General features: G+C 60.9%; 50 protein-coding genes (2 of these 50 cut by a window edge). 16 read left to right on the top strand and 34 right to left on the bottom strand.

Annotated features, from left to right (window positions below; all coding sequences use genetic code 11):
• A protein-coding gene (locus tag NPS47_RS12585; protein WP_274295255.1) for an autotransporter assembly complex protein TamA crosses the window boundary here: on the top strand, positions 1 to 1,459 show its 3' portion. The gene continues 284 nt to the left of window position 1, outside the view; 1,459 of the gene's 1,743 nt are visible here — the last part of the coding sequence; its start codon lies off the left edge, out of view; its stop codon occupies positions 1,457 to 1,459.
• 17 nt (positions 1,460 to 1,476) lie between these two features.
• Entirely contained in the window at positions 1,477 to 5,130 is a 3,654-nt protein-coding gene (locus NPS47_RS12580; RefSeq protein ID WP_274295298.1) for a translocation/assembly module TamB domain-containing protein, read from the top strand.
• Between the two features lie 6 nt (positions 5,131 to 5,136).
• Here the strand turns inward: NPS47_RS12580 and NPS47_RS12575 are convergent, their stop codons facing one another.
• The 4 genes from NPS47_RS12575 to NPS47_RS12560 form a co-directional block, all read right to left on the bottom strand.
• The gene (locus NPS47_RS12575; protein ID WP_274295297.1) at positions 5,137 to 5,670 is read right to left on the bottom strand and encodes a DUF2589 domain-containing protein; all 534 of its coding nucleotides are present in this window, start codon (positions 5,668 to 5,670) and stop codon (positions 5,137 to 5,139) included.
• Positions 5,671 to 5,788: 118 nt separating this feature from the next.
• A complete protein-coding gene (locus NPS47_RS12570) occupies positions 5,789 to 6,427 on the bottom strand; it encodes a DUF2589 domain-containing protein (protein WP_274295254.1) in 639 nt (212 codons plus the stop codon).
• A gap of 66 nt (positions 6,428 to 6,493) precedes the next feature.
• The gene (locus tag NPS47_RS12565) at positions 6,494 to 6,889 is read right to left on the bottom strand and encodes a Mor transcription activator family protein (protein WP_274295253.1); all 396 of its coding nucleotides are present in this window, start codon (positions 6,887 to 6,889) and stop codon (positions 6,494 to 6,496) included.
• Positions 6,890 to 7,107: 218 nt separating this feature from the next.
• The gene (locus NPS47_RS12560) at positions 7,108 to 7,569 is read right to left on the bottom strand and encodes a hypothetical protein (RefSeq protein ID WP_274295252.1); all 462 of its coding nucleotides are present in this window, start codon (positions 7,567 to 7,569) and stop codon (positions 7,108 to 7,110) included.
• Between the two features lie 158 nt (positions 7,570 to 7,727).
• Here NPS47_RS12560 and NPS47_RS12555 point away from each other — a divergent pair, with 158 nt between their 5' ends.
• Positions 7,728 to 7,916, top strand: a complete 189-nt coding sequence (locus tag NPS47_RS12555; protein ID WP_038612844.1) for a hypothetical protein — start codon at positions 7,728 to 7,730, stop codon at positions 7,914 to 7,916.
• A 36-nt stretch (positions 7,917 to 7,952) separates the two neighbouring features.
• Here the strand turns inward: NPS47_RS12555 and NPS47_RS12550 are convergent, their stop codons facing one another.
• Positions 7,953 to 8,339: a fe2+ zn2+ uptake regulation protein gene (locus tag NPS47_RS12550; RefSeq protein ID WP_274295251.1), complete on the bottom strand. Its 387-nt coding sequence runs from the start codon at positions 8,337 to 8,339 to the stop codon at positions 7,953 to 7,955.
• 212 nt (positions 8,340 to 8,551) lie between these two features.
• Between NPS47_RS12550 and NPS47_RS12545 the strand changes: the two genes are divergently transcribed.
• Entirely contained in the window at positions 8,552 to 10,879 is a 2,328-nt protein-coding gene (locus tag NPS47_RS12545; RefSeq protein ID WP_425313508.1) for an acylase, read from the top strand.
• Here NPS47_RS12545 and yegQ read toward each other — a convergent pair.
• On the bottom strand, positions 10,860 to 12,182 hold the full coding sequence (yegQ, locus tag NPS47_RS12540) for a tRNA 5-hydroxyuridine modification protein YegQ (RefSeq protein ID WP_425313509.1): 1,323 nt from the start codon (positions 12,180 to 12,182) through the stop codon (positions 10,860 to 10,862). The genes NPS47_RS12545 and yegQ overlap by 20 nt on opposite strands.
• A gap of 269 nt (positions 12,183 to 12,451) precedes the next feature.
• Between yegQ and NPS47_RS12535 the strand changes: the two genes are divergently transcribed.
• The 3 genes from NPS47_RS12535 to NPS47_RS12525 all read left to right on the top strand — a co-directional run bounded on the left by NPS47_RS12535 (position 12,452) and on the right by NPS47_RS12525 (position 14,749).
• Complete coding sequence (locus NPS47_RS12535; RefSeq protein ID WP_425313507.1) at positions 12,452 to 13,162, top strand: cyclic nucleotide-binding domain-containing protein; 711 nt, start codon at positions 12,452 to 12,454, stop codon at positions 13,160 to 13,162.
• A 44-nt stretch (positions 13,163 to 13,206) separates the two neighbouring features.
• Positions 13,207 to 13,611 (top strand): hypothetical protein, encoded by a 405-nt coding sequence (locus tag NPS47_RS12530; RefSeq protein WP_274295249.1) that lies wholly within the window; start codon positions 13,207 to 13,209, stop codon positions 13,609 to 13,611.
• 73 nt (positions 13,612 to 13,684) lie between these two features.
• Positions 13,685 to 14,749: an AI-2E family transporter gene (locus NPS47_RS12525; protein ID WP_274295248.1), complete on the top strand. Its 1,065-nt coding sequence runs from the start codon at positions 13,685 to 13,687 to the stop codon at positions 14,747 to 14,749.
• Here NPS47_RS12525 and NPS47_RS12520 read toward each other — a convergent pair.
• The 24 genes from NPS47_RS12520 to NPS47_RS12405 form a co-directional block, all read right to left on the bottom strand.
• Positions 14,746 to 16,830, bottom strand: coding sequence for a TonB-dependent receptor family protein (locus NPS47_RS12520; protein WP_274295247.1), 2,085 nt, complete (start codon positions 16,828 to 16,830; stop codon positions 14,746 to 14,748). The two genes, NPS47_RS12525 and NPS47_RS12520, sit on opposite strands and share 4 nt — an antisense overlap.
• Before the next feature lie 190 nt (positions 16,831 to 17,020).
• Positions 17,021 to 18,490, bottom strand: a complete 1,470-nt coding sequence (gene nuoN / locus NPS47_RS12515; RefSeq protein ID WP_274295246.1) for an NADH-quinone oxidoreductase subunit NuoN — start codon at positions 18,488 to 18,490, stop codon at positions 17,021 to 17,023.
• A gap of 7 nt (positions 18,491 to 18,497) precedes the next feature.
• Positions 18,498 to 20,030 (bottom strand): NADH-quinone oxidoreductase subunit M, encoded by a 1,533-nt coding sequence (gene nuoM / locus NPS47_RS12510; RefSeq protein WP_274295245.1) that lies wholly within the window; start codon positions 20,028 to 20,030, stop codon positions 18,498 to 18,500.
• Positions 20,031 to 20,069: 39 nt separating this feature from the next.
• Positions 20,070 to 21,923: an NADH-quinone oxidoreductase subunit L gene (nuoL, locus tag NPS47_RS12505; protein WP_274295244.1), complete on the bottom strand. Its 1,854-nt coding sequence runs from the start codon at positions 21,921 to 21,923 to the stop codon at positions 20,070 to 20,072.
• Positions 21,920 to 22,228, bottom strand: coding sequence for an NADH-quinone oxidoreductase subunit NuoK (nuoK, locus tag NPS47_RS12500; RefSeq protein WP_010220409.1), 309 nt, complete (start codon positions 22,226 to 22,228; stop codon positions 21,920 to 21,922). Before nuoK ends, nuoL begins: the two co-directional genes overlap by 4 nt.
• A gap of 4 nt (positions 22,229 to 22,232) precedes the next feature.
• Positions 22,233 to 22,733 (bottom strand): NADH-quinone oxidoreductase subunit J, encoded by a 501-nt coding sequence (nuoJ, locus tag NPS47_RS12495; RefSeq protein ID WP_107025568.1) that lies wholly within the window; start codon positions 22,731 to 22,733, stop codon positions 22,233 to 22,235.
• Positions 22,734 to 22,742: 9 nt separating this feature from the next.
• The gene (gene nuoI, locus NPS47_RS12490; protein WP_038612820.1) at positions 22,743 to 23,291 is read right to left on the bottom strand and encodes an NADH-quinone oxidoreductase subunit NuoI; all 549 of its coding nucleotides are present in this window, start codon (positions 23,289 to 23,291) and stop codon (positions 22,743 to 22,745) included.
• Between the two features lie 11 nt (positions 23,292 to 23,302).
• Complete coding sequence (gene nuoH, locus NPS47_RS12485; protein WP_107025569.1) at positions 23,303 to 24,310, bottom strand: NADH-quinone oxidoreductase subunit NuoH; 1,008 nt, start codon at positions 24,308 to 24,310, stop codon at positions 23,303 to 23,305.
• Positions 24,307 to 27,021: an NADH-quinone oxidoreductase subunit NuoG gene (nuoG, locus tag NPS47_RS12480; RefSeq protein WP_274295243.1), complete on the bottom strand. Its 2,715-nt coding sequence runs from the start codon at positions 27,019 to 27,021 to the stop codon at positions 24,307 to 24,309. Before nuoG ends, nuoH begins: the two co-directional genes overlap by 4 nt.
• Positions 27,022 to 27,152: 131 nt before the next feature.
• Complete coding sequence (gene nuoF, locus NPS47_RS12475; protein WP_274295242.1) at positions 27,153 to 28,517, bottom strand: NADH-quinone oxidoreductase subunit NuoF; 1,365 nt, start codon at positions 28,515 to 28,517, stop codon at positions 27,153 to 27,155.
• Positions 28,514 to 29,011 carry an NADH-quinone oxidoreductase subunit NuoE gene (nuoE, locus tag NPS47_RS12470; protein WP_012313767.1) on the bottom strand — a complete coding sequence of 166 codons (498 nt, stop codon included), beginning with the start codon at positions 29,009 to 29,011 and terminating at the stop codon, positions 28,514 to 28,516. Before nuoE ends, nuoF begins: the two co-directional genes overlap by 4 nt.
• Positions 29,012 to 29,013: 2 nt before the next feature.
• A complete protein-coding gene (gene nuoC, locus NPS47_RS12465) occupies positions 29,014 to 30,795 on the bottom strand; it encodes an NADH-quinone oxidoreductase subunit C/D (RefSeq protein ID WP_274295241.1) in 1,782 nt (593 codons plus the stop codon).
• Between the two features lie 78 nt (positions 30,796 to 30,873).
• On the bottom strand, positions 30,874 to 31,551 hold the full coding sequence (locus NPS47_RS12460) for an NADH-quinone oxidoreductase subunit B (RefSeq protein ID WP_010220398.1): 678 nt from the start codon (positions 31,549 to 31,551) through the stop codon (positions 30,874 to 30,876).
• Between the two features lie 10 nt (positions 31,552 to 31,561).
• Positions 31,562 to 31,975, bottom strand: coding sequence for an NADH-quinone oxidoreductase subunit A (locus tag NPS47_RS12455; RefSeq protein ID WP_274295240.1), 414 nt, complete (start codon positions 31,973 to 31,975; stop codon positions 31,562 to 31,564).
• Positions 31,976 to 32,333: 358 nt separating this feature from the next.
• Complete coding sequence (locus NPS47_RS12450) at positions 32,334 to 32,996, bottom strand: lysoplasmalogenase (RefSeq protein ID WP_274295239.1); 663 nt, start codon at positions 32,994 to 32,996, stop codon at positions 32,334 to 32,336.
• A gap of 184 nt (positions 32,997 to 33,180) precedes the next feature.
• The gene (aceA, locus tag NPS47_RS12445) at positions 33,181 to 34,506 is read right to left on the bottom strand and encodes an isocitrate lyase (protein WP_274295238.1); all 1,326 of its coding nucleotides are present in this window, start codon (positions 34,504 to 34,506) and stop codon (positions 33,181 to 33,183) included.
• Between the two features lie 487 nt (positions 34,507 to 34,993).
• Complete coding sequence (locus tag NPS47_RS12440) at positions 34,994 to 35,728, bottom strand: secretin N-terminal domain-containing protein (protein WP_274295237.1); 735 nt, start codon at positions 35,726 to 35,728, stop codon at positions 34,994 to 34,996.
• Positions 35,729 to 35,852: 124 nt separating this feature from the next.
• Positions 35,853 to 36,287, bottom strand: a complete 435-nt coding sequence (locus NPS47_RS12435; protein ID WP_274295236.1) for a GNAT family N-acetyltransferase — start codon at positions 36,285 to 36,287, stop codon at positions 35,853 to 35,855.
• Positions 36,280 to 37,446 carry a cupin domain-containing protein gene (locus NPS47_RS12430; RefSeq protein WP_274295235.1) on the bottom strand — a complete coding sequence of 389 codons (1,167 nt, stop codon included), beginning with the start codon at positions 37,444 to 37,446 and terminating at the stop codon, positions 36,280 to 36,282. The genes NPS47_RS12435 and NPS47_RS12430 overlap by 8 nt, the downstream gene beginning before the upstream one ends.
• 82 nt (positions 37,447 to 37,528) lie before the next feature.
• Positions 37,529 to 38,899, bottom strand: a complete 1,371-nt coding sequence (purB, locus tag NPS47_RS12425; RefSeq protein WP_274295234.1) for an adenylosuccinate lyase — start codon at positions 38,897 to 38,899, stop codon at positions 37,529 to 37,531.
• 179 nt (positions 38,900 to 39,078) lie between these two features.
• Entirely contained in the window at positions 39,079 to 39,699 is a 621-nt protein-coding gene (hflD, locus tag NPS47_RS12420) for a high frequency lysogenization protein HflD (protein WP_045188388.1), read from the bottom strand.
• Positions 39,699 to 40,820 (bottom strand): tRNA 2-thiouridine(34) synthase MnmA, encoded by a 1,122-nt coding sequence (mnmA, locus tag NPS47_RS12415; protein ID WP_274295233.1) that lies wholly within the window; start codon positions 40,818 to 40,820, stop codon positions 39,699 to 39,701. Before mnmA ends, hflD begins: the two co-directional genes overlap by 1 nt.
• A gap of 70 nt (positions 40,821 to 40,890) precedes the next feature.
• Positions 40,891 to 41,331 carry an NUDIX hydrolase gene (locus NPS47_RS12410; RefSeq protein ID WP_274295232.1) on the bottom strand — a complete coding sequence of 147 codons (441 nt, stop codon included), beginning with the start codon at positions 41,329 to 41,331 and terminating at the stop codon, positions 40,891 to 40,893.
• A 145-nt stretch (positions 41,332 to 41,476) separates the two neighbouring features.
• Positions 41,477 to 43,702, bottom strand: a complete 2,226-nt coding sequence (locus NPS47_RS12405) for an NADP-dependent isocitrate dehydrogenase (protein WP_274295231.1) — start codon at positions 43,700 to 43,702, stop codon at positions 41,477 to 41,479.
• A gap of 402 nt (positions 43,703 to 44,104) precedes the next feature.
• On the opposite strand from NPS47_RS12405, the gene icd reads away from it, so the two are divergent.
• Positions 44,105 to 45,361: an NADP-dependent isocitrate dehydrogenase gene (gene icd / locus NPS47_RS12400; protein ID WP_274295230.1), complete on the top strand. Its 1,257-nt coding sequence runs from the start codon at positions 44,105 to 44,107 to the stop codon at positions 45,359 to 45,361.
• A 67-nt stretch (positions 45,362 to 45,428) separates the two neighbouring features.
• On the opposite strand, the gene cspD is transcribed toward icd, so the two are convergent.
• The gene (cspD, locus tag NPS47_RS12395) at positions 45,429 to 45,683 is read right to left on the bottom strand and encodes a cold shock domain-containing protein CspD (protein ID WP_274295229.1); all 255 of its coding nucleotides are present in this window, start codon (positions 45,681 to 45,683) and stop codon (positions 45,429 to 45,431) included.
• 224 nt (positions 45,684 to 45,907) lie between these two features.
• Between cspD and clpS the strand changes: the two genes are divergently transcribed.
• Positions 45,908 to 46,270 (top strand): ATP-dependent Clp protease adapter ClpS, encoded by a 363-nt coding sequence (gene clpS / locus NPS47_RS12390; protein WP_009400967.1) that lies wholly within the window; start codon positions 45,908 to 45,910, stop codon positions 46,268 to 46,270.
• A 30-nt stretch (positions 46,271 to 46,300) separates the two neighbouring features.
• Positions 46,301 to 48,571 carry an ATP-dependent Clp protease ATP-binding subunit ClpA gene (gene clpA / locus NPS47_RS12385; RefSeq protein ID WP_038612792.1) on the top strand — a complete coding sequence of 757 codons (2,271 nt, stop codon included), beginning with the start codon at positions 46,301 to 46,303 and terminating at the stop codon, positions 48,569 to 48,571.
• 135 nt (positions 48,572 to 48,706) lie between these two features.
• Here clpA and infA read toward each other — a convergent pair whose 3' ends face one another.
• From infA to aat, 3 genes are all read right to left on the bottom strand, one after another.
• Positions 48,707 to 48,925, bottom strand: a complete 219-nt coding sequence (infA, locus tag NPS47_RS12380) for a translation initiation factor IF-1 (RefSeq protein WP_002553999.1) — start codon at positions 48,923 to 48,925, stop codon at positions 48,707 to 48,709.
• Positions 48,926 to 49,029: 104 nt separating this feature from the next.
• Positions 49,030 to 49,737: an arginyltransferase gene (locus NPS47_RS12375; protein ID WP_274295228.1), complete on the bottom strand. Its 708-nt coding sequence runs from the start codon at positions 49,735 to 49,737 to the stop codon at positions 49,030 to 49,032.
• Positions 49,738 to 49,793: 56 nt separating this feature from the next.
• Positions 49,794 to 50,474: a leucyl/phenylalanyl-tRNA--protein transferase gene (gene aat / locus NPS47_RS12370; RefSeq protein ID WP_274295227.1), complete on the bottom strand. Its 681-nt coding sequence runs from the start codon at positions 50,472 to 50,474 to the stop codon at positions 49,794 to 49,796.
• Positions 50,475 to 50,766: 292 nt separating this feature from the next.
• Between aat and ftsK the strand changes: the two genes are divergently transcribed.
• The 6 genes from ftsK to cysG all read left to right on the top strand — a co-directional run.
• Entirely contained in the window at positions 50,767 to 53,187 is a 2,421-nt protein-coding gene (gene ftsK, locus NPS47_RS12365) for a DNA translocase FtsK (protein ID WP_274295226.1), read from the top strand.
• A gap of 64 nt (positions 53,188 to 53,251) precedes the next feature.
• Positions 53,252 to 53,875 (top strand): outer membrane lipoprotein chaperone LolA, encoded by a 624-nt coding sequence (lolA, locus tag NPS47_RS12360; RefSeq protein WP_038612784.1) that lies wholly within the window; start codon positions 53,252 to 53,254, stop codon positions 53,873 to 53,875.
• A gap of 18 nt (positions 53,876 to 53,893) precedes the next feature.
• Positions 53,894 to 55,219 carry a replication-associated recombination protein A gene (locus tag NPS47_RS12355; RefSeq protein ID WP_274295225.1) on the top strand — a complete coding sequence of 442 codons (1,326 nt, stop codon included), beginning with the start codon at positions 53,894 to 53,896 and terminating at the stop codon, positions 55,217 to 55,219.
• The gene (gene crcB, locus NPS47_RS12350; protein WP_038612780.1) at positions 55,216 to 55,590 is read left to right on the top strand and encodes a fluoride efflux transporter CrcB; all 375 of its coding nucleotides are present in this window, start codon (positions 55,216 to 55,218) and stop codon (positions 55,588 to 55,590) included. Before NPS47_RS12355 ends, crcB begins: the two co-directional genes overlap by 4 nt.
• Before the next feature lie 17 nt (positions 55,591 to 55,607).
• A complete protein-coding gene (gene serS, locus NPS47_RS12345; protein ID WP_274295224.1) occupies positions 55,608 to 56,888 on the top strand; it encodes a serine--tRNA ligase in 1,281 nt (426 codons plus the stop codon).
• On the top strand, positions 56,889 to 57,170 hold the start of the coding sequence (cysG, locus tag NPS47_RS12340; RefSeq protein WP_274295223.1) for a siroheme synthase CysG. Its footprint extends 1,107 nt past the window's final position; 282 of the gene's 1,389 nt are visible here — the first part of the coding sequence; the start codon lies at positions 56,889 to 56,891; the stop codon falls past the right edge of the window.

The raw sequence follows: 57,170 nt of genomic DNA, 5'->3' as shown, positions 1-57,170 counted from the left end.
GCAACTGATCCTCACCATCGACCCTGGCGAACCTGTGCACCTGCGTGACGTAACCATCCGCATTGAGGGACCGGCCAGCGAGCTCAAGGCTTTCCGCTTGCCCGACAGCAAAGCCCTGCGCTCCGGCGAAGTGCTTAACCATGGTCATTACGATGACGCCAAACGGCTGATCCAGAACCAGGCTGCGCGCTACGGTTTTTTCAGCGGGCGTTTCCTGCGCCAGCGCCTGGCGGTAGACCCCCAGGCGGGCGTTGCCGACATCGAGCTGGTCTATGACAGTGGCCCACGCTACCGCCTGGGCAAGGTCAGTTTTGCCGGCGACACGCCGTTCGACGAGACCCTGCTGCAGCGCATGGTGCCGTTCAAGGCCGACACCCCCTACGATTCCGAGCTGATTGCCGAACTCAACAATGCCCTGCAATCGAGTGGCTACTTCGAGGGCGTGCGCGTCGATGCCGCCCCCACGGCAGCGATAGAGCAGAGCATTCCCGTCGCCGTGCAGCTGAGCACCCGCAAACCACGCACCATGGGCCTGGGCCTGGGCTTTTCGACCGACGTCGGGCCGCGTGGCAAGGCCAACTGGACCCGTCACTGGGTCAACCCGCAAGGCCATAGCTATGGCTGGGAAACCGAGTTGTCGGCCCCTCGGCAGAACGTCGGGCTGTGGTACGACATTCCCCTCGACCCACCGTTGACCGACAAATTCCGCTTTGCCGGCGGCTACCAGAACGAAGAAATTGCCGGTACCGATACCTTGAGCAAGCTGCTCACTGTTGGCCCGGAATGGCACAGCAAGCTGCCCAGTGGCTGGCAGCGCGTGTTGTCGCTCAAGTACCAGCGCGAAGAGTATCGGCTCGGGGATGACTCGGGTCTGAGCAACCTGTTGATGCCTGGCGTCAGCTATTCCTATCTGCGCAGCGACAACCGCATTGACCCGCACAACGGCTATCGTCTGCAGTTCGATGTACAGGCAGCCAAAGAAGGGCTGGTGTCCGATACCAACCTGCTGCATGCCAATGTGGTGCTCAAGGGTCTGACCACGCTGGGCCAGAAGCATCGCTTTCTTGGCCGCGTGCAGTTCGGTGGCAGCGCTACCAACGACTATCAGAGTTCGATTCCGCCATCGCTGCGTTTCTTTGCCGGTGGTGACCAGAGCGTGCGCGGTTATGACTACCAGAGCCTGTCGCCGGAAAACTCCGATGGCGATCGGATCGGTGGCCGCTATCTGGTGGCCGGCAGTGCCGAGTATCAGTACGAAGTGATGGAGAAGTGGCGGGTGGCGACCTTTGTCGACCAGGGTAATTCATTCAATAACCTGGAATTTCCCAGCCTCAAGACCGGTGTCGGTATTGGCGTGCGCTGGGTCTCTCCGGTCGGGCCGTTGCGTCTGGATCTGGCCCATGCGCTGGATGACGATGGCGGCTTTCGTCTGCACTTCTCCATGGGGCCGGAATTGTGAGTCGCGTTTTCAGAAATATCCTGCTCACGGTGCTGGCACTGCTGCTTCTGGTGGTGTTCGCATTGGGCCTTTTACTAGGGACCCAGGCGGGCAGCCGCTGGGCGCTGGGGCTGGTGCCGGGCTTGCAGCTTGAGCAGTTCCAGGGACGTTTGGGCGGTCAGTGGCAAGCTGAGCGTGTGCTGTGGGAGCAGGGCGCTGATCGGGTCGAGCTGGTTGCACCGGTGTTCGCCTGGTCACCATCATGCCTGTTGCGCATGACCTTGTGTATCGAGCGCCTGCAGGCCGAGCAGGTCAATCTCGCCTTCGCTCCTGGCGAGGACAAACCCGACAGTGGGCCGCTGCAATTACCCGCGCTGAAGTTGCCGTTGGCAATTGAGCTGGGTGAGGGGCGTATCGGCCATCTGCGCCTGGATGGCAATGAACAACTGAGCCAGTTGCAACTGGCAGCTCACTGGACCGTCGCTGGATTGCAGATCGACAGCCTGCAACTGCAACGCGATGACTTGCATTTGAGCCTGCAAGGCCAGCTGCAACCTGAGGGCGACTGGCCGCTGCAGATGAAAGGGCAGTTGCAGTTGCCCAAGGTTGATGGTCAGGACTGGCAACTGGCCTTGCAGGTTGAGGGCGAGCTGCAGAAAACCCTCAAGCTCAGCGCCGACAGCAGCGGTTACCTGAACGCCCGGCTCAATGGCGAGCTGCAGGCGCTGGCCGAACAGTTGCCGGCCAAGCTACAGATCAGTGCCCCGGCGTTCAAGCCGGGTGCCGACCTGCCTGACACCCTGCAGTTGAACAATCTTGAACTCAGCGCCAAAGGTAACCTGCAAAGTGGCTATCAATTGCTCGGTTCAGCCAGCCTGCCGGCTGAACAGCAGCCTGTAGCCTTGAGCCTGCAGGGCAAGGTCGATGCCAAGGGGGCGCAACTGAGCGCTCTGGACCTTACTGCCAGCGCGGATCAGCGTCTGAAACTCACCGCCAGTGCCGACTGGCAAAAAGGCTTGAGCGCCGAGGCGACCATCGATTGGCTGGACTTCCCCTGGCTGCGTCTGTATCCGCTGGAGCCAGCGCCGCAGGTCACGTTGCGCCGCTTCAATGGCCAGGTGCAATACCGCGATGGCAACTATCAGGGCGAGTTCAAGGGCGATCTTGACGGGCCGGCGGGTGCGTTCAGCCTCAGCAGTCCGTTCAAGGGCGACCTGCAGCAGATTGCACTGCCACAGTTGGCGCTTAATGCCGGCCAAGGCAAGCTCGCGGGAAGTGTGAGTGTGCAGTTTGCCGATGCGGTGGCCTGGGACGCCGCTCTCGAACTGTCGGCGCTGAACCCGGCCTACTGGCTCGCCGAGCTGCCCGGCACGCTGGCCGGTCCGCTGCGCAGCAAGGGCCAGATCAAAAACGGCGAACTCAGTCTGGACGCCGACCTTGACCTCAAGGGCCGCCTGCGCGGTCAGCCGGCGGTGCTCAAGGCTGTCGCCCAGGGCGCCGGGCAGACCTGGACGCTCGGCACTCTGGACATCCGTCTGGGCGACAACCATATCAACGGCAGTGGCAGCCTGCAGCAGCGTCTGGCCGGTCAGCTGGACCTCAACCTGCCACGCCTGGGGCAACTCTGGCCGCACCTGCAGGGGCAGCTCAAGGGTAAGCTGGAAGTCGCCGGTACCCTGCAGGCGCCGCAAGGCACGCTGACCTTGCAGGGACAGCAACTGGCCCAGGCCGACAATCACTTGCAGCGCTTGACGCTGGATGCACGGCTGGACAGTGCCCAACGTGCAGTGATCGACCTGCAGGCGGGTGGTATCCGTCTGGGTGATACTTCTCTGGGTGTGCTCAACGCCAAAGGTCGTGGCGATATTCGCCAACAGCAGCTGGAACTGGCGCTGGACGGACCGCAGCTCAAGCTTGACCTGGGCCTGGATGGGCAATTGGACAAGGGCAACTGGCGTGGACGCCTGGCGAGCGGCCAGATCCAGGCCGGTGGCCAGGACTGGCGCTTGCAGGCACCGGCGAAACTCCAGCGCCTGGCCTCCGGGCAGCTGGATTTCGGTGCCCATTGCTGGCGCTCCGGGCAAGCCAGCCTATGCGGTGACGACCAGCGTCTGGCCCCCGAGCCGCGTCTGCGTTATCACCTCAAGCAATTCCCGTTGCAAAGCCTGGCGCAATGGTTGCCCAAGGACTTTGCCTGGCAGGGTCTGCTCAATGCCGACATCAATCTGGATGTGCCCGCCAGCGGTCCCAAAGGCACCATCGTGATCGATGCCAGCGGCGGCACCTTGCGCTTGCGAGAGAAGGGCCAATGGCTGGACTTCCCTTACCAGACCCTGCGTCTGCAAAGCACCTTGGCACCACGCCGAGTTGATACCCGTCTGGACTTCAAAGGTGAACGTCTGGGCGAACTGTCTCTGGTCACCCGGCTTGACCCGTTAACCCGCAACAAACCGCTGAGCGGCGACTTCCGTCTGAGCGGGCTGGATCTCTCCATCGCCCGCCCGTTTGCGCCGATGGTCGAGCGCCTGGCCGGGCAGTTGAACGGTAGCGGGCAGTTGTCTGGCACGTTGCTGGCGCCGCAGGTCAATGGCAACCTGAAGCTGACCGGTGGCGAAGTCGCAGGGGCAGAACTGCCGGTCAGCCTGCAAGACCTGAACCTGCAGGCATTGATTGCCGGTGAACAGGTACAGCTCAATGGTGCCTGGAAAAGTGGTGAAGCCGGCCAGGGCAGCTTGCGTGGCCAGATCGGCTGGGGACGGGCGCTGCTGGTTGATCTGCACCTGCAGGGCCAACGCCTGCCGGTCAGCGTCGAGCCCTATGCGAACCTGGAGGTGGCGCCGGACCTCAAGATCAGCCTGGTGGATGACAAGCTGGCGGTAGCGGGCAAGGTGCGGGTGCCCAAAGGCAAGATAACCGTGCGCGAACTGCCGCCTTCGACCGTCAAGGTTTCTGATGACACAGTGATCGTCGGCCATCAGACCGAAGCGGGCAAGGCGCCGATGGCCGTCGCCATGGACATTGATGTCGAGGTCGGCCAGGACAAGCTTTCGTTCAGCGGCTTTGGCCTGACGGCCAATCTGCTGGGGCATGTGCACATCGGTGACAACCTCGACACCCGTGGGGAGCTGAGCCTGGCCGATGGTCGTTACCGTGCCTACGGTCAGCGACTGACCATCCGGCGTGCGCGCCTGCTGTTTGCCGGGCCTATCGACCAGCCTTACCTGGACATCGAAGCTGTCCGTCAGACCGATGACGTGATTGCCGGTATCCGCCTCAGCGGTAGCGCCGAACAGCCCACCACCCAGGTGTTTTCCGAGCCGGCCATGAGCCAGGAGCAGGCGCTGTCGTACCTGGTATTGGGGCGACCACTTGGCACTACAGGTGAAGACAACAACATGCTCGCCCAGGCAGCACTTGGCCTGGGGCTCGCTACCAGTGCCGGGGTTACCGGCAGCCTGGCCTCAAGCCTGGGCATCGACGACTTCCAGCTGGACACCCAAGGCAGTGGCACCACCACCAGTGTGGTAGCCAGTGGCAACCTCACCGAGCGTTTGAGCTTGCGCTATGGCGTGGGTGTATTCGAACCGGTCAATACGGTGGCGTTGCGCTACAAGTTGAGCAAGAAGGTCTATCTGGAGGCCGCCAGTGGCCTGGCAAGCTCCCTGGATATTTTCTACAAGCGTGATTTTTGATAATCGCTATCCGCGGACGGTGGCAGCTTCGATGAATTCGTTGCTGTCGTCCGTGGGCTTGGGATGGTCAGGCAGTCGTTGCGGGCTGATCAGGTTGGTGTATTCCTCGATCAGACGGTTCAGCGCCTCGGGAGGCTCGCACGCCTGGAACTGCATGCGGATCTGCACTTCATCGGGATCACGGGCGTCGCCGTTACGCTTGTTCTGGCCGCCTACCGTGACATAGAAGCGCTCGCGCTGCAGATTCTCGCTGGCCTTGGTGGTCTCGGTATTCTGGATTTTCACCGACAGATCGACCTGCATACGTTCCAGTGCCAGTCCTCTGGGTGAAACCAGGGCAATCAGCGGGACGTGCATCTTGTGCTGATCATCCATCGCCACTTCAACCATCTTGGCCTTCATCGGTGAGCCCAGGGCCTGGGCGTCATAGTCGAAAAACTGATCGAAGAGTTTGATGTACTGCTGGGCGATCAGATTGTTGGTGGCGGCAGCGGCTTCTTGCAGGCCTCGGGTAATGTCACAAAGATCGCTGGCGGTGATGGGGGCGTTTTTTGCGGAGAGATCATCCAAGCGTTCGCGCTCCTTGTGTTTCTGGCAGGAGGCCTCTCACGAGTGAGAGGCCGGGATTGTTGGCAAAACATGATCGAGCGGGTATGAATCAGGGTTGCGTTGCCTTGTCAGGCATTGGCAGGGCCGATGCAGGCAGTGCTTCAAGGTTCTGAGCGGTGGCATCAGCCATGACCACCGGCTTGGTAGCCGCCTCCGTGAGGAAATCAATCACACGCATCAAGGCTTCTGGCGGATCCTGGCGGCGGACCTTGGTGTTGAAGGCATAGCGTGCACGGGTGTCGGTTTTACGGGTCTGGCTGGACTTGTGACTGACCTGGCCTTTGACATTGAGTTTGAACGGCCCCCAACCCAGCGAGGCGCCGAAACTCGCCTCACCGCCGGTTTCAGTGGTGCTCTCGGCTTGCTGGCTGATGGTTAATTCAAAGTCGATGTTGCCTTCTTCGATGACAATATTGGGGTGGGCAACCGCTGCCAGCAGCGGGATCTGCATCTTCTTGGAGACAGTCCCCTTGTAGACCCCTTGTTCATCGGTGATGGTTTCGTCGTAGTCGAACTGAATGGCAACGGCCTTGCCATCCTGAATGCAGACGCCCATGAGAAAGTCGGCGTACGACTTGCTAGCGGTGACTTGCGCCTGAATCATCGCCTGCAAGGGGCCGGAGATCATGCGGTCCAGTGGCAAGGCATTCATGACCGAGCCGATCAAACTGTTATCGATAGTTGCCATCAGGGAATTCCTTTTACTGAATGCACATCATTGTGCGGGTTTGCCTTGAGTGCCGAGGTTAGCGGCTCAAGGGGTGAGGCGAGTTTGTGCACACGACTCCTGGCGGCGAATGTTGCCGATCTGGCGCAAGCTCAAGCCGTATTTATTGGCTAGCATGCTGCGCGAGAGGCCCTCGGCGCTTTCCTGCTGGATTTGCTGATTGCGCAGTTGGCGCAGGAAGTGGTCGACCTTGGGAATTTCCAGAGCCATACCGGCAAAGCGTTTGATCAGGGCGTCCAGGGCTGCCGCGGGGAGAACCTGCGCCAGGGTGGTGCGCTCACGATGCTTGGGGATGTACTTGGGGCGGCCACCGAAAGCACAGGTCAAGTTGTAGGCGTTTTCAATGCCCAGACACTCGATGAGCATCTGTAGCGAGTGGGGTAGCTGGTGGATGTCAATACGGTTGAGGTCGCGCAGTTCCATGGTGACTTCCTTGTAGGGATTGGCTTGACACCTTCATGTTTGAACATCCCGGCCGTGTGTAACAGGCAGCAAGCGCAGCAGGGGCGGTGAGCATCGGGTATATGGTTTGTAGGCAAGGTGGGCCATGGGAATAGGAAAACCATGGAAGATATTGCGTAACGCCTTGGTTCTGCGTTCCAGTTGCTTGAGTGAGGGGTACGAGGTCTGGCAACCCATGCTTACTGGCAGGGATGCACTAGCAGCAGGCTGATCTGCCCCAGGTAGGGGCCGGGCCAGTTCACGGCGTGCTCCGGCAGGGTGCGCCAGTCCACCCAGATGCACACGGCGCTGAGGCTGGTTTGTGCGTGTTTACCTACGGTTTTCGGGGAGAAGTCCCGGCGATACAGGACTTGGGTCTGGTTGACTGCACTTGTCTCTTTTGGCTGCGACAGGGTCAGGGCTGCTGCCTTGATGAGTTCGCTGGAATCAAGGCTGAAGTGGGGGGTAGTCGATTGTTCGTACAGATACCCGGCCTGACGCGAGCGTTGCCAGAGCTGTTGCCACTGGCTGGCCCCCGCGTGTTCGGCCAGTTGCTTACCCAGTGCAATGCGTTGATCGGGGGTAAGTGTCATGGTGGGGAGCGCCTGGGCTTCAAGGCCAACCAGCAAGGTGATGCAACTGAGTAATCGACCGATGAGCATGGCCAGTTTCCATTCGTCTGGGACTATGCCCGGGACGCTATGGTTTCAGGAGGAAGGTCACTACAGAAGGAGGAAATTGTCCGCTCGCGGCAAGGCTGCGTTGTATGATGCGCATGGGCCGTTCCTGGCCCTTACCCCGATGTTGCAAGGAACTATCAATGACTCAAGGTCAACGCCTGAAATATTCCATTCTGATCTCCCTGCTGGTACTGGGGATCATGCTCGGTCTGTCCTACCTGCAGAAGCAGGGGACGATCAGTGAACAAGTGTTCCAGTACATTGCCATTGCGGTGGCAGTCGCGGTTGTGGTGATCAACGGCATCATGCGCCGCAAGGTCAAGCTTTGACCTGATCCGCGCGGCCGGCAGTTGCCGGCCTTTCGCTCAGCGTGGGCAGGTTTGCTCCAGAATGCTGCGGGCCTCGGGGTTGAGGCTGTAGCACTTGTCGTTGCCCATGCTGATCACCCCCTCGACGCACAAACGCTTGAGGACTTCGCGCACACTGAGGAACGACAGGGGAATATCCAGCTGTTCAAGCTGGCTATGGACGCCGCGTACGCCGATGCTGCGCCCGTTCCTGTCGGCCATGTGCAAGGCGTCGATGACCTTGAGGCGGATCAGGCTGGTGCGCAACCCGAATGACCTGAGCAGTTCGCGAATATGTTCGTTGCCGGGACGCTCGGTTTCGCTGTTGTCGACTTTTACTGTCAAGGCTTGCCGAGGTTTTCGCTCGGGGCGGTTGGCGATCGCTGCCTGTTGCTGGTTATACATGTGAACGCTCCCTTTCGTGGCCAGTCCAGATACCGTCAAAATTGTTCCCTACACCTATTAAGACGAATGAGCGTGGCAAAACTGCAGTACCTGGGAAAAAAATTATCGAGCCACTTAGGTAAAGACGTTTCGGTGAGGCGGATTCGGTAAATTTATTGCCTGTGCTTCGTTCAATCAGGATCAATAGTTCCCTGATCGGTGCAGGAGTGTTCGTGATCAAATCCCATCCGTTGGCAGGCGTCTGTCTGGCCGGACTGCTGTTCAGCCTCAGTTTTGCTGCCCAGGCCCGCGTTGCTCCGGGTGATGCCGGTGCTGAAATTCGTCGCACCAGCTTTGGCGTACCGCACATCCTGGCCCGGGACGAACAGGGGCTGGGCTATGGCATTGGTTATGCCTATGCCCAGGACAACCTCTGCCTGCTGGCCAATGAAGTGGTCACGGTCAACGCCGAGCGTTCACGTTACTTCGGGCCTGAGCAGGTGACCTTCGAACAGCGCGAGAACCTCGCCAGCGATCTGTTTTTCAGCTGGCTCAACACGCCCTCCGCCGTATTCGGCTTCTGGCAGGCGCAACCGGCGCAGGTACGGGCCCTGCTCGAAGGTTATGCCAAGGGCTACAACCGTGCACTGGCCGAGCGCGTGGCCCAGGGGCAGGGGGCGCAATGCCTGCAGGCGCAGTGGTTGCGACCGATCACCACGCTTGATCTGGTCAAGCTCACCCGGCGCTTGTTGGTCGAAGGCGGAGTCGGGCAGTTTGCCGAAGCCGTGGCGGGCGCTACCCCGCCCAACGCCGTCGCGCGCCTGAGCGTGGATATGAGCGTGGCTCAAGCACGCCAGAACAATTTCGCGCTGGAGCGCGGCAGCAATGCGGTGGCCGTCGGCAGCGAGCGATCGGCCAGTGGTCATGGCATGTTGCTGGCTAACCCGCATTTCCCCTGGGCAGGCGGCATGCGCTTTTACCAGATGCAGCTTAACCTGCCCGGAAAGCTGGACGTCATGGGCGCGGCCTTGCCCGGTCTTCCGCTGATCAACATCGGTTTCAACCGCCATCTGGCCTGGACCCACACGGTGGATACTTCCAGGCACTTCACGGTGTATCGGCTTGAACTCGACCCCAAGGATCCGACCCGCTACCTGCTCGATGGCAAGTCGCTAGCCATGAGCCGCCAACGTCTGACGGTGATGGTCAAGGGCGAGGATGGCAAGCTCACTCCGGTGAACCGTGACGTCTACAGTTCGGTGTTTGGCCCGGTCGTACAGTGGCCCGGGCGGCTGGACTGGAACAAGCAGCACGCCTTCAGCTTGCGCGACGCCAACCTGGACAACACCCGCGTACTGCAGCAGTGGTACAGCATGAACCAGGCAGACAGCCTGAAAGCGCTGCAGGACTCGGTGCATCGATTGCAGGGTATTCCCTGGGTCAACACCCTGGCCGTGGACGCCAAGGGGCAAACCTTGTACCTGAATCAGTCGGTGGTGCCTTTTGTCGATGCTGCCCTGCTGGCACAGTGCAGCGATCCGGCAGCGGGACAGGACTTGATTGTGCTCGACGGTTCGCGCAGTGCCTGCAACTGGAAAATTGACCCGCGTGCGGCGCAGCCGGGCATCTTTCCAAGCCAACTGTTGCCGAGCCTGAGCCGTGGTGATTATATCCAGCACTCCAACGACTCGGCCTGGATGGTCAACCCGGCGCAGCCGTTACGTGGCTATTCGCCGTTGGTCAGTCGCGAAGACCAGCCCCTGGGACCACGCAGCCGCTTTGCCCTGCAGCGCTTGACCCGCGAGGGCAAGCTGACCGGCGCGGATCTGCAGCAGATGGTGATGGACAACCAGGTCTATCTGGCGCAACTGCTGATGCCGGATCTGTTGCAATGGTGTGGTAAGCAAGCGCCGGATTCGCAATTGACGACGCTGTGCAGCAGCTTGCAAGCCTGGAACCTGCGCGCCGACCTCGACAGTGGCATCGGGCTGGTGCATTTCCAGAACATGCTCGAGCCTCTGCTACAGCGTTCGGATATCTGGCGAGTAGCGTTTGATCCGGGCGATCCGCAGCACACCCCGCGTGGACTGGCAGTCGAGCGCGCCGACGTGGCAGCCGCCTTGAAGGAAGCCGCCCTGGCCTCGCTGGCCGAGGTGGAGAAGGCCGGCCTGACTGCACAGGTGCAGTGGGGGCAGATCCAGCAAGCCGCCGATGGCACGCCGATTCATGGCGGGCCTGCCAGTCTGGGGGTCTACAACGCGATCCAGAGTGTTCCGACGGCGCCCGGCAAACGACGGGTAGTCAGTGGCACCAGTTACTTGCAGTTGGTGACCTTTGATACCAAGGGGCCTCAAGCGCTGGGTCTGCTGGCTTTCTCTGAGTCCAGTGAGGCAGGTTCGGCGCATGCCAGTGATCAGACACGGGCTTTTTCGGCCAAACAGTGGCACGTGATTCCCTTCACCGAGGCACAGATCAAGGCTGATCCACAGTATCACTCACAGGTCATACGCGAGACGGACGCGACGGCAGTGGCCACAGCCGTTAATGAATCAGCTCCTTGAGTAACAAGCCAAACCCCAGGTCTACCTGCTCGGGGATCGGCAGGTAGACGGTATGCCCGTCTCCCGGGGCCACCTCGATCGGTGCCCCTTGACCATCGCGCAACTGATGCAAGTCGAAATGATAGTTGCCCCGTGGGGTCATCAGTTCCAGATGATCCCCCAGGGCAAAGCGGTTCTTGACCTTCACCTCAGCCAGGCCATCGACGCGTTTGCCGGTCAGTTCACCGACAAACTGCTGGCGTTCGGACACTGAATTGCCCCGCTGATAATTCTGATATTCGTCATGCACGTGACGGCGAAGGAAGCCTTCGGTGTAACCGCGCTGGGCCAATGACTCGAGATTGAGCATCAGGCTGCGGTCGAAATCCCGGCCCGCCACGGCATCATCGATGGCCTGGCGGTAGACCTGAGTGGTGCGGGCACAGTAGAAGTGCGACTTGGTCCGGCCCTCGATCTTCAGCGAATGCACACCCATGCGGGTCAGGCGTTCGACGTGCTGCACGGCACGCAGGTCCTTGGCGTTCATGATGTAGGTGCCGTGTTCGTCCTCGAAGGCCGGCATGTCTTCATCCGGGCGATTGCTTTCCTGGAGCAGGAACACCTGGTCGGTGGGGGCGCCGATCCCCAGGGTCGGCTGTACTTCGCGGACAATATCGCCGCTGGCGTCTTCAGTGGCCGCCGTGGCGCTGTACTTCCAGCGGCAGGCATTGGTGCAGCTGCCCTGGTTGGCGTCGCGGCGGTTGAGGTAACCCGACAGCAGGCAGCGGCCGGAGTAGGCCATGCACAAGGCACCATGGACGAAGACTTCCAGCTCCATGGCCGGTACCTGCTGGCGGATTTCCTCGATTTCTTCCAGTGACAGCTCGCGGGACAGGATCACCCGGGTCAGTCCCTGGCTGCGCCAGAATTCGACACTGGCCCAGTTCACCGTGTTGGCCTGTACCGACAGGTGAATCGGCATCTGCGGGAAGTGCTGGCGCACCAGCATGATCAGGCCCGGGTCTGACATGATCAGCGCATCCGGGGCCATTTCGATCACTGGCGCCAGGTCTTTGAGGAAGGTCTTGAGCTTGGCGTTGTGCGGGGCAATGTTGACCACCACGTAAAAGCGCTTGCCCTGGGCCTGGGCCTCTTTGATGCCCAGTGCCAGGTTGGCGTGGTCGAACTCATTGTTGCGCACGCGCAGGCTGTAGCGCGGCTGGCCAGCATAAACCGCGTCGGCGCCATAGGCGAAAGCGTAACGCATGTTCTTCAGGGTGCCGGCTGGGGCGAGCAATTCAGGTTTGGCAAACGAGGTCATGATCAGGTCGCGGCAAAAGGCGCGGATGCTACCGGTAATGCCCCGGCGGGTAATTGATCCATGTCAACGGTGCTTTTGCCGGCGCTTGCGTTTGCGTCGGATTTTGCGTGCCGGTTCTTTGTGTTAATTCAATAAAATCAATGGCTTGATATCAAATAACGATTATTGAGGGGTGTTTGGAGTAGGCGCACGGGACACTGGTCTGGCCCGTAAAGTGCGCTTGATGGATAGAGGTCAGGCGCACCGTGTGTTCCACCATAAGGACCCGATAAATGCCTGAGCCCATTCGATTGCCGGCTAACCGCCAGACGCAATGCAGAACCTGTAGTCTCGCGCCGCTGTGCCTGCCTGGTTCAGCGAGTCCCGAAGAAGTCGACAGGCTCGATGACGTGGTCAAACATGTCCGGGGCCTGAAAGAGAACGATTTTCTGTTTCGCCAGGGCGACAGTTTCAGCTCGATCTACGTGATACGGTCTGGTGCATTGAAGTCTGTTTGCCTGAGTGAAACCGGTGAAGAAAAGATCATCGGCATCCATCTGCCCGGCGAGTCGATAGGCCTGTCAGGGCTGGGTTGCGAAGCGTACCCGGTATCAGTCCAGGCGCTGGAAACCGCCGAGGTGTGCGAAATTCCTTTCGCGCCGCTCGACGAGCTGTTGATCCGGTTGCCGCAGATACGCCGGCATTTGATGCGGGCGATGAGCAGTGAGATTCGCAATACCCAACAAATGACCCGGGTGCATTCGAAAAAAGCCGCCGATGCACGGGTTGTGTCCTTGCTGGTCAACCTGTCGGCACGCTTTCACTCGCTTGGGTACGCAGCCAATCAGCTGCACCTGAGCATCTCACGTAACGAAATCGGCAATTACCTGGGGTTGGCCGGAGAGACTGTTTCCCGGGTGTTCACCCGTCTCCAGCAAAATGGCCAGATCGAAGTCGACGGCAAACAAGTGCGCCTTCTCCAACCCATTCAGCCTACCCACTAGCCGATGGATCAATGGCAGCGCTCAGCCTGCTTTAAGGACCCTCAATGACTTTGATTCTTTCGCATGGACCCTGGTCCGTCACGATTGCGCAGCCTGCTGATTCACGTCCCGCCTTTGAGCCGCATTACACCTTGAATGAACGAGCACAGGTGGACACCACCTACCACTGGAACTGGAAAGGGCAAGATCTGGCAGGTGTGAGCAACTGCACCTTCACCTTCGCCAACCCGGATTTGCACAGTTTGACGACCTGGAGTACGTCACTCGGGCAGAGGGCCTGGTACGACGTGACGCCAGCGGGTATTGCCCAGGGGCCTGCAAGCGTGAACGATGCAAGTAATGACAGTGACGACCCGGCTTACGTGCCAATCGAATTGAGCGCTCGGTATTTCTGGGAAAGCGACTCGAGCGCTGGGCGCGCATTGGAGAACTGGCCAGTCGGAGCCTGACCGCATGTCGGGGGCGCACGGCACTTTTGCCACTGCGCCGTGCACTAACGTTGTGAACAGCAACGGAGCGCACATGAACGAAACCGCCGTGCAGCACAAGGCCCTGCATCTGTTACTGGCCCTGGTGACCATCGCCTTCATCTGGATCCTGTTGCCGTACTACGGTGCGGTGTTCTGGGCGGTGATCCTTGGCATTCTCTTCGCCCCGCTGCAGCGCCGATTGCTGACGCGCCTGGACTGGCGGCGCAACTTGGCCGCGGGCCTGACGCTGCTGATCTGTCTGGTGATTGCCATCCTGCCGGTGATCATCATCAGCACTTTGCTGGTGCAGGAAGGTGCGGCGTTGTACAAGCGCCTTGAGAGCGGCGAGCTGGACCTTGCCGGCTACATCGAGCGTTTCAAGGATATTCTCCCGGCCTTCGCGCAAAACAGCCTGGAGCGCATGGGAATGGGCGATCTGGCTGGCCTGCGCGACAAAATTACCAAGGGCGCCCTGCAGGGCAGCCAGTTCTTCGCCACCCAGGCGTTCAGCTTCGGCCAGGGCACCTTCGATTTCCTGGTGAGTTTTGCCGTCATGCTCTACCTGCTGTTCTTCTTTTTGCGTGACGGCGCCGAACTGGCGCGCAAAATCCGCGCGGCGGTGCCGTTGGCCGAGCAGCAGAAACGCCGCCTGCAACTGAAGTTCAACCGCGTGGTGCGCGCCACCGTCAAGGGTAACCTGCTGGTGGCGGTAACCCAGGGCACCCTTGGCGGCATCATCTTCTGGATTCTGGATATTCCCAGTGCCCTGGTCTGGGGGGTGCTGATGGCCTTTCTGTCGCTGTTGCCGGCAGTCGGGGCGGGAATCGTCTGGGCGCCGGTTGCAGTGTATTTCTTTGCCACCGGTGCGTTCTGGCAAGGTGCGGTGCTGGGGGCTTTCGGCGTGTTCGTCATCGGCCTGGTGGACAACGTGTTACGCCCGCTGCTGGTGGGCAAGGACACGAAAATACCCGACTACCTGATCCTGATATCGACCCTGGGTGGACTGGCGGTGTTCGGCCTCAATGGCTTTGTCATCGGTCCGTTGATCGCCGCGCTGTTCATGTCCAGCTGGGCGATCTTCGTTTCGACCAAACCACAGGTACAACTACCCAGCTAGCGGAAGCTGTAGGACACCCCGGCGTATACCCCAAAGCCTTCGCCGGGGGTCGAGTGGGCAATGTCCTTGCCGTTGTCGTTGTAGCCGGGAGTGACGGTGGCGGCGTAGCGCTTGTTGGTCAGGTTGCGCAGGTCGATCCAGGTTTGCCAGTCCTGATTCGGCGCGTTATAGCCCAAGGTTGCCCCGAGCAGGGCATAGGCGTCGGCCGGATAGCTGTTGGCGTAGTCGACCTGGACCTTGGATGCCATCTGGGTATTGAGCCCGGCGTAAAAACCACTCGGCAGGTCGAAGCGCAGTTCGGCCTGGTAGTAGTGCATCGGGATACCGGGCAGGCGGTTGTCACCGAAGACATCGTCGTCGCGGTAGTGGAAGTCACTCAAGGTATAGGCCTGACGCAGGGACAGCTTGCCGACGCCGCCGCGTTCCCAGAGCAGGCTGTCTAGGCCTGCTTCGATGCCCTGATGGACAGTGGGGCTGGCGTTGAATTCGGCGGCGGGAAGACCGGGCGCGATTTCGACCGCCAACAGCTCGTGGCGCACGTCCGAGTAGTACCAGGCCAGGTCCCAGCGCCCGATCAACGACTCACCGCGGGCACCCAGCTCAAGGGTGGTAGCAGTCTGGTTCTGCATTTCAATGGGCTGGATTTGTTGGCCGTTGACCTTCGGCGAGCTCCAGATCAGCGCCCATGGATGTGGCGGCTCCACCGAGCGGCTGAGGTTGCCATACAGTTGCAGGCTCGGGCTCAGGTCATAGCGCAGGCCCAGGCGCGGTGCGTAGTCCCAGTCATGCTGGCTGACCTTGCCGCCATTCTCCGGGTAGGTCACCGCGCTTTCGCGACGGGTGTAGATCATTGCCAGGCCACTGGTCAGCCAGAGATCGGGGACCAGTTCCAGATCGTTACCGACATGTACGACGCTGTCGGAGCCCTGGTAGCTGAAGTCACGGGTGCGGGTGCCAACGGGGAGGTTGTTATTGCTTTTTTCCGAGACCCGGACGAACTCGGAAGCACCGCTGTTGGGCAGGTGCTTGGTCGTGCGCCAGCCGACGGTAGTGTTGCTCTCATGACCGAACAGCGTATCGCGACGGAAATAGTTCAATGTACCGCTGACGTCGCTATAGGCCACCTTCAGGCGGTTGGCGCCTTCGCGCAGGTCCATCGGGTAGTCGTGGTAGACCAGCCCAGTCTCCAAGCGCGAATCGTCATCGAGGAAGAACGTGGTTTTGTTGCCCAACCAGGTGCTGCCCGGTTGCGGACGGCTGGCATCGCGGCTCAGGTACAGCGGATTGGCGGCGCGCGGATCGTGCTTGATCTGTTCTTTGGTCAGACGCCCGGCCAGGTCATTCTCGGTTTCCCGGTAGCGCAGGTAGAAGCGGGTTTCCAGGGTCGGGCTGAAGCGATAACCGAGATTGGCAGCGATGCCCTTGCTGCTGCCGCTGCTGTGATCCTGATAGCCGTCGTACTCAGAATCGGTCAGCGCCACGTAGTAGTCCAGATCCCCCAACACCTGGCCGGAGCTGATCTGGCGCTTGGCATAGCCGCGGCTGCCCAGTTCATAGCGCACTTGCAAGGGCGCGGCATCATGGCCGGTATGGGTGATGTAGTCGATGGCGCCGCCCAGGGCGAGGGCGCCGCGGTCGAAACCGTTGGCGCCGCGCAGGACTTCAGCGCGGCTCAGCCACAACGGTTCGAACAACTCATACGGTGTACCGCCGGGGCCGGTCAGCGGCAGGCCGTCAAACATCGTGTAGACGCCTGAGCCGTGGCTGCCCGGCGCGCGGTTGATGCCCGAACCGCGGATCGACAACTTGATGCCGTCGTTGCCGGCAGACTGGGCAAACACGCCCGGCTGGTAGGCCAGTACATCCTGATTGCTGGCGACCCGGCCTTGTTCCACCCGTTGCATGTCAATCAGGTTGGTGGCGCCGGGTACCTGATTCAGACGTTCGCGAGCGTCTTGCAGCTCGCTCTGCTCTTGTTCCTGGATCAGCACCTGGCCAAGTTCAATGCCATCGCTGGCCTGGACGGAAGCGGCGCAGGAAATCAACAGGGCGAGGGAGGAGCGGGGTAGGGTGGGGCACATCGATGGGGTTCCGGGACTGTGAGCGGGTATCTGACGTCGCAACCATCAGACGAAGCACAGTCTCATCGCGGGGCAAGCCCGCTCCCACAGGATTTGGGCAACCCGGTGGGAGCGGGCTTGCCCCGCGATGACAATTTCAGCCATAAAAAAACACCCCGCCGAAGCGGGGTGTCTGTTGTAGCAAGATCGTTCAACCGATCAGTTGCAGGCCTGCATGCTGGACCATGTCCAGCAATGGCTGCGGGTACACACCCAGCACGAAGGCGAGGATCGCGATGGCCAGCAGCATGACGCCGCCGGTGCGCTGTTCCCAGTTCAGCGGGGCATCGTGACGACGCAGGTTCGGCTCGATCAGGAACAAGGTAACCATCACACGCAGGTAGTAGAACACGCCGATGGCGCTACCGATCACCAGGGCACCGACCAACCACCACAGCTGCGACTCGACGCCGGTAGCGATGATGTAGAACTTGCCGATGAAGCCTGCGGTCAGCGGAATACCAGCCAGCGACAGCATCATCACGGTCAGTACCGCGGTCAGGTACGGACGGCGCCAGAACAGGCCGCGGTACTCGTACAGGGCATCTGCGTCACGGCCGTTGTATGGCGACGACATCAGGGTGATGACACCGAAGGCACCCAGGCTGGTGATCACGTAGGTGACCAGGTATACACCGATGGCTTCAACGGCCAGACCCTTGCTCGCCACCAGGGCGATCAGCAGGTAACCGAAGTGAGCGATGGACGAGTAACCGAGCAGACGCTTGAGGTTGCTCTGGGTCAGCGCCAGCAGGTTACCGATCAGGATCGAGGCGACGGCAATCACCGACAGCACGGTGGTCAGCACGCCGCTGCTGGCGGCAGGGGAGAGCATGAACAGGCGCACGACAACGGCGAACACGGCAACCTTGCTGGCGGTGGCCAGGAAGGCGGCGACCGGTGCCGGAGCACCTTCGTAGACGTCCGGGGTCCACAGGTGGAAAGGTACCAGCGACAGTTTGAACGCCAGGCCGACCAGCATCATGCCCAGGCCCAGCTGAGCCAGCAGGCTTGGCATGTTGGTGGCGGCCAAGGCCTTACCGATACCGTCGAAGCTCAGGCTGCCAGCGTCGGCGTACAGCAGGGCCATACCGAACAGCAGGAAAGCGGAACCGGCGGCCGACAGCACCATGTACTTGATGCCGGCTTCCAGCGAACGCTTGTTGAAGAAGGCATACGCAACCAGGCCGTAGACCGGTACCGAGAGCAGCTCCAGGCCAATGAACAGGCCGGCCAGGTGCTGCGCGCTGACCAGTACCAGGCCACCGAGGGCAGCCATGAGGATCAGCAGGTACAGCTCTTCGCGGTTGCCTGGGTAGCCTTTGCCACCGTCACCCAGGTAGGCATGGGCGAGGGTTACACACGCCAGGGTGGCGACCAGGATCAGCGCCATGTACAGGCAGGCGAACTTGTCGATGGTCAGCAGCGGAGTGACCGCCAGTGGCACGACCTTGAGTACCGGCAGGATCGACAGCAGGGCCAGGTTCAGGCCCACGGTCGACAGCAGGAAGGTTTGCGAGTGGTTGCGGCGCCAGGCGATTGCCAGCATCACCACGACAACGGTGATGGTGGTAATCAGCAGTGGCGCAAGCGCGATAAAGTGTTGAATCGTCAGGTCCATAGCGCTCTTACCGGGCCGAAGCGAGTTGAGTGAAAGCGGAGCCGAACCACTGCTGCACACCACTCATGGTGGCGGCGGAAGTGTCGAGGAACGGCTGCGGGTAGACGCCCAGCAAGATCAGCAGGCCAGCCAGGCCCAGTACCATGATCATTTCACGGGTATCCATGCCGGCCAGGACTTCGTCCGACTTCGCCGGGCCGAAGTAGGCACGGTGAATCATGATCAGCGAGTAAACCGAACCGAACACCAGACCGGACGTGGCGATGACGGTGACCCATGGCGAGGCGACGAAGCTGCCGATCAGGATCAGGAATTCGCCAACGAAGTTACCGGTACCCGGCAGGCCCAGCGACGCGGCAGCAAAGAACAGGCTGATGGCCGGCAGGTAAGCAATGCGATGCCACAGGCCGCCCATCTCACGCATGTCACGGGTGTGCAGGCGCTCGTACAGCTGGCCGGCGAGGATAAAGAGTGCCGCCGCCGACAGGCCGTGCGCCAGCATCTGGATCACTGCACCTTGCAGTGCTTGCTGGCTGCCGGAGTAGATACCGATCAGCACGAAGCCCATGTGCGAAACGCTGGAGAAGGCGACCAGACGCTTGATGTCGGTCTGGGCGAACGCCAGGAAGGCACCGTAGAAAATCCCGATCAGACCCAGGGTCATGGCAATCGGCGCAAACTCCGCTGAAGCATTCGGGAACAGCGGCAGGGCGAAACGCAGCAGACCGTAGGCCGCGGTTTTCAGCAAGATACCGGCCAGGTCCACGGAACCTGCGGTTGGCGCCTGGGCGTGGGCGTCGGGCAGCCAGGAGTGGAACGGTACCACCGGCAGCTTGACCGCGAAGGCGATGAAGAAGCCGAGCATCAGCAGGTATTCGGTGCCGGCCGGTAGGTCAGCCTTGAGCAACTGGGTGTAGTCGAAGGTGATCACACCGGTGTTGCTGTAGTTGACCAGAACCAGACCAAGAATCGCCACCAGCATGATCAGGCCGCTGGCCTGAGTGAAGATGAAGAACTTGGTGGCGGCGTAGATCCGGGTCTTCTTGCCGTCGGAGGAGCTGTGACCCCAGAGCGCGATGAGGAAATACATCGGCACCAGCATCATTTCCCAGAAGAAGAAGAACAGGAACAGGTCCAGGGCCAGGAACACACCGACCACGCCGCCCAGGATCCACATCAGGTTGAGGTGGAAGAAGCCGACGTGACGCTGGATCTCTTTCCAGGAGCACAGTACCGAGAGCACACCGAGCAGGCCGGTGAGCAGGATCATCAGCAGCGACAGGCCGTCGAGGGCCAGGTGCAGGCTGATGCCGAAGCGCTCGATCCACAGCACTTTGAATTCGACCGCCCACTCAGGCGCAGCGCCTGGAGCAGGGGCCAGGGTGTAGTCCCCGTTGGCCCACAGCCAGAGGCCGATACCAAGCAGCAGGGACATGGTCAGCAGCGCAATCCAGCGTGGCAGGGTGGCGCCGAAGCGCTCACCCAGCCAGCACAGCAGGCCGCCGATAAAGGGGATCAGGATCAGCCAAGGCAAAATCATGACGGGCTCAATTCCTTTCGCAAAGTCGCAAGGTTCATATCAGACCGCAGCCATTACAACGGCACCGAGCACAAGCACGGCACCTACGGCGATCGAAGCGGTGTACCAGCGCAGCTGACCGGTTTCGGTTTTGCTCATGGCGGCATGACCGCCTTTCGCCATACGCGGAATCAGGCCAATACTGCGGTCAACCGGATCCTTGCGCAGGATGTGGGCGATCAGCAGGTAAGGTTTGACGAACAGCTTGTCGTAGATCCAGTCGAAGCCCCAGGCGGCGAACCACCAGGCCGACAGCACACGACCGATACCGCTGCCCGCAATCGCAGTCACCAGGCGACGCTTGCCGAGGAACAGCACGGCAGCCAGCAGGATACCGGCGATGGCGATGGCGCCCGAGGCGATTTCCAGGCTGTGCTTGGCTTCGCCGCCGGCATGGCCGACGCTCTGTGGCAGCACGCCCGCCAGTGGTGGATGAATCCAGGCACCGACGAAGGTCGACAACACAATCAGCACACCCAGTGGCAGCCAGTGGGAGATCCCGTGGCCAGCATGGGCTTCGGTCTTGGCTTCGCCGTGGAAGGCGATGAAGATCAGGCGGAAGGTGTACAGCGAGGTCATGAACGCACCGACCAGACCGGCGTACAGCAGACCGTTGTTGCCGCTGGCGAAGGCTTCCCAGAGGATTTCGTCCTTGGAGTAGAAACCGGCGGTCAGCAGCGGCAGGGCAGCCAGGGCGGCACCACCGACGATGAAGCTGGCGTAGGCCAGCGGCAGTTTCTTCCATAGGCCGCCCATCTTGAAGATGTTCTGCTCGTGGTGGCAGGCAACGATCACCGCACCGGAAGCAAGGAACAGCAGGGCCTTGAAGAAGGCGTGGGTCATCAGGTGGAAGATCGCGCCTTCCCAGGCACCGACGCCCAGGGCCAGGAACATGTAGCCGATCTGGCTCATGGTCGAGTAGGCGAGGATACGCTTGATGTCGGTCTGTACCAGCGCCGCGAAGCCGGCCAGCACCAGGGTCACACCGCCAACCACACCGACCAGGTGCAGGATGTCAGGCGCCAGGGCGAACAGGCCGTGGGTACGGGCAATCAGGTAGACACCGGCGGTCACCATGGTTGCGGCGTGGATCAGTGCCGAAACCGGGGTAGGGCCGGCCATCGCGTCCGCAAGCCAGGTCTGCAGCGGCAGCTGGGCGGATTTACCGACCGCACCACCGAGCAGCATCAGGGTCGCCAGGACCATCCAGAAATCACCGGCCTGGAACTTCTGCGGCGCCAGTACCAGCAGCTCCTGCACGTTCAGGGTGCCGAGCTGGGCGAACAGGATGAACAGGCCGATGGCCATGAACACGTCGCCGATACGGGTAACGATGAAGGCTTTGAGTGCGGCGTTACCGTTGTTGCGGTTGCTGTAGTAGAAACCGATCAACAGGTACGAGCACAGGCCCACGCCTTCCCAACCGAAGTAGATGAACAGCAGGTTATCGCCCAGCACCAGGAACAGCATGCTGGCGATGAACAGGTTGGTGTAGGCGAAGAAGCGCGAGTAGCCGGCTTCACCACGCATGTACCAGGAGGCGAACAGGTGGATCAGGAAGCCGACACCGGTAACCACACCGAGCATGGTGACCGACAGGCCATCCACGTACAGGGTGAAGTTCGGCGCAAAGCCGTCCACCGACATCCACTGCCACAGCAGCTGGCTGTACGCACCGCCTTCCGGCGGGGCGATGTTGAACTGCCAGATCACGTAGGCGGCCACGGCGGCCGAGAGGCCCACCGAACCGACGCCGACCAGCGCCGACAGGTTCTCGGACCAGCGGCCGCGCGAGAACGACAGCAGCAGGAAGCCGATCAGGGGGAATACGAACGTCAGAAAGATAAGGTTCATCCGCGCATCTCACTGGCTGCATCGATGTCGAGGGTGTGGAAGCGGCGATACAGCTGCAGCAGGATCGCCAGGCCGATACTGGCCTCGGCGGCTGCCAGGCTGATCACCAGGATGAACATGATCTGTCCATCCGGCTGCGCCCAACGGCTACCGGCAACGATGAACGCCAGTGCCGAGGCGTTCATCATGATTTCCAGGCTCATCAACACGAAAAGAATATTGCGGCGCACCATCAGGCCGACCAGGCCGAGGCAGAACAGGATGCCGGCGACTGCCAGGCCATGTTCGAGAGGAATTGCAGACATGTGATTACTCCTTCGCCTCGTTGCGGCCGAGGTGGAAAGCCGTCACCGCTGCAGCGAGCAGCAGCATCGAGGCCAGTTCCACCACCAGCAGGTAAGGACCATACAGGCTGATACCGACGGCCTTGGCGTCGACCGTGGTGTGGCCGATGCCAGCACCGCTTTCGTTGCCGAACAGCACATACAGCAACTCAAGCAGCAGCAGCGCGGCGAGCACTACAGGCCCGAGCCAGATTCCCGGCTTGAGCCAGCCACGTTCCTGGGCGACCGAAGCCGGCCCGAGGTTGAGCATCATCACCACGAAGACGAACAGCACCATGATGGCGCCAGCGTAGGCGATCACTTCCAGGACACCGGCGAACGGAGCGCCGAGGGCGAAGAAGGTCATCGCCACGGAGATCAGCGAAATGATCAGGTAGAGCAGGGCGTGCACGGGGTTGGTGTTGGTGATCACCCGAAGGGTGGACACCACAGCGACACCGGATGCGAAATAGAAAGCGAATTCCATCTTTCTTCCTTAAGGGAGCAAGCTCTTCACGTTGATCGGCTCGGCTTCGTTCTGCGCGGCGCCTTTCGGCTTGCCGGCAATAGCCATACCTGCAACACGGTAGAAGTTGTAGTCAGGGTATTTGCCGGGGCCGGAGATCAGCAGATCTTCTTTTTCGTACACCAGTTCCTGACGTTTGAACTCGGCCATTTCGAAATCCGGCGTCAGCTGGATCGCGGTGGTCGGGCAGGCTTCCTCGCAGAGGCCGCAGAAAATGCAACGGGAGAAGTTGATGCGGAAGAACTCCGGGTACCAACGACCGTCTTCTGTCTCGGCTTTCTGCAGCGAGATGCAACCGACCGGGCAAGCCACGGCACACAGGTTGCACGCTACACAGCGCTCTTCGCCATCCGGGTCGCGGGTCAGGACGATGCGACCACGGTAGCGTGGCGGCAGGTAGACCGGCTCTTCGGGGTATTGCAGGGTGTCACGTTTGCGAAAACCGTGAGAGAACACCATCACCAGACTGCGCAGCTGGGTGCCTGTGCCCTTAACGATGTCGCCAATATATTTGAACATGGGTCAAATCCTCACTGGGCCGCAACAGCTGGCGTGTTGAGCAACACGAGCGCAGCGGTCACCAGCAAATTGATCAGGGTCAACGGCAGGCAGAACTTCCAGCCGAAGTCCATCACCTGGTCATAGCGCGGGCGCGGGATCGAAGCTCGCAGCAGGATGAACAGCATGATGAAGAACGCGGTCTTCAGGGCGAACCAGATGAACGGGATCTGCGGCAGGATGCCGAACGGCCCGTGCCAGCCACCGAAGAACAGCGTTACCAGCAGCGCCGAGACAAGGATGATGCCGATGTACTCACCGACGAAGAACATGCCCCACTTCATGCCGGCATATTCGATGTGGTAGCCGTCGGCCAGTTCCTGTTCCGCTTCCGGCTGGTCGAACGGGTGACGGTGAGTCACGGCGACGCCAGCGATGAAGAAGGTGCAGAAGCCGAAGAACTGCGGAATGATGAACCACAGGTTCTGGGCCTGGTAGTCAACGATATCGCGCATGTTGAACGAGCCGGCCTGGGCAACGATGCCCATCAGCGCCAGGCCCATGAACACTTCGTACGACACGGTCTGCGCCGAGGCCCGCAGGCTGCCGAGCAGCGCGTACTTGTTGTTCGACGACCAGCCGGCGAACAGTACCGCGTACACCGACAGACCGGCCATGGCGAAGAAGAACAGCACGCCGATGTTCAGGTCCGCGACCCCCCAGGTCGGGGTGATCGGGATGATGGCGAAGGCGATCAGCAAGGCACTCATGGCCACGACCGGCGCCAGGGTGAAGATCATCTTGTCGACGAAGGGCGGGTTCCAGTCTTCCTTGAAGAACATCTTCAGCATGTCGGCTGCGATCTGGAACATACCGAACGGGCCGACGCGATTCGGACCGTAACGGTCCTGCCACCAGCCCAGCAGGCGCCGCTCGACAAAACTGAGCAGCGCACCGCAGACCACCACGGCCAGCAGAATGACCACGGCCTTGACGACAGTAATGATCACATCGATCACTTCAGGGGTGAACCAGGTCATTGTGCTGCCTCCTGCAGGCCGTCGACGGATGCACCGAAGATGGCAGGCGGAATGCCGGCCAGGCCTTTGGGCAGGGCAACCAGGCCTGCGCCCAGTTCTTCATTGATGCGCAATGGCAGACGCAGGGTCTGGCCAGCCACGTTCAAGCTGAGCAGCGCACCTTCGTTGACGCCCAGACGGTCGGCTTCGGACTTGGCCAGGCCAATGTAGGCCTGTGGGATGCGCTCTTGTACCGGCGCGGCGCGCGAGGAGTTCTCTTCGCTGCCGAACAGGTGGTAGAACGGCACGACCTGCCAGGTGCCACGGGCCGGCGAGAAGGCTGCCGGTACGCTGGCGAACCAGTGCAGCTTGTCACCCTCGGTTTCGATCAGGCGGGTGCCCGGGTCGCCTGCGCGCAGGTGACCACCGACCTCGTCCTGGAACTTGTTCCAGGCTTGCGGCGAGTTCCAGCCCGGAGACCAGGCGAACGGTACTTGCGAACGCGGTTCGACCGAACCCGAGTAGCCTTCCATGGAGAAGGCAAAGGCGCTGTCTTTGTCTTGCGGAGTACGCGGCTCGTGCACGCTGATGTTGGCGCGCATTGCGGTACGGCCGGAGTAACGCAGCGGCTCACGCGCAAGCTTCATGCCCTTGATGCGGAACGAAGCGGACGGCGCGGCGTTGACGATGCCCGACAGTTGCGGGGTGACAGCGGCGCACGCGCTGGTGACGTGGTCCAGCTGGGTCCAGTCCACCGGCTTGTTGAGCAGGGTCGCACGCAGGGCGTGCATCCAGCGCCAGCCTTCATGAACCAGGATGCTGCTGTCCAGGTAGGTTGGGTCGAACACCTGGAAGAAACGCTGGGCACGGCCTTCCTGGCTGACCAGGGTACCGTCGCCTTCGGCGAAGGTGGCGGCTGGCAGTACCAGGTGAGCGCGCTCGACGGTCGCGGTTTTCTGGTGATCGGCAACGATCACCACCTTGGCGGCCGCCAGGGCAGCGTCGACCTTGGCCGCTGGGACGCGGCTGTACAGATCGTTTTCCAGTACAACGATGGCGTCGGCCTTGCCGCTGATCACTGCGTCCAGGGCTGCGTCGATGGACTCGCCACCGAGCATGGCCATACCCAGGCTGTTGGCCTCAGGCACCACCAGGCTCAGGGAACCGTTCTTCTCGCGCAGCTTGAGGGCTTTGGCGATGTTGGCAGCAGCCTCGATCAGTGCGCTGGAGGCCAGCGAGGTACCGGCGACCACCAGCGGACGGTTGGCGGCAACCAGGGCATCGGCGATGCGCTTGGCCAGGGCCAGCGCTTCGGCGTCCAGGCCTTCGACGGCCGGGGCGCTCGGGTCGATGGCGTGGGCCACGGCGAAACCGATGCGGGCCAGGTCGTCAGGTGCTGCGTGGACGCATTCTTCAGCGACGTCATCGAGCTTGGTTTCGGCCAGGCTGGCGATGAACAGCGGGTACATGGCGTGCTGGCCGATGTTCTTCACCGCAGCGTCGAGCCAAGGCTGAACGCGCATGGCATCGGCCATGGCTTCGGCCTTGCCCTTGACCGACTGGCGCAGGGCCAGGGCCACGCGGGCAGCGGTCTGGGTCAGGTCTTCGCCGAGGACGAATACCGCGTCGTGGTCTTCCATGTCGCGCAGGGTCGGGACCGGCAGCGGGCTGTCGTTGAGAACCTGCAGGGCCAGACGCACGCGAGCCAGTTCACCGGCTTCCATACCCGAGTAGAAGTGCTCGGCACCGACCAGCTCGCGCAGGCCGTAGTTGCTTTCCAGGCTGGCGCGCGGCGAACCGATACCGACGATGTTGCGACCGCGCAGCATGTCGGCGGCTTTATCCAGCGCCGCATCCAGGCTCAGCTTGCTGCCATCGGCCAGCAGTGGCTGACGTGGACGGTCTTCGCGGTTGACGTAGCCATAGCCGAAACGGCCACGGTCACAGAGGAAGTACTGGTTGATCGAACCGTTGTAGCGGTTTTCGATCCGGCGCAGTTCGCCGTATCGCTCACCCGGGCTGATGTTGCAACCGCTGGAGCAGCCATGGCAGATGCTCGGGGCGAACTGCATGTCCCATTTACGGTTGTAGCGCTCGGAGTGGGTCTTGTCGGTGAACACACCGGTCGGGCAGACCTCGGTGAGGTTACCGGAGAACTCGCTTTCCAGTACGCCGTCTTCAACGCGACCGAAGTACACGTTGTCGTGGGCACCGAATACGCCCAGGTCAGTACCACCGGCGTAGTCTTTGTAGTAGCGCACGCAACGGTAGCAGGCGATGCAGCGGTTCATCTCGTGAGCGATGAACGGGCCGAGCTCCTGGTTCTGGTGGGTACGCTTGGTGAAACGGTAGCGGCGCTCGTTGTGGCCGGTCATTACCGTCATGTCTTGCAGGTGGCAGTGACCGCCTTCCTCACAGACCGGGCAGTCGTGCGGGTGGTTGGTCATCAGCCATTCGACGACGCTGGCGCGGAACGCCTTGGACTCTTCGTCGTCGATGGAAATCCAGGTGCCATCGGTGGCTGGGGTCATGCAAGACATGACGATTCGACCACGGGTGTCGTTCTCGTCGGTGTACTGCTTGACCGCGCACTGGCGGCAGGCGCCGACGCTACCGAGCGCCGGGTGCCAGCAAAAATAGGGGATGTCGAGGCCGAGTGACAGACACGCCTGTAACAGGTTGTCTGCACCGTTGACTTCGAGCGCTTTGCCGTCTACGTGGATAGTGGCCATGGTTCAAAGTTCTTCGTTGGCCCGCGTCTGCGGGCGTGGCTAATGGAAAGCTGTGTGCCTGCGGCCCGCGCAGGGACTACCTGGCGAGCCGTCGAGGCAGCGGGTGGCACGGACCCCCCGCATTTCATTTGTTATGCGCCGACGACGATCGGCTTGGCCAGGTTCGGGCGCAGGGCTTCGCTGCCTGCAACAGGCGCGACGCCGGCCTCGAACTCCGGACGGAAATACTTGATGGCACTACCCAGCGGCTCGACGGCACCCGGTGCGTGGGCGCAGAAGGTACGGCCAGGGCCGAGGAAGTTGACCAGACCCAGCAGGGTCTCGATGTCTTCCGCCTTGCCTTGTCCCTTCTCCAGGGCGCGCAGCATCTTCACGCTCCATGGCAGGCCATCGCGACATGGGGTGCACCAGCCGCACGACTCGCGGGCGAAGAACTCCTCCATGTTGCGCAGCAGCGAGACCATGTTGACGCTGTCGTCCACCGCCATGGCCAGGCCGGTACCCATACGGGTGCCGACCTTGGCGATGCCACCGGCGTACATTTGCGCGTCGAGGTGCTCGGGCAGCAGGAAGCCGGTACCGGCGCCGCCAGGCTGCCAGCACTTGAGCTTGAAGCCGTCGCGCATGCCGCCGGCGTAGTCTTCGAACAGCTCACGGGCGGTAACGCCAAATGGCAGTTCCCACAGGCCCGGGTTCTTGACCTTGCCGGAGAAGCCCATCAGCTTGGTGCCGTGGTCTTCAGAGCCTTCGCGGGCCAGCGACTTGTACCAGTCGACGCCGTTGCCGACGATGGCCGGAACGTTGCACAGGGTTTCGACGTTGTTGACGCAGGTCGGCTTGCCCCAGACGCCGACAGCGGCCGGGAAGGGCGGCTTGGAGCGCGGGTTGGCGCGGCGGCCTTCGAGGGAGTTGATCAGTGCGGTTTCTTCACCGCAGATGTAACGCCCTGCGCCGGTGTGCACGAACAGCTCGAAGTCAAAGCCGCTGCCGAGGATGTTCTTGCCCAGCAGGCCTGCGGCCTTGGCTTCATCGATGGCGCGGTTGAGGTTCTTCGCCGCGGTGGTGTACTCACCACGCAGGAAGATGTAGCCACGGTAGGCCTTCAGCGCGCGGGCGCTGATCAGCATGCCCTCGACCAGCAGATGGGGCTGTTGCTCCATCAGCATGCGGTCTTTCCAGGTGTTGGGCTCCATCTCATCCGCGTTGCATAGCAGGTAGCGGATGTTCATCGATTCGTCTTTGGGCATCAGGCCCCATTTGACGCCGGTGGGGAAACCCGCACCGCCACGGCCCTTGAGGCCGGAATCTTTGACAGTCTGGACGATATCGTCCTGGGACATCTGCGCCAGGGCCTTGCGGGCGGCAGCATAGCCGTCCTTGGCCTGGTACTCGTCCAGCCAGACCGGCTCGCCGTCGTCGCGCAGGCGCCAGGTCAGCGGATGCGTCTCGGCGCTGCGGGCAATGCGGTTGGCCGGGCCGAAGGAAGTGATGGTCATACGTAACCCTCCAGCAGCTTGGAAACGCCAGCAGGCTGGACATCGCCAAAGGTGTCGTCGTCGATCATCAGCGCCGGGGCCTTGTCGCAGTTACCCAGGCAGCACACTGGCAGCAGGGTGAAGCGGCCGTCGGCGGTGGTCTGGCCCAGGCCAATACCCAGCTCGCTCTGGATCTGGCTGACCACGGACTCGTGGCCACCGATGTAGCAGACCATGCTGTCGCAAACGCGGATGATGTGCCGGCCAACCGGCTGACGGAAGATCTGACTATAGAAGGTGGCCACGCCTTCGACGTCGCTGGCAGGAATGCCGAGCACTTCGCCGATGGCATAGATGGCGCCGTCCGGCACCCAGCCGCGTTCCTTCTGAACGATCTTCAGGGCTTCGATGGACGCCGCGCGCGGGTCCTCGTAGTGATGCATCTCGTGCTCGATGGCCGAGCGCTCGGTTTCGCTCAGGGCGAAACGGTCGGTTTGGATAAGCGTGCTGTTCATGCTTAGCGGTCCACGTCAGCCATAACGAAGTCGATACTGCCCAGGTACGCAATGAGGTCCGCGACCATGCTGCCGCGGATCACCGAAGGGATCTGCTGCAGGTGCGGGTAGCTCGGGGTGCGAATCCGGGTGCGGTAGCTCATGGTGCCGCCGTCGCTCGTCAGGTAGTAACTGTTGATGCCCTTGGTCGCCTCGATCATCTGGAAGGATTCGTTGGCCGGCATGACCGGGCCCCACGAAACCTGCAGGAAGTGAGTGATCAGGGTTTCGATGTGCTGCAGGGTGCGCTCTTTCGGCGGCGGCGTAGTCAGCGGGTGATCCGCCTTGTACGGGCCTTCCGGCATGTTGCGCAGGCACTGGTCGATGATGCGGATACTCTGGCGCATCTCCTCGACACGGACCATGCAGCGATCATAGGCATCGCCATTGTGGGCCAGCGGTACTTCGAACTCGAAGTTCTCGTAGCCGGAGTAAGGGCGGGCTTTACGCAGGTCGAAGTCCAGACCGGTGGAACGCAGGCCGGCACCGGTGACGCCCCATTCCAGGGCCTCTTTGGTGTTGTACTGGGCAACGCCGATGGTCCGGCCCTTGAGGATACTGTTCTGCAGGGCGGCCTTGGTGTACTCGTCGAGACGCTTTGGCAGCCATTCGACGAAGTCTTTCACCAGTTTGTCCCAGCCGCGCGGCAGGTCGTGGGCGACACCACCGATGCGGTACCAGGCCGGGTGCAGACGGAAGCCGGTGATGGCCTCGATCACGGTGTAGGCGCGCTGACGGTCGGTGAAGGTGAAGAACACCGGGGTCATGGCGCCGACGTCCTGGATGTAGGTACCCAGGAACAGCAGGTGGCTGGTGATCCGGAAGAACTCGGCCAGCATGATGCGGATCACGTCGACCTTCTGTGGCACCTGGATACCGGCCAGCTTCTCGACCGCGAGCACGTACGGCAGGTTGTTCATCACCCCGCCGAGGTAGTCGATACGGTCGGTGTAGGGAATGAAGCTGTGCCAGGACTGACGCTCGGCCATCTTCTCGGCACCACGGTGGTGGTAACCGATGTCCGGGACGCAGTCGACGATTTCTTCACCGTCCAGCTGCAGGACGATACGGAACGCACCGTGGGCCGAAGGGTGGTTCGGGCCAAGGTTGAGGAACATGTAGTCCTCGTTGGCACCGTGGCGCTTCATGCCCCAGGCTTCAGGGTTGAAGCGCGCGGCTTCTTCCTCGAGCTGTTGCTTGGCCAGGGTCAGGCTGTACGGATCGAACTCGGTGGCGCGCGCCGGGTAGTCCTTGCGCAGCGGGTGACCTTCCCAGGTCGGCGGCATCATGATCCGGGTCAGGTGCGGATGGCCGGCAAAGTCGATGCCGAACATGTCCCAGACTTCGCGCTCGTACCAGTTGGCGTTCGGCCAGATACCGGTCACGGTCGGCAGGTTCAGGTCGCCTTCGCTCAAGGCCACCTTGATCATCACGTCGCTGTTCCGTTCCACCGAGAGCAGGTGGTAGAACACGCTGAAGTCGGCGCTAGGCAGGCCACGACGCTGGGTGCGCAGACGTTCGTCCACACCATGCAGGTCGTAGAGCATGTTGTACGGCTTGGCGACATTGCGCAGGAAGCTCAGGACTTCCTTGAGTTTGGCGCGGGTAACCCAAAGCACCGGCATGCCGGTGCGGGTTTCCTGGGCGACGAACGCCTCGGGGCCAAATTTGTTGTTCAGTTCGACAACCACATCCTGGTCGTCAGCCTTGTAAGGCGGGATATAAATAGCGGTGTCCGCTGTCATGGTCTCGGTCGCTTTCGGTCAACGTAGAGAATGAAGCCAGGCTGCCTGTCGCGCACGCGCAGGCAACAGATAGCTGGATCAGACTTCGTCGGGGCTGCGCAGGTTGGTGACCTGGATGCGCTGTTCACGGCGTTGCTCTTTCTGCGACGGCATCTCGGCACGGTAAATGCCTTGATCACCGACAACCCAGGAAAGAGGACGACGCTCCTGGCCAATCGACTCCTGCAACAGCATCAGGCCTTGCAGGAAAGCTTCAGGGCGAGGTGGGCAGCCAGGGACATAGACATCCACGGGGAGGAACTTGTCGACCCCCTGAACGACCGAGTAAATGTCGTACATGCCACCGGAGTTGGCGCACGAACCCATGGAGATGACCCACTTGGGTTCAAGCATCTGCTCGTACAGGCGCTGGATGATCGGCGCCATCTTGATGAAGCAGGTGCCGGCGATGACCATGAAGTCGGCCTGACGCGGCGATGCCCGGATGACTTCGGCGCCGAAGCGGGCGATGTCGTGGGGCGCCGTGAAGGCCGTGGTCATTTCCACGTAGCAGCAGGAGAGGCCGAAGTTGTACGGCCACAGGGAGTTTTTACGCCCCCAGTTGACCGCGCCACTGAGCACATCTTCAAGTTTGCCCATGAAGATGTTCTTGTGGACCTGGTCCTCTAGCAGCGAATCGGAGACGGTTTCCCGCTCTCCGATTGGATATTGCTCGTTGGGAGCATCCGGGTCGATTCTGGTGAGATTGTATTGCATTGCCAAAGCCTCATTGTTTCAGCTTCGCTTGCCGCTTGCGACGACCTTCGGGAGCCCAATCAAGTGCCCCGACGCGCCAAAGGTAGACAAGACCTGCCAACAGAATTGCTATGAAAACGAGAGCTTCGACGAATCCGGTCCAGCCGCTTTCGCGGACGGACACAGACCATGCAAAGAGAAAGAGGGCTTCGATATCGAAGATCACGAAGAGCATCGCGACCAGATAGAATTTGGCTGACAGGCGCAGGCGGGCGCCGCCAGTAGGCAGCATGCCGGACTCGAAGGGTTCGTTCTTGCTGCGGCCCCAGGCCTTGCTGCCGAGCAGGGCGGACAGACCGAGCATGAAGGCACACAGGCCAACGACACCGAAAAGGAAAATGGCAAAGCCCCAGTTGTGGGCGATGAGTCCTGTCGAATCGGGCATGCTGAAAATCCTTATACAGAGACCAGTCTCTGCGGCTTGGAAAGTAGTAAAGCAGTGACGATATGTCGCAGCGGAATCTATCGTGCTGATTTTATGGGTAAACCCGGTGCAAGTAAAATTTCTGCAGCAAATTTATTCGTAGGATTAAGAACAAAAATCCTTCGTAACTCGCTGCAGGCCGCATGGGGCGGGCATTGCCTCGGGTTTTGTTAATTATGTTTCTTGCAAAGCGTAATGAAGGTGTAACTTCGAAATGATAATTAATATCATTTGAAGGTATGTAATTCGTCCTACTGTTCAGGTCAACTACAAAGTTGTGCGGCATAGGCATCGCCCGCAAGTTTCCACACCCTGTGTTTTAACCGAATTTATCCTGACCTGCCGCCGTCTGGATCAAGGTTTTTGCTGATCGTCTGGTGTAGACCGAGGCAGCAATTGCCCACTGTCCCAGCCAGTAGGCAAGGATGATCAGGTAAGGCGCGGCCTGGAACTGGCCGACAAAGCGATCGATACCGATCAGGCTGTCGGAAAACACGAAGGCAATGGCGCCCAATGCGGCGATACCGCCACAGGCCAGCGCGCGCCAGAGCATTGCACTGATGGCCAGGGCATATACCGTTACCGGGATCAGCAGTTCACCCAGGCCATGACTGATCAGTACAGCCAGTAGTGTGGTACCGACCAACGCCGAGATCACCAGTGCCGAGGTCGCTCGTTCGCGTGTCTCACTCAGGTAGCCGCGCAGGTAGGCCAGATGGGCGCAGAGAAACGCTGCCAGGCCAAATACGAACAGGTCGCCAGGTACAGCCAAAAGGATATCGCCCAGTAGTGAAAAGCCCAGGCCGATAGTGATCCAGCGCCGGTAGCGGGTAGGCTCCGCGGCCTTGAGCCAGATGATCAGGGCCAGCACCGGAATCGGTTTGACGGCAAGGCCGAGCAATGCATTCTGGCTGGTCAGTGCATATAGATAGACAGCTGCGCCGATCAGGGCCAGGCAGAGCAAGGTAAGTGGGCGGGGCATGGCCAATCCTTGGTGTTGTTGTGCACCTAGCATAGCCAAAGGGATTTAATAAGAAAGTGCCGAATCGGCCGAATCACGCGGCTCAGTGAGGGTAAGTCCCACTGTCACAAAAAAACAAAACCCGAAGCCCCATCACAGGCTCCGGGTTTTGTCTGTTACCCGAATTTCAGCAACCGATCACTGATCAGTGGAACTGTTCTTCTTCGGTCGAACCGGTCAGTGCGGTAACCGAAGACTTGCCACCCTGGATCACGGTGGTCATGTCGTCGAAGTAGCCAGTGCCGACTTCCTGCTGGTGGGCCACGAAGGTGTAGCCTTTCGAGGCGTCAGCGAACTCTTGCTCTTGCAGTTTCACGTAAGCGGTCATGTCGTTGCGGGCGTAGTCGTGCGCCAGGTTGAACATGCCGTGCCACATGTTGTGGATACCAGCCAGGGTGATGAACTGGTGCTTGTAACCCATGGCCGACAGTTCGCGCTGGAACTTGGCGATGGTCGCGTCGTCCAGGTTCTTCTTCCAGTTGAAAGAAGGCGAGCAGTTGTAGGACAGGATCTGGTCCGGGTATTCCTTCTTGATCGCTTCGGCGAAGCGACGGGCTTCCTCCAGGTCCGGCTTGGCGGTTTCGCACCAGATCAGGTCTGCGTATGGAGCGTAGGCCAGGCCACGGGCAATGGCTTGATCCAGGCCGGCTCGGACTTTGTAGAAACCTTCCTGGGTGCGCTCGCCAATCACGAACGGCTGGTCGTACGGGTCGCAGTCGCTGGTCAGCAGGTCAGCGGCGTTGGCGTCGGTACGGGCCAGGATAATGGTCGGTACGCCGGCAACGTCGGCTGCCAGACGGGCAGCGCTCAGCTTCTGTACAGCTTCCTGGGTTGGAACCAGTACCTTGCCGCCCATGTGGCCGCATTTTTTCACCGAGGCCAGCTGGTCTTCGAAATGAACGCCGGCGGCGCCTGCTTCGATCATGTTCTTCATCAGCTCGTAGGCGTTCAGTACGCCGCCGAAACCGGCTTCGGCGTCAGCCACGATTGGCGCGAAGTAGTCGATGTAGCCGTCATCGCCTGGGTTCTTGCCGGCTTTCCACTGGATCTGGTCGGCGCGACGGAACGAGTTGTTGATGCGCTTGACCACGGTTGGAACCGAATCCACCGGGTACAGCGACTGGTCTGGGTACATGGACTCGGCCGAGTTGTTGTCGGCAGCCACTTGCCAGCCGGACAGGTAGATCGCCTGGATACCGGCTTTAACCTGTTGCACGGCCTGGCCGCCGGTCAGGGCGCCCATGCAGTTGACGAAATCTTTTTCCGGGCGGAAAGCCGGGTGTGCACCCTGGGTGACCAGCTTCCACAGCTTCTCGGCACCCATGCGGGCCAGGGTGTGCTCAGGCTGGACCGAGCCACGCAGACGTACGACATCAGCGGCGGTGTAGGTACGGGTCACGCCTTTCCAGCGCGGGTTTTCGGCCCAGTCTTTTTCGAGGGCTGCAATTTGCTGTTCGCGTGTCAGTGCCATGGAAATAAACCTCGTCGCATCGGTCTTGGAAAAATTCTCGCTCACACAGCGCAGATCAGAAGCCTGGCGTAAGTCATGTTCAGCGAAATATGCGACGGTCGAACGATGGGGCTCGAAGAGGGGAAGTGAGCAGGCGGGGCGAGGTATTCGCTGCAGGGTGGCTCGTGGTTGCCGAGCTGCAGTAAACAGTGCTGCCGGGTGCCTCTTGATGCGCTTCCGTCCCTCGGGACAACTTCGTTCCAGTCGCAATCTCGTCAAACTGCCTTGTGGGCTGTACAGACACGAGCCGGCTCAGGTGGGTAGGTTAGAGCGCGGCTCGAAGGCCCTTGTCAGGGCCTCTGATTAGCGGGAGCGGGGCCATCATGCCTCGACGGTTTGAGGTCGTCAAATGTTTTGTAGTGCTTTTTTCAATCCACTACATCTTTGGTCTAATGCGACTCGCTGGTCAGTTCCGAGGCCTTTGGTCGAGGCCTTGATTTGTCTGGGTTCAGTCCAGTGCGTCGACTTTTACCCGCAACGTCATGTTTTCACCGCGCTGGGTGCTGTAACTGAGGGCTGAAGCACTGCGTTCGGACTGGCTCTGCTGGTTGACGCCGGCCAGGATGATCCATTCACCGAGCTTGCCGCTGACTTTTGTGTCGGTACTTTGAACCTTCACTACATCAGGACGTTCCAGGCTCATTCGGTCATTGTTGGTACTGATGCTCAAGTTGACGGTGTCGCCACTGACCTTCGCAGTGACGTAGAAGCCCTGCGTGACATTGCGGTATTCGGTGTCGCTCTGCACGCGGCCAAAGCCATCGGTGCTGGTGCTGGTGATCGGAATGCTTTGGCCAACCTGGATCAGCGCCGGGCTGCCTTCGGTGGCTTGTACCTGTTGCAGGCCGCCTTCGCGGTTGGCGGTGCCGTAGCGGATGACGCGAGCGTTGCCGCGGTTATCCTGGAAGTTGCTGTCGTTGTTGTCGACGCTGATCATCAGGCGCCGCGGCGCGGTGTCCAGTTGTTGCAGCAGGGTGCGCAGGTCGTCGATGCGCTCGGGTTCGGCGTTGACGATCAGCTTGTTTTCAAAGGCGCTGACGCTGCCATCCTTGCCTATGAACGATTGCGCAGTGGGGAGCAGTTCGGCGCTGGTGCGGTGGTTCAGCGGCAGGACTTCGGTGGCGGCCAGCGCATTCAGGCTGAACGACAGAAGCAGGGAGGCGAGCAGGGGGCGTAGCGGCATGTCCATGATCTCCGCGGGAGGAACGGACATGATGGCAAATTTGTAGGGGTTTTGCTGGCTTCATCGCGGGGCAGGCCAGCTCCCACCAGGCCCGGTGGGAGCTGGCTTGCCCCGCGATGGATTATCAGGCCAGCTCGCGCGACTCGCGCACCATGTCCACGTGCGGAATGCCCGCCTCAAGGAACTCTTCGCTGACCACCTTGAAGCCAAGGCGTTCGTAGAACGGTGTGGCCTGCACCTGAGCGCTGAGCATCTGCTGCTTGAGATCACGGTTCTGCGCTTCGACGATAACCGCCTGCATCAGTGCATCGCCGACTTTCAGGCCGCGCCAGTCCTTGAGTACCGAGACCCGGCCAATCTGGCCGTCAGCCAGCAAGCGGGCTGTGCCGATTGCGTACTCGCCTTCCATGGCGAGGAAGTGCACGGCGCTGTTGTCGTCGGCATCCCATTCAAGCTCCGGTGGTACGCACTGCTCGGCGATGAACACGGCTTCGCGGATGCGGCGGATGTCGGCGTTGTCTTTGTGCCAGTCGGCGAGGCGGACGCGGATCTTATTCATTGGCAAACCCCAAGCTTCCTTGTTTGACCAGTTCGCAGATCAAGGTAATGCCTTGGTCGTTTTCAAGCCACTGCTCAAGGTTTTCAATATGCAACGCGTCGGCGGCGCAGATCAGCTTCAGCAGTTCGCGCAGGTCGCCCGGCAACAGGCGGCTCTGGCCGCTGGCGAACAGCAGCAGGTTGTCATCGACTTCCGACCAGGCCAAGCGCGCGCTCGGGTTGCGGATCAAAATCGCACCCTGGGCCAGGCTTTCGATCAGTTCTGCTTCGTCCAGCGGCTCGCCGCTGACCAGTTCCGGGTAGCGTGGCTCGGTCATGAACTGGCCGAACCAGGTCAGCAGCAGGCGTTCGTCGCCCATGTGCTCGGTCAGCAGGTTCTTCAGGCGGCCAAGGGCGTCGTGCTGGATCTGGTGCGGGTCGCTGACCGGCTGGGCGTCGGCGTCGGTGTAGCGCTCTTCGTCAGGCAGGAACTGGCTGAGGAAGTCGGTGAAGTGGGTCAGCACTTCAGCGGCGCTGGGTGCACGGAAGCCCACCGAATAGGTCAGGCAGTCGTCTTCGGCAATGCCGTAGTGGGCCAGGCGCGGCGGCAGGTAGAGCATGTCGCCCGGTTCCAGAGTCCACTCTTCGCTTTGCTCGAATTCAGCCAGGATGCGCAGATCGGCGTGCTCGAGCAGCGGGCTGTCGCTGTCGCACATCTGGCCGATTTTCCAGTTGCGCTTGCCCTGGCCCTGCAGCAGGAATACATCGTAGTTGTCGAAATGCGGACCGACACTGCCACCCGGAGCGGCAAAGCTGATCATCACGTCGTCGATGCGCCAGCTCGGCAGGAAGCGGAAGTGCTCCAGCAGCTCGTGGACTTCGGGTACAAACTGGTCCACTGCCTGCACCAGCAAGGTCCAGTCGCGCTCGGGCAGGGTGCTGAAGGCGTCTTCTTCAAACGGGCCGCGGCGCAGTTCCCATGGGCGCTCGCCGTGCTCGATGACCAGGCGCGATTCGACTTCTTCTTCCAGGGCCAGGCCGGCCAATTCGTCGGCGTCGATCGGGCTTTCGAAGTCAGGGAAGGCCTGGCGTACCAGCAGAGGTTTCTTCTGCCAGTAGTCGCGCATGAATTCGCGGGCAGTGAGCCCGCCCAGAAGCTGCAGAGGAGTATCAGGATTCATGTGTAACCTATTGAAAAAAAGTAATTTTCTTTCGGTAATAAAAACGCCCGGCTGAGCCGGGCGTTTACGCGCAGGGCGCAGATCAGATGCGTTTGGCTTGAGCCGCAGCGTTACCGATGTAGGAGGCTGGGGTCAGCTTTTTCAGTTCTTCTCGCGCTTCGGCCGGCATTTCCAGGCCATCGATGAAGGTCAGCAGCGCTTGCGGGCTGATGCCTTTGCCGCGGGTCAGCTCTTTGAGCTTCTCGTAGGGGTTCTCGATGTTGTAGCGGCGCATGACAGTCTGGATCGGCTCGGCGAGGACTTCCCAGCAGGCGTCCAGGTCTTCGGCGATACGCGCTTCGTTGATTTCCAGCTTGCTGATGCCCTTGAGGCTGGCCTCGTAGGCGATCACGCTGTGAGCGAAACCGACGCCCAGGTTACGCAGCACGGTGGAGTCGGTCAGGTCGCGCTGCCAGCGCGAGACTGGCAGCTTGCTGGCCAGGTGCTGGAACAGTGCGTTGGCGATACCCAGGTTGCCTTCGGAGTTTTCGAAGTCGATCGGGTTGACCTTGTGCGGCATGGTCGACGAACCGATTTCGCCAGCGATGGTGCGCTGCTTGAAGTAACCCAGGGAGATGTAGCCCCAGATATCGCGGTCGAAGTCGATCAGGATGGTGTTGAAGCGGGCGATCGCGTCGAACAGCTCGGCGATGTAGTCGTGCGGCTCGATCTGCGTGGTGTACGGGTTGAATACCAGGCCCAGCTCGTCTTCGATGAAGGCGCGGGCGTTGGCTTCCCAGTCGATCTGCGGGTAGGCCGACAGGTGGGCGTTGTAGTTGCCCACGGCACCGTTGATCTTGCCCAGCAGCGGGACGGCGGCGGCCTGAGCGATCTGGCGCTCCAGACGGTAGACGACGTTGGCCAGCTCTTTACCCAGGGTGGTCGGCGAAGCCGGTTGGCCGTGGGTACGCGACAGCATTGGCACGTCGGCGAAACGGTGGGCCAGCTCACGGATGGCCTGGGCGATCTGGCGCATCAATGGCAACAGCACGGTATCGCGGCCTTCACGCAGCATCAGGGCGTGGGACAGGTTGTTGATGTCTTCACTGGTGCAGGCGAAGTGGATGAATTCACTCACCTTGGCCAGCTCTGGCAGCTTGGCGGCCTGCTCTTTGAGCAGGTACTCGATGGCCTTGACGTCGTGGTTGGTGGTGCGCTCGATTTCTTTCACACGCTCGGCGTGCTCGAGGGCGAACTCATCCGCCAGACCATTGAGCAGGGCGTTGGCTTCGGCGGAAAACGCTGGAACTTCAGCGATTTGCGGATGAGCGGCGAGGCGCTGCAACCAGCGCACCTCGACCAGGGCGCGGAAACGGATCAGGCCGTATTCGCTGAAAATAGGGCGCAGGGCCTGGGTTTTGCCGGCATAACGGCCGTCAACAGGGGAAACCGCAGTGAGCGAGGAAAGCTGCATGGGGTGTTCTCGGACAGTCAGGCTTTGAAGAGGGCGCATATCATACATGAAAAATGCGCCATAGTCGGGTGGCTGACCAATGGTCTGCCAGTAAATCTTTGGCTTTATCGCGGGGCAAGCCCGCTCCCACAGCGATCATTTCTCAACTGTGGGAGCGGGCTTGCCCCGCGATATCTTTGTTAGCCACGCAACATCGGATACAGCTCTTTAAGCAATTTGCGCCGACTGATCACCAGCTGCCAGCGATGCCCGCCCAGCTGCCGCCACAGGCGGGCAGCGCGAATGCCGGCCAGCAGCAGGGCGCGGATCTTCGAGGCGTTGCTCGGCTGCTGCAGGTGGCGCATGTCGCCGTGGACCTGGATGCGCTGGCGCAAGGTGCTCAAGGTGTCCTGATACAGGGCGCCGCTGGAGGCAATGACGTTTTCATGCACCAGGCCGAAATGCTCGGCCTGGGACTGGATCTGGGGTAGCCGGTTGCCGATGACATCAAGCATATCGCCGCGCTTGGCCAGCTGGCGCTCAAGGCCAAGCATCGACAGTGCGTAGCGCAGTGGCTCGCGCTGTAGGCTGCCCGGGTCACGCTCCAGGGCGCTGGCCAGGGCGCGGTAGCCGTCACGCAGGTTGAGGTCGTCGCCACCGAACACTTCCAGGGTGTTTTGCGGGTCGCGTACCAGCAGGCTGCCCAGCATGCAGCCCAGATTGGCCTCGCTGGCCTGGCCGGTACGAGCGATACGGTCCACCAGTACCGCGGCCTGGAACACGCCGCCGAGGGCGATCAACTGCTCTTGAATCGAGCTCATCAGCGTGCGCTCCACGGCTCGGCCGTTTCGATCACGCCGCCGCCCAGGCAGATTTCCCCGTCATAGAACACTACTGACTGACCAGGAGTTACAGCCCGTTGCGGTTCGTCGAACACCGCGCGGTAGCCGCTGGCGGTCAGTTCCAGGGTGCAGTCCTGGTCGCTCTGGCGGTAGCGCACCTTGGCGGTCAGGCGCCGTGGGGTCGACAGGTCGATCGGGTTGACCCAGAAGATCTCCGAAGCGAGCAGGGCGCGGGAGAACAGCCATGGGTGTTCATTGCCCTGACCGACCACCAGCACGTTGCTCTCGAGGTCTTTTTCCAGCACGTACCACGGCTCGTCGCCGGCGTCCTTGAGGCCGCCGATGCCCAGGCCCTGACGCTGGCCGATGGTGTGGTACATCAGGCCGTGATGGCGACCGATGACTTCGCCTTCGGTGGTCTGGATCTCGCCGGGCTGTGCTGGCAGGTATTGCTTGAGGAAGTCGCTGAAGCGGCGTTCACCGATAAAGCAGATGCCGGTGGAGTCTTTCTTTTTCGCTGTGGCCAGGCCATGTTTCTCGGCGATGGCGCGTACTTCGGGCTTTTCCAGCTCGCCTACCGGGAACAGCGTGCGGGCGATTTCCTTGCCGCCGACAGCGTGCAGGAAATAGCTCTGGTCCTTGTTCGGGTCCAGGCCCTTGAGCAGTTCGGTGCGCCCGTCGGTGTCGCGGCGGCGCACGTAGTGGCCGGTGGCGATCAGGTCGGCGCCGAGCATCAGGGCGTAATCGAGGAACGCCTTGAACTTGATTTCGCGGTTGCACAGGATGTCCGGGTTCGGCGTGCGTCCGGCCTTGTACTCGGCCAGGAAGTGCTCGAAGACGTTGTCCCAGTATTCGGCGGCGAAGTTGGCGGTATGCAGCTTGATACCAATGCGGTCGCACACGGCCTGGGCGTCGGCCAGGTCTTCGCGGGCGGTGCAGTATTCGGTGCCGTCGTCCTCTTCCCAGTTCTTCATGAACAGGCCTTCCACCTGGTAGCCCTGCTCCATCAGCAGGAGGGCGGAGACGGAAGAGTCCACGCCGCCGGACATGCCGACAATAACGCGTGTCTTTTCGGGTTCGTAAAGTGCTGGACTGGTCATAGGTACCGGCTGTGTATCTGGAAAAAGACAACGATTCTATCAGGCTGCGGCCTTCAAGGCATCGTCGCTGTCAGTCACGAATCAATGCCAGGCTGTGCAACGGCCCGGCCAGGTAATCGTCGATGCAGCGCGGCACCAGCTCGCTGCGCCAGCGCTCGGGCTGGGCCAGCAACTCGTCGCGGGTCAGCCAGACGGCGCGGACGATGTCGCTGTCCAGGGCGCGCTCGGGGTGATGCTTGAGCGGTCGGGCGGCGAAGCACACGCGCTGGTAGGTGACGCCATTGCTGGGTGCTGTATAGAGGTAGATGCCAACCACGCCGGTCAGTTCGACCTCCCAGGCGGTTTCTTCGAGAGTTTCGCGGCGGGCGGCGTCGAGCAGGCTCTCGTTGGCTTCCAGGTGCCCGGCGGGCTGGTTGTAGACGTGTTTGCCAGCCTTGAATTCTTCGACCATGAGGAAGCGCCCTTGGTCTTCAATGATGGTGGCGACGGTGATGTGGGGTTGCCAGGTCATTCGGATAGCCCTGTGTTGTTTTGGTGAGATCCATCGCGGGGCAAGCCCGCTCCCACAGTGGGAGCGGGCTTGCCCCGCGATAGATTCCGGAAAAGCAAAAGCCCCGGTGCGTGGCCGGGGCTTCTGCTGTTACGTCAAGCGAACCTTACAGGGCGGCAATCGCGCTGTTGAGGGTCTGGCTTGGGCGCATCACTTTGCTGGTCAGCTCGGCATCCGGGTAGTAGTAACCACCGATGTCGGCCGGCTTGCCCTGAACGGCGTTGAGCTCGGCGACGATGGTCGCTTCGTTCTCGGCCAGGGCTTTTGCCAGTGGAGCGAAGCGCGCTTGCAGGGCGGCGTCGTCGCTCTGGGCTGCCAGCGCCTGAGCCCAGTACAGGGTCAGGTAGAAGTGGCTACCACGGTTGTCGATACCGCCGACCTTGCGCGCAGGGGACTTGTTGGTGTCCAGGAACTGGCCGGTGGCCTGGTCCAGGGTCGCCGCCAGTACCTTGGCTTTCGGGTTGGTGTACGCAGTACCCAGGTGCTCCAGGGAAGCGGCCAGGGCCAGGAACTCGCCCAGGGAATCCCAACGCAGGAAGTTCTCTTCGACCAGTTGCTGCACGTGCTTCGGAGCCGAACCGCCGGCGCCGGTTTCGAACAGGCCGCCGTTGTTCATCAGCGGTACGATCGACAGCATCTTGGCGCTGGTGCCCAGTTCCATGATCGGGAACAGGTCGGTCAGGTAGTCGCGCAGTACGTTACCGGTTACCGAGATGGTGTCCTGGCCGGCGCGGATGCGCTGCAGGGAAACCTTCATGGCCTCGACAGGCGACAGGACGCGAATGTCCAGGCCAGCGGTATCGTGGTCTTTCAGGTACTTCTGGACCTTCTCGATCAGCACGCCGTCGTGGGCGCGCTGCGGGTCGAGCCAGAACAGCGCCGGGGTGTTGCTGGCACGAGCGCGGTTGACGGCCAGTTTGACCCAGTCCTGGATCGGCGCGTCTTTGGTCTGGCACATGCGGAAGATGTCGCCGGCTTCGACTTCCTGCGACAGCAGCAGGTTGCCTTTGCCGTCAACCACACGGATGACGCCGTCGGCCTTGGCCTGGAAGGTCTTGTCGTGCGAGCCGTACTCTTCGGCTTTCTGCGCCATCAGGCCAACGTTCGGTACGCTGCCCATGGTGGTCGGATCGAAGGCGCCGTGTTGCTTGCAGTCTTCGATAACGGCCTGGTAGATGGTCGCGTAGCAGCGATCCGGGATCACCGCCTTGGTGTCTTGCAGCTGACCTTCGGTGTTCCACATCTTGCCCGAGTCACGGATCATCGCCGGCATCGAGGCGTCGACGATCACGTCGCTTGGCACGTGCAGGTTGGTGATGCCTTTGTCGGAGTTGACCATGGCCAGCGCCGGACGCACGTCGTAGACGGCTTTGACGTCAGCTTCGATCTGCGCCTGCTGCTCGGCTGGCAGGGCCTTGATACGGGCGTACAGGTCGCCGATACCGTTGTTCAGGTTGAAACCGATCTCTTCCAGTACTGCAGCGTGCTTGTTCAGCGCGTCCTGGTAGTACTCGGCAACGATCTGGCCGAACATGATCGGGTCGGAGACCTTCATCATGGTGGCTTTGAGGTGTACCGACAGCAGTACGCCCTTGGCCTTGGCATCTTCGATTTCGGCGGCGATGAACTTGCGCAGGGCCTTGGTGCTCAATACTGCGCAGTCGATGATCTCGCCGGCTTTGACCGAGGTCTTTTCCTTCAGAACGGTGGTGGTGCCGTTCTTGTCCAGCAGTTCGATGCGCAGGCTGTCATCGGCTTCGATCAGCGCGGCTTTCTCGCTGCCGTAGAAGTCGCCGTGGCTCATGTGTGCTACGTGAGACTTGGAGTCGGCAGCCCAGGCGCCCATTTTGTGCGGGTGTTTGCGGGCGTAGTTCTTGACCGACAGCGGCGCGCGGCGGTCGGAGTTGCCTTCGCGCAGCACCGGGTTCACGGCGCTGCCCTTGATGCGGTCGTAGCGCGCCTTGGCTTCTTTCTCGGCATCGGTAGCGGCGGCTTCAGGGTAGTCAGGAACATTGAAGCCCTTGGCTTGCAGTTCCTTGATCGCGGCTTTGAGCTGCGGAACCGAGGCGCTGATGTTCGGCAGCTTGATGATGTTGGCTTCTGGCGTGGTTGCCAGTTGGCCCAGTTCTGCCAGGTGGTCGGCCACTTGCTTGTCGGCGCCGAGCTGTTCAGGGAAGGCAGAAAGGATGCGGCCGGCCAGAGAGATGTCCCGGGTTTCTACGGCAATGTCGGCGCAAGCGGTGAAAGCTTCGACGATGGGGAGCAGTGAATAGGTGGCGAGGGCAGGGGCTTCGTCGGTGAAGGTATAGATGATCTTGGATCGGGTGGGCATATTCGGGTTAACTCTCTGTTTTGCTGAGCGTGCGCAGAATCTCGAAGTGCGCAGGGTAGGCGCTTCGCTCAGACACATCTATGAGCAGAAGGTCGAGGGTTCTGTGCAGTGATGGTGGATTGCATCAGTCGAGTGTCAAACGGCTGAACTGCGGTAACAGCCCAGTCAGGTCGGGGTTGAATGACGGTTCGCCCCAGTGACCCTTTGGTCACCGGCGGAGTATATCAAATCCTTGCTCGTAATCATCAAGGTCAAGGTGTAACAGCGGCTTTTTTAGACCAAAGATGTAGGCGCAATGGTCCCAATTTGGTGCATTCGCTGCCGTGGTTCCCGTTGCCGTGCATCTGGGGTACGCTCTGGGGATCCAGATGACGTACCACACCAAAAAAAACGGAGTGCAGCATGGGATACCAGAAAATCAAGGTTCCGGCAGTCGGCGACAAAATCAACGTCAATGCGGACCATTCTCTCAATGTTCCTGATAATCCGATCATCCCGTTCATCGAAGGCGACGGCATTGGCGTAGACGTCAGTCCCGTCATGATCAAAGTGGTCGATGCTGCTGTAGAGAAAGCCTATGGGGGCAAGCGCAAGATTTCCTGGATGGAAGTCTACGCCGGTGAAAAAGCCACCCAGGTGTATGACCAGGATACCTGGCTGCCCCAGGAAACCCTGGACGCGGTCAAAGATTACGTCGTCTCCATCAAAGGTCCGCTGACCACTCCGGTCGGTGGAGGTATTCGCTCTCTTAACGTTGCCCTGCGCCAGCAGTTGGACCTGTATGTCTGCCTGCGTCCGGTGGTGTGGTTCCAGGGCGTGCCGAGCCCGGTGAAAAAGCCGGGTGACGTCGACATGGTGATCTTCCGCGAAAACTCCGAAGACATTTATGCCGGTATCGAATGGAAGGCCGGTTCGCCTGAAGCGACCAAGGTCATCAAGTTCCTGAAAGAAGAAATGGGTGTCACCAAGATCCGCTTCGATCAGGATTGCGGTATCGGCATCAAGCCGGTATCCAAGGAAGGCACCCAGCGCCTGGTGCGCAAAGCCCTGCAGTATGTTGTGGACAACGACCGCAAGTCGCTGACCATCGTGCACAAGGGCAACATCATGAAGTTCACCGAAGGTGCCTTCAAGGATTGGGGCTACGAAGTGGCCAAGAACGAATTCGGCGCCGAGCTGCTCGATGGCGGCCCGTGGATGAAGTTCAAGAACCCGAAAACCGGCCGTGAAGTCATCGTCAAGGACGCCATTGCCGATGCCATGCTGCAGCAGATCCTGCTGCGTCCGGCCGAATACGATGTGATTGCCACCCTCAACCTCAACGGCGACTATCTCTCCGATGCCCTGGCGGCGGAGGTCGGTGGTATCGGTATTGCGCCGGGTGCCAACCTGTCCGACACCGTGGCCATGTTCGAAGCCACCCACGGTACCGCACCGAAATACGCCGGCAAGGACCAGGTCAACCCGGGTTCGGTGATTCTTTCGGCCGAGATGATGCTGCGCCACCTGGGCTGGACCGAGGCGGCTGACCTGATCATCAAGGGTACCAACGGTGCCATCGCCGCTAAAACCGTGACTTATGACTTCGAGCGCCTGATGGACGGTGCGACGCTGGTCAGCAGTTCCGGCTTTGGTGATGCGCTGATCAAGCACATGTAAGCGGGTAAAGAAATAAAAAGCCGGCCCGTTCATAGCAACGGGCCGGCTTTTTTATGTGCGTTGGCGGTCAGGCGGTAACGGTAGTGGGTGGCGTGGATGCTGGATCGGTGGTTTCAGCTTTCACGCTGGTGATTTTCACCGCGTGCAATCCCTTGGGCCCCTGGATGATCTCAAAGCTGACGGCTTGTCCGGCCTTCAGGGTCTTATAGCCCTCCATCTCGATAGCCGAGTAGTGGGCGAAGAGGTCCTCGCTTTTCCCCTCTTCATTGATGAAGCCGTAGCCCTTGGCATTGTTGAACCACTTGACTTTACCGCTTGCCATCCTCATATCCCTCTGCAAAGGACTCCATCACTGGAGTATCATCCACTCCATCCGCATATGAACCTGCGAAAATTCTGGTTGACTGCGCGGATCTTTATCGACCACGGTGGGTTCTTATTGGTTGTAACACCGTTTTGCCGATAGTCAAGGTGAGGTGGCGCTGTTGCGCGTCGCCTGTGCGGTCAATCCATAATCCAACCTGTCGAAATGATGAAATTCTTTCCATGCATGCACATAGCCAGATTCGACTAACATTCAATCAGGATCGCCCGCAATCGCATGAGGACGATGGTTCTGGCCTGGCGGTACAGGAGGCCAAACCGGCCCTGCAGGCACCACCGATGTACAAGGTGGTTTTGTTCAACGATGACTACACACCGATGGATTTCGTCGTCGAAGTGCTCGAGGTGTTTTTTAACCTGAATCGCGAGCTGGCGACCAAGGTCATGCTGGCCGTCCATACAGAAGGACGGGCAGTATGCGGATTGTTTACCCGTGACATCGCCGAGACCAAGGCCATGCAGGTCAACCAATACGCAAGGGAAAGCCAGCATCCGCTACTCTGTGAAATCGAGAAGGACGGTTAATCGCCGGCCACTTGGGTATGAGGTGAAGCTATGTTAAACCGCGAGCTCGAAGTCACCCTCAATCTGGCCTTCAAGGAGGCCCGCTCGAAACGTCATGAGTTCATGACCGTCGAGCACCTGCTGCTGGCGCTATTGGATAATGAGGCCGCCGCGACCGTTCTGCGCGCCTGTGGTGCGAACCTCGACAAACTCAAACACGACCTGCAGGAGTTCATCGACTCCACCACGCCGTTGATTCCCGTGCATGACGAGGATCGTGAAACCCAGCCAACCCTGGGCTTCCAGCGTGTGCTGCAGCGTGCAGTCTTTCATGTCCAGAGCTCGGGCAAGCGTGAAGTCACCGGCGCCAATGTGCTGGTAGCGATTTTCAGCGAACAGGAAAGCCAGGCTGTGTTCCTGCTCAAGCAGCAGAGCGTGGCGCGTATCGACGTGGTCAATTACATCGCCCATGGCATCTCCAAGGTGCCGGGCCATGGTGAGCACTCCGAGGGCGAGCAGGACATGCAGGACGAGGATGGTGGCGAGACCTCATCCTCGGGTAATCCCCTGGATGCCTATGCCAGCAACCTCAACGAGCAGGCCCGCCAAGGCCGCATCGATCCGCTGGTCGGTCGCGAGCTTGAAGTCGAGCGCGTGGCGCAGATCCTTGCACGCCGGCGCAAGAACAACCCGTTGCTGGTTGGTGAGGCCGGTGTCGGCAAGACTGCCATTGCCGAGGGCCTGGCCAAACGTATCGTTGATGGCCAGGTGCCAGATCTGCTGGCGCAAAGCGTGGTCTATTCCCTGGATCTGGGCGCTTTGCTGGCCGGCACCAAATACCGCGGTGACTTCGAGAAGCGCTTCAAGGCGCTGCTCAACGAGTTGCGCAAACGGCCGCAGGCAATCCTGTTTATCGACGAAATTCACACCATTATCGGTGCCGGTGCGGCCTCCGGTGGCGTCATGGATGCCTCCAATCTGCTCAAGCCGTTGCTGTCCTCGGGTGATATCCGTTGCATCGGTTCGACCACCTTCCAGGAGTTCCGCGGGATCTTCGAGAAGGATCGCGCCCTGGCGCGGCGCTTCCAGAAGGTCGATGTCAGCGAGCCATCGGTGGAAGACACCGTAGGTATCCTGCGTGGCCTCAAGGGGCGTTTCGAGTCTCATCACAATATCGAGTACAGTGATGAAGCCTTGCGCGCCGCTGCCGAGCTGGCAGCCCGTTACATCAATGATCGACACATGCCCGACAAGGCCATCGATGTGATCGACGAGGCGGGCGCCTATCAGCGTCTGCAGCCGGTGGAGATGCGCGTCAAGCGTATCGATGTGCCGCAAGTTGAGGACATCGTCGCGAAGATCGCGCGGATTCCGCCAAAACACGTCACCAGTTCCGACAAAGAGCTGCTGCGTAATCTTGAGCGTGATCTGAAGCTGACCGTGTTCGGTCAGGACGCGGCAATCGATTCGCTGGCGACTGCGATCAAGCTGTCGCGTGCGGGGCTGAAGTCGCCTGACAAGCCGGTCGGTTCGTTCTTGTTCGCAGGGCCTACCGGTGTCGGTAAAACCGAGGCGGCGCGTCAGCTGGCCAAGGCTCTGGGGGTCGAGCTGGTGCGCTTCGACATGTCCGAGTACATGGAGCGGCATACCGTCTCGCGGTTGATCGGTGCGCCTCCGGGCTATGTCGGTTTTGACCAGGGTGGTTTGCTCACCGAGGCGATCACCAAGCAGCCGCATTGCGTCTTGCTGCTCGATGAAATCGAGAAGGCCCATCCGGAAGTATTCAACCTGCTGCTGCAGGTGATGGACCACGGCACCCTGACCGACAACAACGGGCGCAAGGCGGACTTCCGCAACGTCATCGTGATCATGACCACCAACGCCGGTGCCGAAACTGCTGCGCGAGCCTCGATCGGCTTCACTCAGCAGGATCATTCCTCCGACGCGATGGAAGTGATCAAGAAGAGTTTCACGCCGGAATTCCGCAACCGTCTGGACACCATCATCCAGTTTGGTCGCCTCAGTCACGAGACGATCAAGAGCGTGGTGGACAAGTTCCTCATCGAACTGCAGGCGCAGCTGGAAGACAAGCGTGTTCTGCTGGAAGTGAGCGATGCGGCGCGCAGCTGGCTGGCTGCCGGTGGTTACGATGCGCAGATGGGGGCGCGGCCAATGGCGCGGCTGATCCAGGACAAGATCAAGCGGCCATTGGCCGAAGAGATCCTGTTCGGCGAGCTGGCCGAGCATGGCGGTGTGGTGCACATCGATATTCGCGATGGCGAGCTGGTGTTCGAGTTCGAAACCACGGCTGAGATGGCGTAACGGCTAATCGCCGGCAAGGCCGGCTCCCACAGGTAGGTTGTATGCCCTGCCTGTGGGAGCCGGTCTTGCCGGCGATGCTTTTCGAAGACCAACAAAAACGCCCGGCATATAGCCGGGCGTTTTTGTTGGTGTCGCTTAGCGGGCGCGGTAGGTGATGCGCCCCTTGCTCAGGTCGTAAGGCGTCAGTTCGACGCGGACCTTGTCACCGGTCAGAATACGAATGTAGTTCTTGCGCATTTTTCCGGAGATATGCGCGGTAACGACGTGCCCATTTTCCAACTCCACACGGAACATGGTGTTGGGCAGGGTGTCGACGACAGTGCCTTCCATTTCGAAGCTGTCTTCTTTCGACATGCAGTAAAGCCCTCGGTGTCCAGTTAATGGCCCGGTGCACAACTGCGCCAGGCAAAAAAAGTGGCGTGCATTGTGCCCGAAAACTGGATTTTAAGCCAATGATTTCAGTTCAGGGTTACCCAGCGCTGATTGATCAACAGCTCAATGGGGCGGTACTGGGTTTTGTAGTTCATCTTTTTGCAGTTTTTGATCCAGTAACCGAGGTAGACCGCGTCCAGACCCTGGCGCAGGGCTTCGGTGATCTGCCAGAGGATGGCAAAGCGTCCCAGGCTGCGGCGCTCTTCGTCGGGGTCGTAGAAGGTGTAGACCGCCGACAGGCCGTTGGGTAGCAGGTCGGTGACCGCTACGGCGACCAGGCGGCCGTTGAGGCGGAACTCGTAGAAGCGGGAAAACGGCAGGTCGCGGACCAGGAAGGTGGCAAACTGATCGCGGCTGGGCGGGTACATATCACCGTCAGCATGGCGTTGTTCGATATAGCGCCGGTACAGCTCGAAGTACTCCTCCTTGAATGCTGGGCGCGCGGCGCTGACAGTCAAGTCGGCATTGCGCTTGAGGATGCGCTTCTGTTGGCGGTTGGGCAGAAAGCGCGCAGCCGGAATCCGCGCCGGCACACAGGCGTTGCAGTTCTGGCAATGTGGGCGATACAAGTGGTCGCCGCTGCGCCGGAAACCCATTTCCGACAGGTCTGCGTAGACCTTCACATCCATCGGCTGACTCGGGTCGAGAAACAGCGTGGTGGCCTGTTCGTCTGGCAGGTAGCTGCAGGAATGGGGTTGAGTGGCATAAAACTTCAACCGCGCCAGCTCTGTCATGATCAACCCCTCGGGAGGTGCTTTAGATTTAAGTGTAAGCCAGCTGGAAAAACTCGCTAGCAAACCCAATTGGCGCTGCTGGGTTGGTCCAGGTAGCGTTGCAGGTAGTCGGCGAAGGTCGCCCGGGCAATATCCCGGGCCCCCAGGCTGTGCAAGTGATCGGTCGGCATCTGGCAGTCGATCAGGACAAAGCCGGCCTGCTGCAAGTGTTCGACCAGGGTCACGAAGCCTACTTTGGAAGCGTTGTCGGCGCGGCTGAACATCGATTCACCAAAAAATAGCCGACCCATGGCCAGGCCGTACAGGCCGCCGACCAATTCACCGTCCTGGCGTACCTCCACCGAATGGGCAAAGCCCTGTTGATGCAGTTTGAGGTAGGCCGCCTGCATGCTGTCAGTGATCCAGGTGCCGTCGGCGTAGTCGCGGGGTGCCGCGCAGGCGTTGATGACCGCGGCAAAATCCTGGTCGAAACTGACCTGGTAGTGGCCCTGGCGGATGAATTTGCGCAGCGAGCGTGACACGTGCAGCTCGTCGGGAAACAGCACGGTGCGCGGGTCGGGCGACCACCAGAGGATCGGCTGCCCATCCTGGTACCAGGGGAAGCAGCCGTGGCGGTAGGCTTGCACCAGGCGCTCGGCGCTGAGGTCGCCGCCGGCGGCCAACAGGCCGTTGGGATCGCGCAGGGCTTTATCCAGCGCAGGGAAAGTCAGGGAGTCGCGGCTCAACCAGGTCAGCATCGTCGTTCAATGGCGGAGTAGGGGAGGGCGCCCAGCATCGCTCCATTCCTGAGCCTTCGCAACTTGCATGGGCGTTTGTTGTCACACTTGCATAAAAACACCGCATAAGCCTTTGTCACAAAAGAAAATGCGTGCTCAAATTGCGATATAGGAAATTGGCCCCCGTTTACGCGTGTTTCTGGCGTGCCGCCATGGCGGTATGCGGGCAGTAATGTTAAAAGTAGTGGTTTGTTGACTGTTCACATAGGTCAATCACTGTTGGACGCGCATTGAGCGCAGGAATAGACGCGTTTTGAAGAAATCCACCGCAACATCGAATCCCTTGCCTGTGCCGCAGTGGCGCCAGCAATTGCATTATCGCCTCAAGGAAGGCGCGCTGATTGCCATGGGGGCGCTGTGCCTGTACCTGTGGATGGCGTTGCTGACCTACGACCAGGCCGACCCGGGCTTCAGCCATACCAGCAACGTCGAGCAGGTGCAGAACGCCGCCGGACGTGCGGGTGCCTACTTCGCCGACGTCCTGTTCATGGTGTTGGGCTACTTTGCGTACATCTTCCCGCTGTTGCTGGCGATCAAGACCTGGCAGATCTTCCGCGAGCGTCACCAGCCCTGGCAGTGGAGCGGCTGGCTGTTCTCCTGGCGCCTGATTGGGCTGGTGTTCCTGGTGCTGTCAGGCGCGGCACTGGCGCATATCCACTTCCACTCGGCCGCCAGCCTGCCGGCTTCGGCCGGTGGCGCGCTGGGCGAAAGCCTCGGCGACCTGGCCAAGAATGCCCTGAACGTGCAGGGCAGCACGCTGATGTTCATCGCCTTGTTCCTGTTTGGCCTGACGGTATTCACAGACCTGTCCTGGTTCAAGGTCATGGACGTGACCGGCAAAATTACCCTCGATCTGTTCGAGCTGTTCCAGGGCGCCGCCAACCGCTGGTGGGCGGCGCGCAACGAGCGCAAGCGCCTGGTCGCGCAGCTGCGTGAAGTCGACGATGAGGTCCATGACGTTGTGGCCCCGGTGGTGGCGGATCGCCGTGAGCAGGTCAAGGCCAGGGAACGCATCGTCGAGCGTGAGCAGGCCCCGAGCAAGCCGGTCGCCGAGCGCGTGCAGCCGCCTGCGCCAGTGATCATGCCGGCACCAGCACCGGCACCGGCCAAGGCGCCGGAGTTGAGCAAGCGCGTGCAGAAGGAAAAGCAGGCGCCGCTGTTCGTCGACAGCGCCATCGAAGGCACCTTGCCACCGATTTCGATCCTCGACCCTGCCGAGAAAAAGCAGGTCAATTACTCGCCCGAATCCCTGGCTGGTGTTGGCAACCTGCTGGAAATCAAACTCAAGGAGTTCGGCGTTGAGGTCTCGGTGGACTCCATCCATCCGGGCCCGGTGATCACCCGTTACGAAATCCAGCCGGCTGCTGGCGTCAAGGTCAGCCGTATCGCCAACTTGGCGAAAGACCTCGCCCGTTCCCTGGCGGTCACCAGTGTGCGTGTGGTTGAAGTGATTCCCGGCAAGACCACTGTCGGTATCGAAATTCCCAACGAAGACCGGCAGATCGTGCGCTTCTCCGAAGTGCTGTCGTCGCCGCAATACGATGAAGCCAAATCGCCGGTCACCATGGCCCTGGGGCACGATATCGGCGGCAAGCCGGTGATCACTGACCTGGCCAAGATGCCGCACCTGCTGGTTGCCGGTACCACCGGCTCCGGTAAGTCGGTGGGGGTCAACGCAATGATCCTGTCGATCCTGTTCAAGTCCGGCCCGGAAGACGCCAAGCTGATCATGATCGACCCGAAAATGCTCGAACTGTCGATCTACGAAGGCATTCCGCACCTGCTTTGCCCAGTGGTCACCGACATGAAAGACGCCGCCAACGCCCTGCGCTGGAGCGTGGCCGAGATGGAGCGGCGCTACAAACTGATGGCCGCCATGGGCGTGCGTAACCTCGCGGGCTTCAACCGCAAGGTCAAAGACGCCGAGGAAGCCGGCGAGCCGATCTACGACCCGATGTTCAAGCGCGAAAGCATGGACGACGTGCCGCCGCTGCTGAAAACCCTGCCGACCATCGTCGTGGTGGTCGACGAATTCGCCGACATGATGATGATCGTCGGCAAGAAGGTCGAAGAGCTGATCGCGCGTATCGCCCAGAAGGCCCGTGCTGCCGGTATCCACCTGATTCTCGCGACCCAGCGGCCATCGGTGGACGTGATTACTGGTCTGATCAAGGCCAACATCCCGACCCGTATGGCCTTCCAGGTATCGAGCAAGATCGACTCGCGGACCATCATCGATCAGGGCGGCGCCGAACAGCTGCTCGGCCACGGTGACATGCTTTACATGCCGCCGGGTACCAGCCTGCCGATCCGAGTGCATGGCGCTTTCGTTTCCGATGATGAAGTCCATCGGGTAGTCGAGGCGTGGAAGCTGCGCGGTGCCCCGGACTACAACGAAGACATCCTCAGCGGCGTCGAAGAAGCCGGCAGCGGTTTCGACGGCGGCGGCGGTGGCGGCGACGATGATGCCGAAACCGACGCGCTGTACGATGAAGCCGTGCAATTCGTCCTGGAAAGCCGCCGCGCCTCCATCTCCGCCGTACAGCGCAAGCTGAAGATCGGCTACAACCGCGCCGCGCGGATGATCGAGGCAATGGAAATGGCCGGTGTGGTTACCGCGATGAACACCAACGGCTCGCGCGAAGTGATTGCCCCCGGGCCGTCCCGCGACTGATGAACCTTCCAGCCTGTGGCCAGCGACCGGCCACAGGCCCATCCATACTGCAACGAGGATTGCCATGCGCCTGATTCGCATGATGTTGGTTTCCGCTTTGGCCCTGTCCAGCGCTTCGGCATTCGCCGGTGAGCAGGATGTGGCGCGCCTGACCCAGTTGCTGGAAAAGTCCAGAACCATCGAGGCCCGATTCTCCCAGCTGACGCTGGACGCCAGTGGCACCAGCCTGCAGGAAACGGCGGGGCAAATGTCGGTACAGCGTCCTGGCCTGTTCTACTGGCATACCGATGCACCGCAGGAGCAGGTGGTGGTTTCGGATGGCAAGACCGTTACCCTGTGGGACCCGGACCTGGAGCAGGCGACTATCAAGAAGCTCGACCAGCGCCTGACCGAGACCCCGGCACTGCTGTTGTCTGGCGATGTGTCGAAGATCAGCCAGAGCTTCGATATCACCTCCAAAGAGCAGGGCGACGTCATGGATTTCACCCTCAAGCCGAAAACCAAAGACACCCTGTTTGACTCCCTGCGTCTATCGTTCCGCAAAGGCCTGGTCAATGACATGCAGTTGATCGACAGCGTCGGCCAGCGTACTAACATTCTGTTCACCGGGGTCAAAGCCAACGAAGCGATCCCGGCGAGCAAGTTCAAGTTCGACATCCCGAAAGGCGCCGATGTCATTTCGGAATAAGAGGTAGTAGCGCCGCCCATGGACCTGTTTCGTAGCGATCCGGTAGCCCAGCCCCTGGCCGCGCGCTTGCGCCCGGCCAATCTGGACGAGTACGTCGGCCAGGAGCATCTGCTGGCCCGCGGCAAACCGCTGCGTGAGGCGCTGGAGCAGGGCGCTCTGCACTCGATGATTTTCTGGGGCCCGCCCGGGGTTGGCAAAACCACCCTGGCGCGGCTGCTGGCGCAGTTCTGTGACGCCCACTTCGAGACGGTCTCGGCAGTGCTTGCTGGGGTCAAGGAAATCCGCCACGCGGTGGAAATCGCCAAACAGCAGGCCGGACAGTACGGGCGCCGCACGATACTGTTCGTCGATGAAGTGCACCGCTTCAACAAGTCCCAGCAGGATGCTTTCCTGCCGTATGTGGAAGACGGCACGCTGATTTTCATCGGCGCCACTACCGAGAACCCTTCGTTCGAACTGAACAACGCGCTGCTGTCACGGGCGCGGGTTTACGTACTCAAGAGTCTTGACGAAGCCGCGCTGCGCAAGCTGGTCAATCGCGCCCTGACTGAAGAGCGTGGCCTGGGCAAGCGTCAGTTGCGCGTTGGCGATGAAGCCTTCCAGATGCTCATGGCCGCCGCCGATGGCGATGGCCGGCGCATGCTCAACTTCCTGGAAAATGCCTCGGACCTGGCTGAAGACGGCGGCGAAATCGGTGTCGAGCTGCTGCAAAGCCTGCTCGGCGACAGCCGTCGGCGTTTCGACAAGGGCGGTGAAGCCTTTTACGACCAGATCTCGGCGTTGCACAAGTCGGTGCGCGGCTCCAATCCCGACGGCGCGCTGTACTGGTTTGCGCGCATGCTCGATGGCGGGTGCGATCCGCTGTATATCGCCCGGCGCGTAGTGCGCATGGCCAGCGAAGACATCGGTAACGCCGACCCCCGTGCATTGAGCCTGTGTCTGGCGGCCTGGGATGTACAAGAGCGCCTGGGTAGCCCCGAAGGCGAGCTGGCGGTGGCCCAGGCGATCACCTATCTGGCCTGCGCGCCAAAGAGCAACGCGGTGTACATGGGCTTCAAAACCGCGCTGCGTGAAGCCGGCGAACATGGCTCGCTGGAAGTGCCGCTACACTTGCGCAATGCACCGACCAAACTGATGAAACAACTGGGTTATGGCGACGAATACCGTTACGCCCATGACGAACCGGATGCCTACGCTGCCGGCGAAGATTATTTCCCCGACAACCTGGAGCCGCGCAATTACTACCAACCGGTACCGCGCGGCCTGGAGCTGAAGATCGGCGAGAAGCTGAAACACCTCGCTGAACTCGACCGCAAGAGCCCGCGGCAACGGAGAAAACCATGATTGCCGTGATCGCCGCGGTCAGCGCTGGAGGCATTGCCGGAACCCTGTTGCGTTTCGCCACGGCCAATTGGGTCAATGCCCACTGGCCACGCCACTTCTATCTCGGTACGCTGGCGGTCAATCTGATTGGCTGCCTGCTGATCGGCTTGCTCTACGGGTTGTTTCTGCATCGCCCGCTGGTGCCGGTCGAACTGCGCGCGGGCCTGATCGTCGGGTTTCTCGGCGGTCTCACTACATTTTCATCCTTTTCACTGGATACCGTGCGCTTGCTCGAAAGCGGGCAGGCGCCGCTGGCCTTCGGTTATGCCGGAATCAGCGTATTCGGCGGGCTGCTCGCAACCTGGGCCGGCCTGTCTTTGACCAAATTCTGAACCAACGAGAGAACGACATGCTCGATTCCAAACTGTTACGCGGCCAACTTCAGGAAGTGGCGGACCGCCTGGCCTCCCGTGGCTTCAGCCTGGATGTCGCGCGCATCGAGGCACTGGAAGAACGCCGCAAGGTGGTGCAGACCCGTACCGAACAACTGCAGGCCGAGCGTAATGCCCGTTCCAAATCCATCGGCCAGGCCAAGGCCCGCGGTGAAGACATCGCCCCGCTGATGGCCGATGTCGAGCGCATGGCTGAGGAACTGGCCAGCGGCAAGGTCGAGCTGGACGGTATTCAAGCCGAGCTGGATGCGATTCTGCTGGGCATTCCCAACCTGCCGGACGAAAGCGTGCCAGTCGGCGCCGATGAAGATCACAACGTTGAAGTGCGCCGCTGGGGCACCCCGCGCAGCTTCGACTTCGAGATCAAGGACCATGTGGCCCTCGGCGAACTGAGCGGTGGTCTGGACTTCGAAACCGCAGCCAAGCTGTCGGGCGCCCGTTTCGCCTTGCTGCGTGGCCCGATCGCCCGTCTGCACCGTGCCCTGGCGCAGTTCATGATCAACCTGCACACCAGCGAGCATGGCTACGAAGAAGCCTACACCCCGTACCTGGTGCAAGCACCGGCGCTGCAAGGCACCGGCCAGTTGCCCAAGTTTGAGGAAGACCTGTTCAAGATCAGCCGCGACGGCGAAGCCGACTTCTACCTGATCCCGACGGCCGAAGTGTCGCTGACCAACATCGTTGCCGGCGAGATCCTCGATGCCAAGCAACTGCCGGTCAAGTTCGTTGCCCACACCCCATGCTTCCGTAGCGAAGCCGGTGCCTCGGGTCGCGATACCCGCGGCATGATCCGTCAGCACCAGTTCGACAAGGTCGAGATGGTCCAGATCGTCGAGCCGAGCAAGTCCATGGAAGCCCTGGAAGGCCTGACTGCCAACGCCGAGCGCGTGCTGCAGGCCCTTGAGCTGCCTTACCGGGTATTGGCGCTGTGCACCGGCGACATGGGTTTCAGTGCGGTCAAGACCTACGACCTGGAAGTCTGGGTGCCGAGCCAGGACAAGTACCGCGAAATTTCTTCGTGCTCCAACTGTGGTGACTTCCAGGCCCGCCGTATGCAGGCGCGCTGGCGCAACCCGGAAACCGGTAAGCCGGAGCTGGTCCATACCCTCAACGGTTCGGGTCTGGCAGTAGGCCGTACCCTGGTAGCGGTACTGGAGAACTACCAGCAGGCCGACGGTTCGATCCGCGTGCCGGAAGTGCTCAAACCGTACATGGGTGGCCTGGAGGTCATCGCCTAAATGGAGTTTCTGCCGCTGTTCCACAAACTGCGCGGCAGCCAGGTGCTGGTTGTCGGTGGAGGCGAAATTGCCCTGCGCAAATCGCGTCTGCTGGCCGACGCCGGGGCGGTGCTGCGGGTGGTCGCGCCCGAAATCGAAGCGCAACTGGCCGAGTTGGTCCGGCACAGCGGTGGTGAAATCCTCAGCCGTGGTTATCAGGCGGGCGACCTTGAGGGTTGCCAGCTGATCATCGCGGCGACAGATGACCAGGCGCTCAATGCCCAGGTCTCGGCGGATGCTCAC

Source organism: Pseudomonas putida (genome assembly GCF_028682475.1).
Classification (GTDB): domain Bacteria; phylum Pseudomonadota; class Gammaproteobacteria; order Pseudomonadales; family Pseudomonadaceae; genus Aquipseudomonas; species Aquipseudomonas putida_AG.
This window is presented reverse-complemented; position numbering and strand designations above follow the sequence as displayed.

Excerpts from the sequence above, each read along its gene's own strand:
- NPS47_RS12570 (WP_274295254.1), bottom strand. The coding sequence starts at position 6,427 with ATGGCAACTATCGATAACAGTTTGATCGGCTCGGTCATGAATGCCTTG.
- NPS47_RS12565 (WP_274295253.1), bottom strand. The coding sequence starts at position 6,889 with ATGGAACTGCGCGACCTCAACCGTATTGACATCCACCAGCTACCCCAC.
- NPS47_RS12560 (WP_274295252.1), bottom strand. The coding sequence starts at position 7,569 with ATGCTCATCGGTCGATTACTCAGTTGCATCACCTTGCTGGTTGGCCTT.
- NPS47_RS12555 (WP_038612844.1), top strand. The coding sequence starts at position 7,728 with ATGACTCAAGGTCAACGCCTGAAATATTCCATTCTGATCTCCCTGCTG.
- NPS47_RS12550 (WP_274295251.1), bottom strand. The coding sequence starts at position 8,339 with ATGTATAACCAGCAACAGGCAGCGATCGCCAACCGCCCCGAGCGAAAA.
- NPS47_RS12535 (WP_425313507.1), top strand. The coding sequence starts at position 12,452 with ATGCCTGAGCCCATTCGATTGCCGGCTAACCGCCAGACGCAATGCAGA.
- NPS47_RS12530 (WP_274295249.1), top strand. The coding sequence starts at position 13,207 with ATGACTTTGATTCTTTCGCATGGACCCTGGTCCGTCACGATTGCGCAG.
- NPS47_RS12525 (WP_274295248.1), top strand. The coding sequence starts at position 13,685 with ATGAACGAAACCGCCGTGCAGCACAAGGCCCTGCATCTGTTACTGGCC.
- NPS47_RS12520 (WP_274295247.1), bottom strand. The coding sequence starts at position 16,830 with ATGTGCCCCACCCTACCCCGCTCCTCCCTCGCCCTGTTGATTTCCTGC.
- nuoN (WP_274295246.1), bottom strand. The coding sequence starts at position 18,490 with ATGGACCTGACGATTCAACACTTTATCGCGCTTGCGCCACTGCTGATT.
- nuoM (WP_274295245.1), bottom strand. The coding sequence starts at position 20,030 with ATGATTTTGCCTTGGCTGATCCTGATCCCCTTTATCGGCGGCCTGCTG.
- nuoL (WP_274295244.1), bottom strand. The coding sequence starts at position 21,923 with ATGAACCTTATCTTTCTGACGTTCGTATTCCCCCTGATCGGCTTCCTG.
- nuoK (WP_010220409.1), bottom strand. The coding sequence starts at position 22,228 with ATGTCTGCAATTCCTCTCGAACATGGCCTGGCAGTCGCCGGCATCCTG.
- nuoJ (WP_107025568.1), bottom strand. The coding sequence starts at position 22,733 with ATGGAATTCGCTTTCTATTTCGCATCCGGTGTCGCTGTGGTGTCCACC.
- nuoI (WP_038612820.1), bottom strand. The coding sequence starts at position 23,291 with ATGTTCAAATATATTGGCGACATCGTTAAGGGCACAGGCACCCAGCTG.
- nuoH (WP_107025569.1), bottom strand. The coding sequence starts at position 24,310 with ATGACCTGGTTCACCCCTGAAGTGATCGATGTGATCATTACTGTCGTC.
- nuoG (WP_274295243.1), bottom strand. The coding sequence starts at position 27,021 with ATGGCCACTATCCACGTAGACGGCAAAGCGCTCGAAGTCAACGGTGCA.
- nuoF (WP_274295242.1), bottom strand. The coding sequence starts at position 28,517 with ATGACCATCACTTCCTTCGGCCCGGCCAACCGCATTGCCCGCAGCGCC.
- nuoE (WP_012313767.1), bottom strand. The coding sequence starts at position 29,011 with ATGAACAGCACGCTTATCCAAACCGACCGTTTCGCCCTGAGCGAAACC.
- nuoC (WP_274295241.1), bottom strand. The coding sequence starts at position 30,795 with ATGACAGCGGACACCGCTATTTATATCCCGCCTTACAAGGCTGACGAC.
- NPS47_RS12460 (WP_010220398.1), bottom strand. The coding sequence starts at position 31,551 with ATGCAATACAATCTCACCAGAATCGACCCGGATGCTCCCAACGAGCAA.
- NPS47_RS12455 (WP_274295240.1), bottom strand. The coding sequence starts at position 31,975 with ATGCCCGATTCGACAGGACTCATCGCCCACAACTGGGGCTTTGCCATT.
- NPS47_RS12450 (WP_274295239.1), bottom strand. The coding sequence starts at position 32,996 with ATGCCCCGCCCACTTACCTTGCTCTGCCTGGCCCTGATCGGCGCAGCT.
- aceA (WP_274295238.1), bottom strand. The coding sequence starts at position 34,506 with ATGGCACTGACACGCGAACAGCAAATTGCAGCCCTCGAAAAAGACTGG.
- NPS47_RS12440 (WP_274295237.1), bottom strand. The coding sequence starts at position 35,728 with ATGCCGCTACGCCCCCTGCTCGCCTCCCTGCTTCTGTCGTTCAGCCTG.
- NPS47_RS12435 (WP_274295236.1), bottom strand. The coding sequence starts at position 36,287 with ATGAATAAGATCCGCGTCCGCCTCGCCGACTGGCACAAAGACAACGCC.
- NPS47_RS12430 (WP_274295235.1), bottom strand. The coding sequence starts at position 37,446 with ATGAATCCTGATACTCCTCTGCAGCTTCTGGGCGGGCTCACTGCCCGC.
- purB (WP_274295234.1), bottom strand. The coding sequence starts at position 38,899 with ATGCAGCTTTCCTCGCTCACTGCGGTTTCCCCTGTTGACGGCCGTTAT.
- hflD (WP_045188388.1), bottom strand. The coding sequence starts at position 39,699 with ATGAGCTCGATTCAAGAGCAGTTGATCGCCCTCGGCGGCGTGTTCCAG.
- mnmA (WP_274295233.1), bottom strand. The coding sequence starts at position 40,820 with ATGACCAGTCCAGCACTTTACGAACCCGAAAAGACACGCGTTATTGTC.
- NPS47_RS12410 (WP_274295232.1), bottom strand. The coding sequence starts at position 41,331 with ATGACCTGGCAACCCCACATCACCGTCGCCACCATCATTGAAGACCAA.
- NPS47_RS12405 (WP_274295231.1), bottom strand. The coding sequence starts at position 43,702 with ATGCCCACCCGATCCAAGATCATCTATACCTTCACCGACGAAGCCCCT.
- icd (WP_274295230.1), top strand. The coding sequence starts at position 44,105 with ATGGGATACCAGAAAATCAAGGTTCCGGCAGTCGGCGACAAAATCAAC.
- cspD (WP_274295229.1), bottom strand. The coding sequence starts at position 45,683 with ATGGCAAGCGGTAAAGTCAAGTGGTTCAACAATGCCAAGGGCTACGGC.
- clpS (WP_009400967.1), top strand. The coding sequence starts at position 45,908 with ATGCATGCACATAGCCAGATTCGACTAACATTCAATCAGGATCGCCCG.
- clpA (WP_038612792.1), top strand. The coding sequence starts at position 46,301 with ATGTTAAACCGCGAGCTCGAAGTCACCCTCAATCTGGCCTTCAAGGAG.
- infA (WP_002553999.1), bottom strand. The coding sequence starts at position 48,925 with ATGTCGAAAGAAGACAGCTTCGAAATGGAAGGCACTGTCGTCGACACC.
- NPS47_RS12375 (WP_274295228.1), bottom strand. The coding sequence starts at position 49,737 with ATGACAGAGCTGGCGCGGTTGAAGTTTTATGCCACTCAACCCCATTCC.
- aat (WP_274295227.1), bottom strand. The coding sequence starts at position 50,474 with ATGCTGACCTGGTTGAGCCGCGACTCCCTGACTTTCCCTGCGCTGGAT.
- lolA (WP_038612784.1), top strand. The coding sequence starts at position 53,252 with ATGCGCCTGATTCGCATGATGTTGGTTTCCGCTTTGGCCCTGTCCAGC.
- NPS47_RS12355 (WP_274295225.1), top strand. The coding sequence starts at position 53,894 with ATGGACCTGTTTCGTAGCGATCCGGTAGCCCAGCCCCTGGCCGCGCGC.
- crcB (WP_038612780.1), top strand. The coding sequence starts at position 55,216 with ATGATTGCCGTGATCGCCGCGGTCAGCGCTGGAGGCATTGCCGGAACC.
- serS (WP_274295224.1), top strand. The coding sequence starts at position 55,608 with ATGCTCGATTCCAAACTGTTACGCGGCCAACTTCAGGAAGTGGCGGAC.